Source organism: Dyella sp., assembly GCF_035277725.1.
GTDB lineage: Bacteria > Pseudomonadota > Gammaproteobacteria > Xanthomonadales > Rhodanobacteraceae > Dyella_B.
Genome location: NZ_DATEJY010000030.1, coordinates 57672 through 113319 on the forward strand (window position 1 = coordinate 57672; position 55648 = coordinate 113319).

At 61.7% G+C, this 55648-nt stretch carries 57 protein-coding genes and 1 tRNA gene (1 of these 58 running past the window's edge); 21 read left to right on the forward strand and 37 right to left on the reverse strand.

Annotated features, from left to right (window positions below; translation table 11 throughout):
- Window positions 1–48: 48 nt before the first annotated feature.
- From VJR68_RS02225 to rplM, 4 genes are all read right to left on the reverse strand, one after another.
- Window positions 49–402, reverse strand: coding sequence for a TfoX/Sxy family protein (locus VJR68_RS02225; RefSeq protein ID WP_324145914.1), 354 nt, complete (start codon window positions 400–402; stop codon window positions 49–51).
- A 319-nt stretch (window positions 403–721) separates the two neighbouring features.
- Window positions 722–795: transfer RNA gene (locus VJR68_RS02230), tRNA-Gln, on the reverse strand.
- A gap of 68 nt (window positions 796–863) precedes the next feature.
- The gene (rpsI, locus tag VJR68_RS02235) at window positions 864–1256 is read right to left on the reverse strand and encodes a 30S ribosomal protein S9 (protein WP_324145915.1); all 393 of its coding nucleotides are present in this window, start codon (window positions 1254–1256) and stop codon (window positions 864–866) included.
- A gap of 9 nt (window positions 1257–1265) precedes the next feature.
- Entirely contained in the window at window positions 1266–1694 is a 429-nt protein-coding gene (gene rplM / locus VJR68_RS02240) for a 50S ribosomal protein L13 (protein WP_324145916.1), read from the reverse strand.
- A 154-nt stretch (window positions 1695–1848) separates the two neighbouring features.
- On the opposite strand from rplM, the gene VJR68_RS02245 reads away from it, so the two are divergent.
- The gene (locus VJR68_RS02245; protein WP_324145917.1) at window positions 1849–3042 is read left to right on the forward strand and encodes a (Fe-S)-binding protein; all 1194 of its coding nucleotides are present in this window, start codon (window positions 1849–1851) and stop codon (window positions 3040–3042) included.
- Complete coding sequence (gene coq7, locus VJR68_RS02250; RefSeq protein ID WP_414647720.1) at window positions 3027–3680, forward strand: 2-polyprenyl-3-methyl-6-methoxy-1,4-benzoquinone monooxygenase; 654 nt, start codon at window positions 3027–3029, stop codon at window positions 3678–3680. Before VJR68_RS02245 ends, coq7 begins: the two co-directional genes overlap by 16 nt.
- A gap of 88 nt (window positions 3681–3768) precedes the next feature.
- Here the strand turns inward: coq7 and speD are convergent, their stop codons facing one another.
- On the reverse strand, window positions 3769–4554 hold the full coding sequence (gene speD / locus VJR68_RS02255; RefSeq protein WP_126685269.1) for an adenosylmethionine decarboxylase: 786 nt from the start codon (window positions 4552–4554) through the stop codon (window positions 3769–3771).
- Between the two features lie 409 nt (window positions 4555–4963).
- Here speD and crp point away from each other — a divergent pair, with 409 nt between their 5' ends.
- Complete coding sequence (gene crp, locus VJR68_RS02260; RefSeq protein WP_324145919.1) at window positions 4964–5659, forward strand: cAMP-activated global transcriptional regulator CRP; 696 nt, start codon at window positions 4964–4966, stop codon at window positions 5657–5659.
- A gap of 92 nt (window positions 5660–5751) precedes the next feature.
- Here the strand turns inward: crp and VJR68_RS02265 are convergent, their stop codons facing one another.
- From VJR68_RS02265 to VJR68_RS02325, 13 genes are all read right to left on the reverse strand, one after another.
- Window positions 5752–6720: a helix-turn-helix domain-containing GNAT family N-acetyltransferase gene (locus VJR68_RS02265; protein WP_324145920.1), complete on the reverse strand. Its 969-nt coding sequence runs from the start codon at window positions 6718–6720 to the stop codon at window positions 5752–5754.
- Window positions 6721–6804: 84 nt separating this feature from the next.
- Entirely contained in the window at window positions 6805–7506 is a 702-nt protein-coding gene (locus VJR68_RS02270; protein WP_324145921.1) for a haloacid dehalogenase-like hydrolase, read from the reverse strand.
- A 2-nt stretch (window positions 7507–7508) separates the two neighbouring features.
- Window positions 7509–8303, reverse strand: coding sequence for an indole-3-glycerol phosphate synthase TrpC (trpC, locus tag VJR68_RS02275; protein ID WP_324145922.1), 795 nt, complete (start codon window positions 8301–8303; stop codon window positions 7509–7511).
- Between the two features lie 220 nt (window positions 8304–8523).
- Window positions 8524–9576: an anthranilate phosphoribosyltransferase gene (gene trpD, locus VJR68_RS02280; RefSeq protein ID WP_324145923.1), complete on the reverse strand. Its 1053-nt coding sequence runs from the start codon at window positions 9574–9576 to the stop codon at window positions 8524–8526.
- The gene (locus tag VJR68_RS02285) at window positions 9573–10172 is read right to left on the reverse strand and encodes an aminodeoxychorismate/anthranilate synthase component II (protein WP_324145924.1); all 600 of its coding nucleotides are present in this window, start codon (window positions 10170–10172) and stop codon (window positions 9573–9575) included. Before VJR68_RS02285 ends, trpD begins: the two co-directional genes overlap by 4 nt.
- 167 nt (window positions 10173–10339) lie before the next feature.
- Window positions 10340–11011 carry a hypothetical protein gene (locus VJR68_RS02290; RefSeq protein WP_324145925.1) on the reverse strand — a complete coding sequence of 224 codons (672 nt, stop codon included), beginning with the start codon at window positions 11009–11011 and terminating at the stop codon, window positions 10340–10342.
- Between the two features lie 3 nt (window positions 11012–11014).
- The gene (gene trpE, locus VJR68_RS02295) at window positions 11015–12490 is read right to left on the reverse strand and encodes an anthranilate synthase component I (protein WP_324145926.1); all 1476 of its coding nucleotides are present in this window, start codon (window positions 12488–12490) and stop codon (window positions 11015–11017) included.
- A gap of 211 nt (window positions 12491–12701) precedes the next feature.
- Window positions 12702–14708 (reverse strand): ATP-binding protein, encoded by a 2007-nt coding sequence (locus VJR68_RS02300; RefSeq protein WP_324145927.1) that lies wholly within the window; start codon window positions 14706–14708, stop codon window positions 12702–12704.
- A 12-nt stretch (window positions 14709–14720) separates the two neighbouring features.
- Window positions 14721–15320, reverse strand: coding sequence for a hypothetical protein (locus tag VJR68_RS02305; RefSeq protein ID WP_324145970.1), 600 nt, complete (start codon window positions 15318–15320; stop codon window positions 14721–14723).
- Entirely contained in the window at window positions 15320–16009 is a 690-nt protein-coding gene (pdsR, locus tag VJR68_RS02310) for a proteobacterial dedicated sortase system response regulator (protein ID WP_324145928.1), read from the reverse strand. Before pdsR ends, VJR68_RS02305 begins: the two co-directional genes overlap by 1 nt.
- A gap of 712 nt (window positions 16010–16721) precedes the next feature.
- Window positions 16722–17387, reverse strand: a complete 666-nt coding sequence (gene rpe / locus VJR68_RS02315; RefSeq protein WP_414647721.1) for a ribulose-phosphate 3-epimerase — start codon at window positions 17385–17387, stop codon at window positions 16722–16724.
- Window positions 17388–17453: 66 nt separating this feature from the next.
- Window positions 17454–18260, reverse strand: a complete 807-nt coding sequence (djlA, locus tag VJR68_RS02320) for a co-chaperone DjlA (RefSeq protein WP_324145930.1) — start codon at window positions 18258–18260, stop codon at window positions 17454–17456.
- Window positions 18257–18580: a c-type cytochrome gene (locus tag VJR68_RS02325; RefSeq protein ID WP_324145931.1), complete on the reverse strand. Its 324-nt coding sequence runs from the start codon at window positions 18578–18580 to the stop codon at window positions 18257–18259. Before VJR68_RS02325 ends, djlA begins: the two co-directional genes overlap by 4 nt.
- 100 nt (window positions 18581–18680) lie before the next feature.
- Here VJR68_RS02325 and VJR68_RS02330 point away from each other — a divergent pair, with 100 nt between their 5' ends.
- From VJR68_RS02330 to VJR68_RS02345, 4 genes are read left to right on the forward strand one after another with little or no spacing between them, the layout of a single operon-like run.
- Complete coding sequence (locus VJR68_RS02330) at window positions 18681–19577, forward strand: phosphoribosylaminoimidazolesuccinocarboxamide synthase (RefSeq protein ID WP_324145932.1); 897 nt, start codon at window positions 18681–18683, stop codon at window positions 19575–19577.
- Window positions 19574–19906: a multidrug efflux SMR transporter gene (locus VJR68_RS02335; RefSeq protein ID WP_324145933.1), complete on the forward strand. Its 333-nt coding sequence runs from the start codon at window positions 19574–19576 to the stop codon at window positions 19904–19906. The genes VJR68_RS02330 and VJR68_RS02335 overlap by 4 nt, the downstream gene beginning before the upstream one ends.
- Window positions 19906–20394 (forward strand): DUF962 domain-containing protein, encoded by a 489-nt coding sequence (locus VJR68_RS02340; RefSeq protein ID WP_324145934.1) that lies wholly within the window; start codon window positions 19906–19908, stop codon window positions 20392–20394. Before VJR68_RS02335 ends, VJR68_RS02340 begins: the two co-directional genes overlap by 1 nt.
- Window positions 20391–20804 carry a hypothetical protein gene (locus VJR68_RS02345; RefSeq protein WP_324145935.1) on the forward strand — a complete coding sequence of 138 codons (414 nt, stop codon included), beginning with the start codon at window positions 20391–20393 and terminating at the stop codon, window positions 20802–20804. The genes VJR68_RS02340 and VJR68_RS02345 overlap by 4 nt, the downstream gene beginning before the upstream one ends.
- Before the next feature lie 85 nt (window positions 20805–20889).
- Here the strand turns inward: VJR68_RS02345 and tkt are convergent, their stop codons facing one another.
- The gene (gene tkt, locus VJR68_RS02350) at window positions 20890–22884 is read right to left on the reverse strand and encodes a transketolase (RefSeq protein WP_324145936.1); all 1995 of its coding nucleotides are present in this window, start codon (window positions 22882–22884) and stop codon (window positions 20890–20892) included.
- Between the two features lie 247 nt (window positions 22885–23131).
- Here tkt and VJR68_RS02355 point away from each other — a divergent pair, with 247 nt between their 5' ends.
- Entirely contained in the window at window positions 23132–23839 is a 708-nt protein-coding gene (locus tag VJR68_RS02355; RefSeq protein ID WP_324145937.1) for an outer membrane protein, read from the forward strand.
- A gap of 207 nt (window positions 23840–24046) precedes the next feature.
- Window positions 24047–24640, forward strand: a complete 594-nt coding sequence (locus tag VJR68_RS02360) for a porin family protein (RefSeq protein WP_324145938.1) — start codon at window positions 24047–24049, stop codon at window positions 24638–24640.
- A 131-nt stretch (window positions 24641–24771) separates the two neighbouring features.
- On the opposite strand, the gene VJR68_RS02365 is transcribed toward VJR68_RS02360, so the two are convergent.
- From VJR68_RS02365 to VJR68_RS02385, 5 genes are all read right to left on the reverse strand, one after another.
- On the reverse strand, window positions 24772–25776 hold the full coding sequence (locus tag VJR68_RS02365; RefSeq protein ID WP_324145939.1) for a class I fructose-bisphosphate aldolase: 1005 nt from the start codon (window positions 25774–25776) through the stop codon (window positions 24772–24774).
- A gap of 295 nt (window positions 25777–26071) precedes the next feature.
- Window positions 26072–26515: an energy transducer TonB gene (locus tag VJR68_RS02370; protein WP_324145940.1), complete on the reverse strand. Its 444-nt coding sequence runs from the start codon at window positions 26513–26515 to the stop codon at window positions 26072–26074.
- 177 nt (window positions 26516–26692) lie between these two features.
- Window positions 26693–28165: a pyruvate kinase gene (gene pyk, locus VJR68_RS02375; protein ID WP_324145941.1), complete on the reverse strand. Its 1473-nt coding sequence runs from the start codon at window positions 28163–28165 to the stop codon at window positions 26693–26695.
- A gap of 297 nt (window positions 28166–28462) precedes the next feature.
- Window positions 28463–29275 (reverse strand): S1/P1 nuclease, encoded by an 813-nt coding sequence (locus tag VJR68_RS02380; RefSeq protein WP_324145942.1) that lies wholly within the window; start codon window positions 29273–29275, stop codon window positions 28463–28465.
- 51 nt (window positions 29276–29326) lie between these two features.
- Window positions 29327–29791 carry an OsmC family protein gene (locus VJR68_RS02385; RefSeq protein ID WP_324145943.1) on the reverse strand — a complete coding sequence of 155 codons (465 nt, stop codon included), beginning with the start codon at window positions 29789–29791 and terminating at the stop codon, window positions 29327–29329.
- 161 nt (window positions 29792–29952) lie between these two features.
- Here VJR68_RS02385 and gap point away from each other — a divergent pair, with 161 nt between their 5' ends.
- Together gap and VJR68_RS02395 are read left to right on the forward strand one after the other, a co-directional pair.
- On the forward strand, window positions 29953–30966 hold the full coding sequence (gene gap, locus VJR68_RS02390; protein ID WP_324145944.1) for a type I glyceraldehyde-3-phosphate dehydrogenase: 1014 nt from the start codon (window positions 29953–29955) through the stop codon (window positions 30964–30966).
- Window positions 30967–31072: 106 nt separating this feature from the next.
- Window positions 31073–31486: a group III truncated hemoglobin gene (locus VJR68_RS02395; RefSeq protein WP_324145945.1), complete on the forward strand. Its 414-nt coding sequence runs from the start codon at window positions 31073–31075 to the stop codon at window positions 31484–31486.
- A 55-nt stretch (window positions 31487–31541) separates the two neighbouring features.
- Here VJR68_RS02395 and tpx read toward each other — a convergent pair whose 3' ends face one another.
- The 4 genes from tpx to hppD all read right to left on the reverse strand — a co-directional run bounded on the left by tpx (window position 31542) and on the right by hppD (window position 35872).
- Window positions 31542–32042: a thiol peroxidase gene (gene tpx / locus VJR68_RS02400; protein WP_324145946.1), complete on the reverse strand. Its 501-nt coding sequence runs from the start codon at window positions 32040–32042 to the stop codon at window positions 31542–31544.
- A 158-nt stretch (window positions 32043–32200) separates the two neighbouring features.
- On the reverse strand, window positions 32201–33181 hold the full coding sequence (locus tag VJR68_RS02405) for a fumarylacetoacetate hydrolase family protein (protein ID WP_324145947.1): 981 nt from the start codon (window positions 33179–33181) through the stop codon (window positions 32201–32203).
- Window positions 33182–33282: 101 nt separating this feature from the next.
- Window positions 33283–34584, reverse strand: coding sequence for a homogentisate 1,2-dioxygenase (gene hmgA, locus VJR68_RS02410; RefSeq protein ID WP_414647723.1), 1302 nt, complete (start codon window positions 34582–34584; stop codon window positions 33283–33285).
- A 193-nt stretch (window positions 34585–34777) separates the two neighbouring features.
- Window positions 34778–35872 (reverse strand): 4-hydroxyphenylpyruvate dioxygenase, encoded by a 1095-nt coding sequence (gene hppD, locus VJR68_RS02415; RefSeq protein ID WP_324145948.1) that lies wholly within the window; start codon window positions 35870–35872, stop codon window positions 34778–34780.
- A gap of 134 nt (window positions 35873–36006) precedes the next feature.
- Here hppD and VJR68_RS02420 point away from each other — a divergent pair, with 134 nt between their 5' ends.
- Window positions 36007–36498 (forward strand): MarR family winged helix-turn-helix transcriptional regulator, encoded by a 492-nt coding sequence (locus VJR68_RS02420; RefSeq protein WP_324145949.1) that lies wholly within the window; start codon window positions 36007–36009, stop codon window positions 36496–36498.
- A gap of 29 nt (window positions 36499–36527) precedes the next feature.
- Here the strand turns inward: VJR68_RS02420 and VJR68_RS02425 are convergent, their stop codons facing one another.
- Together VJR68_RS02425 and VJR68_RS02430 are read right to left on the reverse strand one after the other, a co-directional pair.
- Window positions 36528–38036, reverse strand: coding sequence for an oligopeptide:H+ symporter (locus VJR68_RS02425; protein WP_324145950.1), 1509 nt, complete (start codon window positions 38034–38036; stop codon window positions 36528–36530).
- Window positions 38037–38233: 197 nt separating this feature from the next.
- Entirely contained in the window at window positions 38234–39082 is an 849-nt protein-coding gene (locus VJR68_RS02430) for a tryptophan 2,3-dioxygenase (protein ID WP_324145951.1), read from the reverse strand.
- A 269-nt stretch (window positions 39083–39351) separates the two neighbouring features.
- On the opposite strand from VJR68_RS02430, the gene pdhA reads away from it, so the two are divergent.
- The 3 genes from pdhA to VJR68_RS02445 all read left to right on the forward strand — a co-directional run bounded on the left by pdhA (window position 39352) and on the right by VJR68_RS02445 (window position 43180).
- Window positions 39352–40434 (forward strand): pyruvate dehydrogenase (acetyl-transferring) E1 component subunit alpha, encoded by a 1083-nt coding sequence (gene pdhA / locus VJR68_RS02435; protein WP_324145952.1) that lies wholly within the window; start codon window positions 39352–39354, stop codon window positions 40432–40434.
- 273 nt (window positions 40435–40707) lie between these two features.
- Window positions 40708–41688 (forward strand): alpha-ketoacid dehydrogenase subunit beta, encoded by a 981-nt coding sequence (locus tag VJR68_RS02440; RefSeq protein WP_324145953.1) that lies wholly within the window; start codon window positions 40708–40710, stop codon window positions 41686–41688.
- A gap of 115 nt (window positions 41689–41803) precedes the next feature.
- On the forward strand, window positions 41804–43180 hold the full coding sequence (locus VJR68_RS02445; RefSeq protein ID WP_324145954.1) for a dihydrolipoamide acetyltransferase family protein: 1377 nt from the start codon (window positions 41804–41806) through the stop codon (window positions 43178–43180).
- 60 nt (window positions 43181–43240) lie between these two features.
- Here VJR68_RS02445 and VJR68_RS02450 read toward each other — a convergent pair whose 3' ends face one another.
- Entirely contained in the window at window positions 43241–44161 is a 921-nt protein-coding gene (locus tag VJR68_RS02450; protein ID WP_324145955.1) for an alpha/beta fold hydrolase, read from the reverse strand.
- Window positions 44162–44251: 90 nt separating this feature from the next.
- Here VJR68_RS02450 and VJR68_RS02455 point away from each other — a divergent pair, with 90 nt between their 5' ends.
- Complete coding sequence (locus tag VJR68_RS02455) at window positions 44252–44722, forward strand: helix-turn-helix domain-containing protein (protein ID WP_324145972.1); 471 nt, start codon at window positions 44252–44254, stop codon at window positions 44720–44722.
- Window positions 44723–44853: 131 nt separating this feature from the next.
- On the opposite strand, the gene VJR68_RS02460 is transcribed toward VJR68_RS02455, so the two are convergent.
- The 4 genes from VJR68_RS02460 to fae all read right to left on the reverse strand — a co-directional run bounded on the left by VJR68_RS02460 (window position 44854) and on the right by fae (window position 49368).
- Complete coding sequence (locus tag VJR68_RS02460; RefSeq protein WP_324145956.1) at window positions 44854–46257, reverse strand: MFS transporter; 1404 nt, start codon at window positions 46255–46257, stop codon at window positions 44854–44856.
- 72 nt (window positions 46258–46329) lie between these two features.
- The gene (locus VJR68_RS02465; protein ID WP_324145957.1) at window positions 46330–47793 is read right to left on the reverse strand and encodes an NAD-dependent succinate-semialdehyde dehydrogenase; all 1464 of its coding nucleotides are present in this window, start codon (window positions 47791–47793) and stop codon (window positions 46330–46332) included.
- Complete coding sequence (locus VJR68_RS02470) at window positions 47790–48827, reverse strand: aldo/keto reductase (RefSeq protein ID WP_324145958.1); 1038 nt, start codon at window positions 48825–48827, stop codon at window positions 47790–47792. Before VJR68_RS02470 ends, VJR68_RS02465 begins: the two co-directional genes overlap by 4 nt.
- 19 nt (window positions 48828–48846) lie before the next feature.
- Window positions 48847–49368: a formaldehyde-activating enzyme gene (fae, locus tag VJR68_RS02475; protein WP_324145959.1), complete on the reverse strand. Its 522-nt coding sequence runs from the start codon at window positions 49366–49368 to the stop codon at window positions 48847–48849.
- A gap of 217 nt (window positions 49369–49585) precedes the next feature.
- Between fae and VJR68_RS02480 the strand changes: the two genes are divergently transcribed.
- Both VJR68_RS02480 and VJR68_RS02485 read left to right on the forward strand, forming a co-directional pair.
- Window positions 49586–49969, forward strand: a complete 384-nt coding sequence (locus tag VJR68_RS02480; protein WP_324145960.1) for a VOC family protein — start codon at window positions 49586–49588, stop codon at window positions 49967–49969.
- A gap of 98 nt (window positions 49970–50067) precedes the next feature.
- On the forward strand, window positions 50068–50391 hold the full coding sequence (locus VJR68_RS02485) for a lipocalin-like domain-containing protein (RefSeq protein WP_324145961.1): 324 nt from the start codon (window positions 50068–50070) through the stop codon (window positions 50389–50391).
- Window positions 50392–50485: 94 nt separating this feature from the next.
- On the opposite strand, the gene VJR68_RS02490 is transcribed toward VJR68_RS02485, so the two are convergent.
- Window positions 50486–51874, reverse strand: coding sequence for a sensor histidine kinase (locus VJR68_RS02490; RefSeq protein ID WP_324145962.1), 1389 nt, complete (start codon window positions 51872–51874; stop codon window positions 50486–50488).
- The gene (locus tag VJR68_RS02495) at window positions 51871–52566 is read right to left on the reverse strand and encodes a response regulator (RefSeq protein WP_324145963.1); all 696 of its coding nucleotides are present in this window, start codon (window positions 52564–52566) and stop codon (window positions 51871–51873) included. The genes VJR68_RS02490 and VJR68_RS02495 overlap by 4 nt, the downstream gene beginning before the upstream one ends.
- A gap of 173 nt (window positions 52567–52739) precedes the next feature.
- Here VJR68_RS02495 and VJR68_RS02500 point away from each other — a divergent pair, with 173 nt between their 5' ends.
- The 3 genes from VJR68_RS02500 to VJR68_RS02510 form a co-directional block, all read left to right on the forward strand.
- Window positions 52740–53237: a Spy/CpxP family protein refolding chaperone gene (locus VJR68_RS02500; protein ID WP_324145964.1), complete on the forward strand. Its 498-nt coding sequence runs from the start codon at window positions 52740–52742 to the stop codon at window positions 53235–53237.
- A 206-nt stretch (window positions 53238–53443) separates the two neighbouring features.
- Entirely contained in the window at window positions 53444–55027 is a 1584-nt protein-coding gene (locus VJR68_RS02505; protein ID WP_324145965.1) for an inorganic phosphate transporter, read from the forward strand.
- A gap of 204 nt (window positions 55028–55231) precedes the next feature.
- A protein-coding gene (locus VJR68_RS02510) for a BON domain-containing protein (protein ID WP_324145966.1) crosses the window boundary here: on the forward strand, window positions 55232–55648 show its 5' portion. It continues 66 nt past the right edge of the window; only the first 417 of its 483 coding nucleotides appear in the window; the start codon lies at window positions 55232–55234; its stop codon lies beyond the right edge, outside the window.

Sequence of the window (55648 nt, forward strand, 5' to 3'; positions counted from 1 at the left end):
TATTGGGCGCACGGTCATTCGGTGAAGGCGCCCACACACGCCTGCCAATTACTTGGTGTGTCTACCGGGCTTACGAGGTGGCGCTGATTTTTTGGGCTTGGGTGCCGGCATGAGCGCAGCAGTCTCAAGAATTAATTGACGAATGACATCAGAGTCATCCAGAAGCTCGTCGGCAACTGGATAGTCTTTGGCGCCAGGGTAAGGAGGTCGCTGAGGAAGTTCTGGCGCCAGCTTCGTCGCAGCCGCAGATGGTTTGATAAAGAGACTGTTATCGCAGGCGAAGGCGACTACCTTCCCATCTACGTATAAGGCGTACTCACCGAACATCTTCTTTTGAGTAAGCCGATCGCCAAGCGCCACTTGCTCTGTCACGTAATCGACGAAATCTTGGTTGGTAGCCATATCCGTGCAATCCAGTACTTGAGTCAGGCCGCTGCCCGCGGGCGAATCCCAATCAAGGGTAGCCAGACTCAGAAGTGTCGCGCATGTCTGAGCCTTTTAGCCAAGACAAAATGCGTGCCATAAGAGCGGATGCTTCTTCTGGCTGGAAGACGAGGATTGTTCGCCCCTTCCATGGGGCTCACCCCTCTGCGCTGCGCGTCCTGGCCAGCGCTTATGTGCTGTCCAAATTTGTTCCAGACAACAAGTCGAACACAATTTGCCTCCTTGATCCTCCCAGCCAAAAACAAAAAGCCCGCCATAAAGGCGGGCTTTTTGTTTTTGGCTGGGAGACTAGGATTCGAACCTAGATAAACGGAGTCAGAGTCCGTTGTCCTACCGTTAGACGATCTCCCAATACTCGTACCGCGCCGTGCGCTCTGACCTGATGCACCGGACGGTTGAAGTGCGACCTCTTGCGAGGATTAGCGCTTCGAGAACTGGGTAGCGCGACGTGCCTTGTGCAGACCGACCTTCTTACGCTCGACTTCACGGGCGTCGCGGGTCACGAAGCCAGCCTTGCGCAGCTGGGACTTCAGGCTTTCATCGTACTCGATCAGGGCGCGGGCGATACCGAGACGGATCGCACCAGCCTGACCGGTGATACCACCACCGGCAACGGTAACCTTGATGTCGAACTTGTCGGCGCTCTGCGTGAGTTCGAGCGGCTGGCGCACGATCATGCGGGAGGTTTCGCGGCCGAAGAAATCGTCCAGGCTCTTGCCGTTCACTTGGATCTGACCACTGCCCTTGCGCAGGAACACGCGTGCTGCGGAGGTCTTGCGGCGGCCGGTGCCGTAATTCTGCTGAATCGCCATGATGCTTCCTTAGATTTCCAGCGCCTTCGGCTGCTGGGCGGTATGCGGATGTTCGGCACCGCCGTACACCTTGAGCTTGCGGTACATTGCGCGGCCCAGCGGGTTCTTCGGCAGCATGCCCTTGACGGCGATCTCGATGACGCGCTCGGGATAGGTAGCCAGCAGGTCCTTCAGACTGGTGGTCTTGAGGTTACCGACGTAGCCGGTGAAGCGGTGATACATCTTGTCGTCCAGCTTCGCACCGGTGACAGCCACCTTCTCGGCGTTGATCACGACGATGTAGTCGCCGGTATCGACGTGCGGGGTGAACTCGGGCTTGTGCTTGCCGCGCAGGCGGCGCGCGATCTCGGTCGAGAGACGACCGAGCGTCTTGTCCGTGGCATCAACCACGTACCAGTCGCGCTTGACGCTTTCCGGCTTGGCGCTGAACGTTTTCATTTCGGAATACCTGTCTGCCGCCAATGGGGCGGTAAGCGGAATCGGTGAATAAAGGCGCGAGATGATAGCGAAGCTTTCATCTATCGCGCAAGCCCACGGAGGGTTGCGAGTCGTGAATGATAGCATGAACGACATGCCCCTTGAGAACCCCCGCTTGCCGCTCGCCGTGCTGGCCGACCAGTGCGTGCAATGCGGACTTTGCCTGCCCGTGTGCCCTACCTATGCCCTGGACGGCAATGAAGCCGAATCGCCGCGCGGGCGGATCGCGATTGCCGCGGCGCTGGCTCGAGGGCAGGTTTCACCTAACGCCGAACTGCGCGAGCCGCTGGATCATTGCCTGGGCTGCCTGAGTTGCGAGCGGGTTTGCCCGGCAGGGGTCAAGTATGAGGCATTGCTGGTGGAGACCCGATCGTTGCTGGGACCGGCGCCAGAGCGACCCACAGCGTTATTGGAAGTCGTAAAGCGACCGAGGTTGAACCTCTGGGCACAACGGCTGGTTCGCTGGACCGGGGTGTGGCGATGGCTCGGGCACGCGCTGCCTGGTGCTTGGCGAGAGGCCTTGGCTCTGGCACCAGGGAAGCCCCACGAGCTTCATCACGTCCACGGCAAGCCCAAGCAACCCCGCCCCGGCCCTCCCCCACCAAGCAGGAAAGGTAAAAAAGTCGGCACTGTGGCGCTGTTTCCGGGGTGCGTAGCGAGCATCTATGACGCGGAGGCCGAGCGCGCTACGGAGATGCTGTTGGTGGCTGCAGGCTATCAAGTGACTCACCTGCCGGCATTCTGCTGCGGGGCGCTGGATTCGCACGACGGCGCCAGTCGCGAAGCCGATGCGGCGGCCGCGCATGTTCGGCAAGCCTGGGCAAATGCGAAAGCGGATCATCTGGTTACCGTAACGCCGGGCTGCCTGAGCACATTGCGCAAGGCGCTGCCCGAGGTGCGTGTGGACGATCCCTACCGCCTGCTCGCCGAGCGCATCGACACACTCGCCTTCCACCCTTACCCGCGCCAGCTTGCCCTGCACGTGCCATGCACCCAAGCCAACGTGGCACGCAGCGACGCAGCGCTGCTGAAGCTATTACGCCGCATCCCCCAGTTGGAATTGAAGCGCCTGCCTGCCCCGCCTTATTGCTGCGGCGCGGCCGGCAGCCATCTGCTGCAGTTTCCGGAACGCGCCGCACAATTGCGCGAAAGCGTGTTGGCTCACATCACGACGCTGGATGTGCAAGGACTTCTGTCGTCCAATATCGGCTGCCGATTGCATCTAGCGGCCGGGTTGAAAGAACACGCCTCAGCCTTGCCGACTTTGCACCCGCTGACTCTGCTCGCGCAGCAATGGATACCGTCATGAACGTACGTACGCTTAGCCCACTCGACCGCCTGTTCGCCGGCATTGAACGCGCCCTGGAAACCGTAGCCGGCACACCAGAGGCGCATCGTCCCTCCCCGGCTCATCACGTTGCCGATGCCGAGCTTGACGACAAGGAACGCCGCCACGTCGCCGGCCTGATGCGCGTGAACCACACCGGCGAAGTCTGCGCTCAGGCGTTGTACGACGGACAGGCCGCATTGGCGCGCAACGAGGAAAACCGCACGCATCTATACGATGCGGCGACTGAAGAAACCGATCATCTCGCCTGGTGCTCCGAACGCCTGCATGAACTGAACAGCCAGCCCAGCCTGCTCAATCCACTGTGGTACGCGGGCAGCTACGCGATCGGCGCACTGGCGGCACTGGCCGGCGACAAAATCAGCCTGGGCTTTGTAGTGGAAACTGAAAAACAGGTGGAAACGCATCTGGCCGAGCACATGGACAAGCTGCCAGCCCAGGACGAGCGTTCGCGCGCGGTGCTGAAGCAGATGCAGGAGGATGAGGTACGGCATGCGCAGCATGCGCGGGAACGCGGCGGTATCACGCTGCCGTTTCCGATCCCGCAGATGATGCACGCGACGTCGTTGGTGATGAAGACGGTGGCGTATCGGCTCTAATGCCGCCCTGCGGCGAGACCACATAAACCCACCTTTCGGCGGGTAGGTTTCGCCTGATTAAAAAACCCGCCTTTCGGCGGGTTTTTCGTCACATCAGATTGCGTCCGTGAAACAGCTCCTCGATCTCCCGGCGCAACAGCTGCTCGATCTTCTGCCGCTCCTTGAACGACAAATCATCCGCATGCGCCTCGAACAAATAGGTATCGAGGTCGAAGTCCTTGATGTGCATCTTCGTGTGAAAAATATTTTCCTGATACACGTTCACGTCGAACATTTCGTACTTCTGGCGGATGTGGCGTGCCAGGTAGTCCTGCACCGAGTTGATCTTGTGATCGATGAAGTGCTTCTTGCCCTTCACGTCGCGCGTGAATCCACGCACGCGGTAGTCGCACACTACGATGTCCGACTCAAAACTGTCGATCAGATAGTTCAGAGCCTTCAGCGGTGAAATCACGCCGCAGGTCGCCACGTCGATATCCGCGCGGAACGTAGCAATGCCGTTGTGCGGATGCGTTTCCGGATAGGTGTGGACGGTGATATGGCTCTTGTCCATATGGGCCACCACGGCATCCGAAATGGTGTCGCGGCCGAGCTTCTCCACCACCGGCTCCTCGGAGATGAGGATGGTGACGGAGGCACCCTGCGGGTCGTAGTCCTGACGGGCCACGTTGAGGATGTTCGCGCCGATGATCTCGGCCACGTCGGTCAGGATCTGCGTGAGTCGATCGGCGTCGTACTGCTCGTCGATGTACTCGATATAGCGCTGGCGCTGGTCTTCCGATACCGCATAGCAGATATCGTAGATGTTGAAGCTCAGGGCCTTGGTAAGGTTGTTGAAGCCCTGCAGGCGCAGGCGCGGGAGGGGTTTCACCACGGCGACACTCCATGGCCGGGTCACGGCCGACAGGTGAGGCGGGTTAGCTACAAGGGTCCCCGCTGATTAGAAAAGCATGCTGGACCCTTATCCTGCACGCCCCTTGTGTACGGACGATGGCAATGAGGCTGCTGTCGTCCGGAAGACTGCGAAGTATGCGGCAAGTTGGGGAAAAACAGAACCGTTTTTCTGCAGTGCAGCGTGACTGGCCTGGCGGCAGGGCGCATGGAAGATCAAGCTTGCTGATGTACTTGCGGGTGATCACGCCGCCTTGGCGATGTGCCTCAGATCATCCCTCTGCTTCACATGTCTTTGCCATAATGCGAAAGTCGCAGGGGATGCGCATGGATTCAAGACCAGGTCGCGGGATGGGCGTCCATTGAGATCAACTCAGCTGGGGAAAACTTCTGTGGTGCAACTGAAATACCAGTTACAACAGGCCTTCGAACGTTCACAGGCGCCACTCGGCTTCGCGCCCGACCCGGCCTCCATGGAGCGTTTCCTTGGGCTCTGCCACCGTCGCCGCTACCCGGGCAAAACCGCCATCATCCGCCCCGGCGACCCCGCCAACACGCTTTACTACGTCATCGAAGGCTCGCTGGCCGTGTGCACGGAAGACGAGCAAGGGCGTGAGCTGATCCTCGCCTATATCAGCCGTGGCCAGTTCATCGGCGAGATGGGCTTGTTCGTGGAGCAGGCGCAGCGCGAATCGATGGTGCGCACGCGCACTGCCTGCGAGATGGCCGAAATCAGCTACGAGCGCCTGTTCCAGCTGATGGAAGGCCCGCTGCGCGAGGAGTGCCCGAAGATCCTGTTCGCGATCGGCGCCCAGCTCACCCATCGTCTGCTGCGCACCTCGCGCCAGGTGAGCCGCATGGCCTTCATGGATGTCACCAACCGCATCTCCCGCACCCTGCTGGACCTGTGCCAGGAGCCGGATGCGATGAGCCATCCCGAGGGCACCCAGATCCGCATTTCGCGTCAGGAGGTCAGCCGTATCGTGGGCTGCTCGCGCGAGATGGTGGGCCGCGTGCTCAAGCAGCTCGAAGAGCAAGGGATGATCGACGTGTCAGGCAAGACCATCGTGGTGCGCGGTACGCGTTGAGCTCCATGCCGCCGCCCCGGCGAACGCTGGGGCTAGGCACTTTGTGCTGCCTGTTCAAAGCCATTCGATCCCCGCGTTCGCGGGGCGGCGTATCAAGCTGATTTCGCTTCCTTGGGCGCTTGATAAATCATGTACACGTCCGCCCGCTCGTAATGCGAGCCGGAGCGTGTCGCCGGCTGCAACACGAAACCGGCCTTCTCATACATGCGCAGCGCCGGTTTGAGGCTGCTGTTCGATTCCAGAAACAGCATGTGGCCACCGCGCCGATGGAATTCGGCAATGCATGCATCCAGCAGACGCTTCCCCGCACCCAGGCCGCGGAACGTTTCGTCCACGCCCATCTTGGTCAGTTCGAACACGCCCGGTGATTCCTGCAGCAGGGCGCAAGTGCCGATGATCTCGCCGCCCAGCCGGGCGAAGAAAATCGTGCCGCCCGCCTGCAAGATGTATCGCTCGGGGTCGCTCAGCACGGCACGATCGATGTCTTCGATGCGGAAATAGCGCTCCAGCCATTGCGCGTTCAAGCGATAGAAATGCTCACGCAACGCCGGCGCGTAGGGCAGGATTTCCAGCGGCGCCGCCTTGATCGCGGCATGCTCGGCCAGAATCGCTTGGGTGACAGGCCGCTCCTGCAAGGCGCGTTCGCACGCAGCAATGGCTTCCAGCAGCTGCACGGCGTGATCCTCCAGCGAACGAGTAACGCCACGACGCACCGCACACCAGATCGGACCAAGCTCGGCCAGCGACGCATGTGCCTTGTCGGTAAGCACCAGTACGGTACGGCGACCATCGGCAGGATCTTTCCGGCGCCGCACCATGCCTGCGCGCAGCAGCTTGTCGGAAAGCTGACTGACGGCCGAGTGGGTCTGGCCGATGGCATCGGCCACTTCCGTTACGGAGCTGGGTCCGACATCCCACAAATAGCGCAAGACCGGCAGCCAGCGGGATTCGATGCTGGCGCCGAGGGTCTGGTAGACCTCGTCAGCCGCGCCGTAGAAGTGGTCGCTAAGGGCTTTCAGGCGACTGCCGAGTGCCAGCTTGCCGAGGGACGCCAAGTACATGGAGCATGCCTATAGGACAGATACGTAAGCACTAACGTATCTCTATAAGACCTCGCCTACAAGCCCCTTCGGAGACCCAGGCACTCAGTACCAAGCCACCCGCGTCACCGCCCTGCCCAGTGCCTTCTCCACCCGCTTGCACAGCTTGGGCGTGCCATTGACCAGCACCGCTTCGCCGGCCGGCTTGAGCATCGGCATGTCCTGAAAAGAATCGGTGTAGGCCATCCGCCAGTTCGTGACGCCCTTGGCGGCAAGGTTCTGTACCTTGCGGCGACCAACGTTGTGCGAGTGCAGGCGCATGCCAAACACGCCAGGCTTGAGCTGCGTGGCGACAATGGTCAGCTCCGGCAAACCCAGTTGGGTCAGCAGACGCGTGACCAAAATCCGCTCGCAACCGGTGACGACAATCACCTCGTCGCCTTCTGCCACATGCCGGCGCAGCGCGCTCAAGCCATCGCGATAAAACTGGCGTGGACGGCGCACGATTTGATCGGCAAAGTCCTCGGCGATCGCTTGATAGCGCTGCACGCCAAGGCCACACAAAGCCACGTGGGAGAGCGCCCACGCCGCGCGCCTGCGGGAAAACACGCCGCACAGCAGCCACCATGGCATCGTCAGCAGCGCCAGCGCCTTGTAAACCGGCGAACTGGCGTAGCGGTGCCGGATGAACTGCTCAAAGGCATCACCCTGGAACAGCACGCCATCGAAATCGAACAGCACCGTGCGAGACGCATCGGCGTCGCTACCGGCTTGTGCCGGCGCGTCAATCATTGCCCCTGTAAACATGATCAGTGCGTATTGAACAGCCGCTTCAATTCCTGCCCCGGATCGGCGGCGCGCATGAACGCCTCGCCGACCAGGAATGCGTTGATACCCGCGTCGCGCAAAAGCGCCACGTCCTTGGGTGTGTGAATGCCTGATTCGGCGACCAGAATACGGTCGTACTCCATCAGTTGCTGCAGCTCGAGCGTGGTTTCGAGCGTGGTTTCGAAGGTGCGCAGATTGCGGTTGTTGACGCCGATCAGCGGCACCGGCACAGCCTGTGCGCGTTCCAGTTCTTCGGCGTCGTGCACTTCGCACAACACGTCCAGATCCAATTCGGCCGCCAGCAGTGACAGTTCCAGCAGATCTGCATCACCCAATGCAGCCACGATCAGCAGAATGCAATCGGCACCGATCGCGCGTGCTTCGTACACCTGGTACGGATCGATCACGAAATCCTTGCGCAATACCGGCAACGAACAGGCCGCGCGCGCCTGCTGCAGGAAATCCTCGCTGCCCTGGAAGAAGTCTTTATCCGTCAGCACGGACAAGCACGCCGCGCCACCCAGCTCGTAACTGCGTGCAATCGCCACCGGATCGAAATCGGGGCGGATTACGCCTTTGCTGGGGCTGGCCTTTTTCACCTCGGCGATAACCGCCGAATCGCCCGCGGCGATCTTCGCTTCGATGGCCGCCGCAAAGCCACGTGTATCGGGCATGTCGGCCACGCGTGCGGACAGCTCTTTCAGCGGCAACTTGGCGCTGCGCTCGGCGAGTTCTTCCGCCTTACGGGCGAGGATGCGTTGAAGAATGTCGGTCATGGGATTCTGATCGGCACGTGTGGGGGGCTAAGGAGCCTGTCGGACTTGAGTTGGCCGGGCTGCAAATCCGCCTGCGCGGTCCATATTTCCGGCAATTCTTGACGCATAGAACCGCTATGGGCCGGCGAATCGCCGAAAATCTGTCCTCGCGCAGGCGAATTTTCGCCTCGACCACTCAAGTCCGACAGGCTCCTAAGAAAACGGCAAAGCCGCGTCCGGGTCAACTCTCCGCCAATCGCCGGGTGGTTGCCACGAACGCTTCCATTTTGGCACGTGCCGCACCGCTGGCGATGGTGGCCCGGGCCAATTCGATGCCGCTGGCGATGCTTTTGACCACTCCGGCGGTATACAGCGCGGCGCCCGCATTCAGGCAGACGATGTCGTGCGGCACGCCATGGTGGTTTCCCAGGGCATCCAGCAGCATGGCCTTGGACTCCTGGGCGTTTTCCACCCGCAGGTTGCGGCTGGAGGCCATGGCCAGGCCGAAGTCCTCCGGCTCCACCTCGTACTCGTGCACTTCACCGTCGCGCAACTCACCCACCAGGGTGGATGCACCGAGGGAAATCTCATCCATGCCGTCGCGCCCCCACACCACCATGGCGTGTTCTGCGCCCAAAGCCTGCAAGGCACGTACCTGGATACCGACAAGATCCGGGTGAAAAACACCCATCAGGATGTTCGGCGCGCCGGCAGGATTGGTAAGCGGCCCCAGGATGTTGAACAAGGTGCGCACGCCCATTTCCTTGCGCACGGGAGCCACCACTTTCATCGCCGGATGATGGTTGGGCGCGAACATGAAACCGATGTCCGTTTCGACCATGCACTGCGCCACCTGCGCCGGCTGCAGATCGATGCGCGCACCGAGTGCCTCGAGCACATCCGCACTACCCGATTTCGACGACACGCTGCGCCCACCGTGCTTGGCAATCCGCGCGCCGGCGGCGGCGGCGACAAACATCGCCGCCGTGGAGATATTGAAGCTCGACGCCCCGTCGCCACCGGTGCCGACGATGTCCAGAAAATGAGGATGCGACGGAACATCCACCTTTGCCGACAGCTCACGCATCACGCTCGCCGCACCGGTGATCTCGCCGACCGTTTCCTTCTTGACGCGCAAGCCGGTGATGATCGCGGCAGTCATCAGCGGACTCACTTCGCCGCTCATGATCTGGCGCATCAGCGCGATCATTTCATCGTGGAAAATCTCGCGATGCTCGATCGTCCGCTGCAGCGCTTCCTGCGGCGTGATGGTGATGGCCCGGCCCGCCGTCATGCGGCGAGCTTTTGCAGCGGCAAGCCCAGGAAATTCCGCAGCAGGTCATGGCCGTACTGGGTAAGGATCGACTCGGGATGGAACTGCACGCCCTCGACCCGCAAGGTCTTATGACGCAGCCCCATGATTTCGTCGATGGAACCGTCCGGGTTTTCCGTCCAGGCGGTGACTTCCAGGCAATCCGGCAACGATGCCTGCTCCACCACCAACGAGTGATAGCGCGTGGCCTCGAACGGATCGGGCAAGCCGGCAAACACGCCCCTGCCCAGATGGCGCACCGGCGAGGTCTTGCCATGCATGATCTGCTTGGCACGAATCACCTTGCCGCCAAACGCCTGGCCGATCGCCTGATGCCCCAGGCATACGCCGAACACCGGAATCTCGCCACTCAGTTCGCGCAGCACGGCCAGCGAAACGCCCGCATCGTCCGGTGTGCCCGGACCCGGGGAAATCATGATGTGCGAAGGCTTCAACGCGCGGATGCCAGCCACGTCCAGCGCATCATTGCGCACCACCCTCACCTCCTGTCCCAGCTCGCCTAGGTACTGCACGAGGTTGAAGGTGAAGCTGTCGTAGTTGTCGATCATCAGCAACATGGCTGGAAATTCCTGGATGCCCGCGATGCCGCACTGCGGCAAGGATGCTCATTGTGCGCGATGGGATTTGCCGCCGTCATCTGCCACGCCGGCATTCGCACATGGCTAACCCTCATGTATGCCCGAACAGTCATGGCGGCCATCTAAAAAGCCAAGGAAATCAAAAATTAAGGACTCACCAGCACGTGCCTGGTGTAGCTTTCCACCACCAGGCTGAAAGGCTGGTTGTCGCCGGTGTACAGCACCGCGCGGTGCTGGAGCACGTGATCCGGGATGGCCAGCGGCTGGTTGCTTGAGGGCGGCAACGCCTTGCCGCTATCCCAGCCTTCCGGCAGCGGGGACCAGAGCAGGTCGGCGGAAAGTGTTTCGCGGCGGAAGTGCAGCGACTTCACCACTTTGCCGAACGGCACGTCCGAGGTATCCAGCTGATGGTTCATATCCGCGGTAAGGCGCGCCGGCACATACCAGTTGTCGGCATCCGACAACACCACGTTGCCACAGCTCAACGCCACTCGGCGGTAGCGCACAGGTTCGTCGGGACCGATACCAAGCAAGCTGCGGGCACCATCAGGCAGCGGCTTGTCATCGCCATGCACACGATGCGCGACGACCTTCGCCTCCGGCGACAAGTGATGCGCAGAGCACCACTGCTCCAGCGTCAGCGTCGCGCTTGGATGGCTGAGCAGCTGAGCATTCAAGGTTTGCAATTCAGCCAAGGCCTGTGTGCGGCTCAACACGGTATCTGGCCAGTTGGATGTTGATTCACGCGCCAACAAAGACGATGCGCACGTCAGCATGATGGTCATAGCAAAACCAACGTCACGGATAATGCTTCGCATGTCTCACAATCCTTTCGCCGCTTGCGCCACGGCGCGGAACAACGCACGCCCTTTGTTCATCGTCTCCTCCCACTCCGATGCCGGATCGGAGTCGTACACGATGCCGGCGCCAGCCTGCACGTGCAGGCGGCCACCCTGGATCACCGCAGTGCGAATGGCGATGGCAGTGTCCGCATCGCCCCACCAGCCGATCCAGCCGATGGCGCCAGCGTAGATGTTGCGCTTGTAGGGCTCGAGTTCCTGGATGATTTCGATGGCGCGAATCTTGGGTGCGCCACTGAGCGTGCCGGCTGGAAAGGTGGCCTTGAGCACGTCCATGTAGCTGACGTCGGGCTTCAAGGTGCCCTGCACTTGCGACACGATATGCATCACGTGCGAGTAACGCTCGACCACGAAGGATTCGCTGACTTCGACTGTGCCCGTATCGCTGATGCGGCCGATGTCGTTGCGTCCCAGGTCGATCAGCATCACGTGCTCGGCGCGCTCCTTGGGATCGGCCAGCAGTTCTTCTTCGAGCGCACGATCTTCTTCGTCCGTAGCGCCGCGCTTGCGAGTGCCGGCGAGCGGGCGCACAACCACTTTGCCATCCTTCATGCGCGCCAGAATTTCCGGCGACGAACCGACGATCTGCGTATCGCCCAGATCGACGAAATACATGTACGGCGATGGATTCATCGCACGCAACGCGCGATATACATCCACCGGTCGCGCATTGAATCCGACGCTCAAGCGCTGCGAAGGCACGACCTGAAAAATGTCGCCGGCGCGGATGTATTCCTTCGCTCGCTCCACCATCGCCTCGAATTCTTCGCGGGTGAAGGAGGATTTGAAATCGCTCTCGTTGAGTGCCGTCGATTGCGTAAGTTGCGGATAGGCCGCGCCACCCTGGCGCAAGCGATGCGTCAGCGCGTCGAGCCGGCGCTGCGCTTGTGCATAGGCCTGCGGCTGCGCGGGATCGGCGTGCACGATCAGGTACAGACGACCCTTGAGGTTGTCGAAGACGGCCACTTCTTCGGCCAGCATCAACAACACATCCGGCGTACCAAGTTCGTCGGGACGATCCCATTGCGCCAGCTTCGGCTCGATGTAGCCGATGGTCTCGAAGCCGAAGTAGCCGACCAATCCGCCACTGAATGCCGGCAGCTGCGGCAGACGCGGTACGTCGTATTGCTGACGCAGCTTTTCGATTTCGCCGAGCGGGTCGTCCAGGTGGCGGCGTTCGATGATTTCCCCTGCATCTTCCACTTCAAGCTCGTGCCCGCGCAGGCGATACACACGCTTGGCCGGCAGGCCGATGATTGAGTAACGCCCCCACGTGGCACCACCTTCCACCGATTCGAACAAAAAGGTATAGGGGCCATCGGCCAGCTTGAGGTAGACCGACAACGGGGTGTCCAGATCGGAAAACACCTCGCGCACCAACGGGATGCGGGTATGGCCTTGCGCGGCGAGCGCGTTGAATTCGTCGCGAGAAATCACGTGCGGGAAGTCCGTGAAACGCAGAAAGGGGAGATTGTATAGGGTGGCCGTTGCTTTTCTCTCCTTTTCTTGAGGGAGCCGATGGCGCTGAGGGGCATTCATGCGATGGGCTCCGCGTCGCCCGATAAATGGACGGCCATTTCAGCAAGGTCATCGTGAAGTTTTAGCCGAGGTTGCCCGCTTGACTGACCAGGTCGGCAGCCCGGCGTGTTCAACCGGCGAGGCGCTGCCTGGGCATGCCGTACAAGCGGAGGCTGAAAGCCACGCCACTGCCGTCTTCCAGATTGCGCGCCGAGGCCACGCCGCCATGGCGCTCCGCCACCAGCCGCACCACGTACAGACCAAGGCCGAGATGCGGGGCATCACCCGGCGTGGCCTTGTCGCGCAGACTGACCAGCGAATCGAACAGCCGTCCCTGCATGGCGGCGGGCAACGGCGGCCCCTGGTTGGCCAGCTCGATCTCCGCGCCACCATCGACCGGACGAAGGCTGAGCCGTAGCCAGCCATCGGCGGGGGTGAACGAGAGTGCGTTGTCGAACAGCTTGTCCAGCGCCTGCGCGATCAACTCGGGAGCGCCGTGCAAGTGAACCGGCTGATCCGGTAGCACGCATTCCAAGGGGCGCACGCCCGCCAGCGGTCGATAGGCGTCGGCGCAACCGGCCACCACGTCCACCAGATCCACGTCTTCCGGCTCGGCAGCGGCAATGGCGCGCTCCATCCGGCTGGCTTCGCTCATGGCGCGCACCAGCGTGCCGAGGCGCGCCACGCCGTCACGCGCACGGGCCAGGTAGGGCTGTGCTTCGTTGGATAGTTCGGCGTGTTCGAGGTTGTCCAGCGAGGACTTTACGATCGCCAGCGGCGTATTGAGTTCATGCGACAACTTCGAGGCCAGCGTGCGCAGGTAATCGGTATAGCCGCCGACAGCCTCGAACAATTTTTGGAAGCTGCGTGCCAGATCGCCGATCTCGTCTTCCGACTCGGCCATCGGAAAGTGACTTTGGATCATTTGGCCATCCAGACGGCCGTCATTGACTTGCGCGCGCTCCACCGCATCACGCAAACGCCCCAGGCGCAGGCTGAGCCGCGTGGCGAAGAACAGCAGAACGGCGCCGGCGATAAGCATCACGCTGAAACTGGTCAAGAGCAGGCTCAGGAAGGCACGATTGGCCAGCAAGGGCACGGCACGGCTGGCCTGTTCGAGCAATAGCACGCCCACCACGGTCTGGCCACGCTCCACCGGCACGGCCGTCGCCAACACCACGCTGTCGCGCTCCTCGCCCTGGCGCCATACGGTGGTTGCCCGGCCATCGCGCGCGTATTTCACTTCGGGCAGATCGAGACGCGGTGCATCGCTGGTCCAGGCTTGGGCTTGTTCCAGCGGGTTGGCAAGCAACCAGTGGTAGATCACCGACGACCACCAACTCGGCTGCGGGCCGGACGTTTTCAGGCGGCCACTTTGTGCAAGCAGCCAACCCTGCGGCGTGACGAGTCGCGTGCGCGTATCGTCGGGCGACAGTTGCGCCAGCTCTTGCGACAGATCCTGCGAATAACGCCACAACGGCCGCACATCTGCCGCGAGCGGATTGCCACCATCGGCGGCGGTGTAAATCCCTACTCCCAGCGTACTCAAGCCGAGACCGCGCGGCAGACGCAGTTCGACGTGGTAGCCACTGCCATCTTCTTGCCATTGCCCGATGATCCGGTCCGGCAAATCGCCGGCGGGCGGATCGAGTGTCAACGCCGTAAAAGCACCGGGTGCGGCGCTCGCAATGAGATAACGCCGATGCTGATCGCCTTGCACCAGATCGAGCAGGACATGATCGGCCGAGAGCGCATTGATATCACCGGCATCCGCACGAGTGCGGGTTCCCGTCCGCACGTCGATATGGAGATAGAAGCCGTTGTCGTCCTCCGCCAGCAGCAATTTGTTCTGCTTGCCGAGCGATTGGCTCCACGGTGTCATCGGCGCCCAATCATCGCCATAGCCGTCGACGACGATGGGGTTCACCGCCTGCTGCGCATACCAGCCCTTGCCCGGTTGCGGCAGCGGCATGTCGGTGACGGCAAGACTGCGCGCGATGGCGGTGGCTGTCGCGGTCAGCGCCTGCTCCTGTCCCTGGCGTAACAGAGTTTCCATCTGACGCACATATAGCCAGCCCGCGATCGGCAGCGCGAGCGTGCAAAGGGCGACAAGCAGAAGTTGTTGGCGCAGGCTCATGCTTGAACGACGTTACGGTTTCGCTGCAGCCGCAGGCGACGGCTTGGACTCCGGCACGTAAGTCATATAGACGGAATCCTGCACCACCTGCTTGAAGGTATCGATCAACGCCTGTCGATTCGGATCCGCCGCGCTGACCGTCATCGACCAGCTGTAGCGAACGCCACTTTTCTTGCCGGGATCGCAGAACACCACTACGTCGTCGATATGGTCGGAGCCTTGATAGAGCACGCCCTGGCAAGCGCTTGCGCGTGGATTCCTCAGCGGGAATGCGTTGGCTTTGCCGTGGGCATCGGACTGCAGGTAATGCTGGCGATCGTCCTGCAGCTCCGCATCAAGCGTGGGCAATTTGGCCGGCCAAACGTTGAGCACCATGACGCGCTCCGGCTTGCCTGTCCACGCGCCTTGATACAGCACCAGACTGGCGCCAATCGTGGCGGCGTAGGTGCAGCAATCCTGCGTCCAACCCTTCGGCAGATCGGTGCTGATGGACCAAGCAGGCGCGTTGCCGTCCGTTTTGCCGTGCGCCAGCACGTCTTGCGGATGAGACCCCCTGGCGCATGCCAGTGGCGTCAGTGCACTCAGCAGCAAAACCGGCCACAAACGTCGCATCACGGACGCCACCGGTAGCCAACGCCATGCACGGTTTCGATGGCATCGAACTCCGGCGCGACCGCAATGAATTTCTTGCGGATGCGCTTGATGTGCGAGGTGATGGTGGCGTCATCCACCACCAATTCCGCTTCACGCATCAATTGGTCGCGGTTTTTCACGTGACCGGGAAAACGCACCAAGGTATGCACCATCCAGAACTCGGTCACGGTGAGCGGCACTTCCACGTCGGCCCAAGTGACGCGCATGCGCTCGGATTCCAACTTGAGCGGACCATGTCCGATCACCGTTTCGCTGGAGGCCGGCGCCTTCAACGATTCGATGCGACGGAACAAGGCCGCGATGCGCGCCGCCAGCTGATGCAGGCTGGTGTCCTTGCTGAGGTAATCGTCGGCCCCCAGGCGCAGGCCGGAAATCACATCGAAATCCGAATCGCGTGCGGTGAGAAAGATGATCGGCAGCGTCGACGATTTCGCGCGCAGCTCGCGGCAAAGATCGAAGCCACCTTCTGGCTCGTCGCCCAGACCGATGTCGATGATCACCAGCTCCGGCAGGCGGATGGCGAAGGCATTGGAGGCCTCCTGCCGCGAGCCGTAGCCGCGGGTGTCATAGCCGAAGCGGTTCAGCGCCTCGACGTAATTGGCGCGGATAAGGGGTTCGTCTTCGACGATGGCGATGTTGCGTCCCATGTGGATTCCTCGTGAGGATGGCGCGCAGGGTGCTATGCGGCACGGCGCTTGCGCAAGCCGGGCGTGCAGCTTGCCCGCGTTCTGCCATATTCCATCGCCCCCGCGCCCTTGAGGTGCCGGCCGCGGCGCCCCGCTGAGGTGTTTGATATCTCCAACGCTACCGAGCAACGAGTCTTACCCATGCGCGCCGACCCCTCCGTCGATCCGAATGCCGAACTGCGTACGTTCGAACCGCTGCGCGTGGTGCTGGCGCTGGGCTCGCTGCTACTGGCCGCCCTGATCAGCCTGTACTGATTTCATGACGTGAAGCTGCCGTGGAAGGCATGGGCGCGGCCGGTGCGCCAAGGATGGGTACCGGTCGCGCCACCCGGCGGGGTGAATGCCTTGCAGCTTCCAAACCCATCCACCGTTTTCCGGTCAATGCTGGTCCTCTGGCGTTCCTTCCCCTCCCACGGAGGGGATTTTTTTGGGCGGAGAAATTTTTCACACCTGGCGGGAACCATTCAAAGGGAGCCATGTCCGATTACATGGCAGGCGCATAGTCCATTGCCGTGGAACTCGCCGAGGTCTGATTGACGGCCGAGCCTCCCGTCCTTCTGACCGCGTGCAGGCTGCAACTGCCGATGGTGTCTCCTCTAGCGTCATGATGACGCCCCTCCAACCCGGCGCAGACTTCCCCCTGTGCCGGGTTTCTCTTTTTCTAAAATTCGAATCAGCCGATCGCGGCGCGCATCTTGGCGATCACCGCGGCGTAATCGTGCGCGCCGAAGATGGCCGAGCCGGCCACGAAAGTATCGGCACCGGCTGCCGCAATCTCGCCGATGTTGTCCGCCGTGACGCCGCCATCGATTTCCAGGCGAATCGAGCGCCCGCTTTCATCGATCAGGCGACGCACGCGACGCAGTTTCTCAAGCGCCTCAGGAATGAATTTCTGGCCACCAAAGCCAGGATTCACCGACATGATCAGCACCAGGTCGAGCTTATCGAGCACATGATCGAGCCAGTTCAGCGGCGTGGCAGGATTGAACACCAACCCCGCCTGGCAACCCGAATCCTTGATCATGCCGATGGTGCGATCCACATGCTCGGAGGCCTCAGGATGGAAGCTGATCAAGCTGGCGCCCGCCTTGGCGAAATCCGGCGCGATGCGATCGACCGGCTTCACCATCAGGTGCACGTCGATCGGCTTGGCGATGCCATAATCGCGCAATGCCTTGAGCACCATCGGCCCCATGGTGAGGTTGGGCACGTAGTGGTTGTCCATCACGTCGAAATGCACCCAGTCGCCGCCGGCAGCCAACACCTTGGCGGTGTCTTCGCCCAATCGCGCGAAGTCGGCGGAGAGGATGGAAGGAGCAATGACGGGGGACTGTTTCATAGCGGCAATAGGCATTGAGGGAATAAGGAATAGTAACGCGTGGCGCTGTCACCATTCCCTATTCCCTCACTTGAAGCCTCGCTCCGCCTTGATGCGCTCGTACGCCGCGTTGATCTCGCTGGCGCGGCCCTCGGCACGCTTGCGCATTTCGTCGGGCAGATCGCCCAGGCGGTCGGGATGATGTTCGGAAATCAGCTTGCGATAGGCGCGCTTGATGGCGCGCTCATCGGCATCGCGGGTAATGCCGAGCACGGCGTAAGGATCAGGCCCTTGCGTGTTCCGCTGCGGCGGCACGTAACCACCGCCAGTGCCGTAGGCACGCCCACGCGCGCCAGCCGCGCCTTGCCAGACGTAGCCTTTCATCGCCATCAGGGCCATCAGCTCCATGTCGCTGATGCGCAGGGCGAATGCGAGCTGGCGCAGGATTGCCATTTTTTCCGGTGACGGATTGCCTTCAGCCAGCACCGTTTCGATCACCACGTCCAGCAGCGGGAACGCGTGGTCACGGCGCAGCCCCACCCATTGGCGCAGCGCATTGATCGGCGCGGTGACGTCGAACTCGGGTTGTTTGCCTTGGTTGAAGGCATGGATGGCCTGCTGACGTGCCGTGCCCTCCAACCCCATGCGCGCCATGATGCGCTCGGCAATGGCGATTTCGGCTTCCGATACGCGGCCGTCGGCTTTGGCGATGGCGCCCAGCAGTGCGAACAGCGGCGTAACGTAGCCGCCGGCCTCGGGAGTCGCGGCGCGGCGTTGGCTGTAGCGCAAGTTGTCGAGCACGAAACCGACGATCGCGCCCACGCCCATCCCGACGAAGCCATGGCCAAGCAGCAGGCCCGCCATGGCGAACCAGAAGGTATAGGTGTAGCTCATGGATGCGCGGCAGCCGGTAGTTGCGGCGTCTGTGCGCTGTACCAGCGCGCCAGCTGATCCAGTTCCGCGTCATTGAGCGGACCGGTGGCGGTGCGCATCAGCGGCACGTTGCGCGTACCGTCGCGGTAGTCCTGCAACGCCTTGCGCAAATAGTCCAGCCGCTGGCCCGCGAGATTGGGCGCGCCTGGCATCTGCGCCATGCCCATTTCACCATGGCACGCCGCGCACAGGCCCAGCCGCACCGGCTTGGTTGGCAGATCGGCAGCAAACGCTGGCAGGGCACCGGTCAAACCAAGTGCCGCGAACAATACGAATCGCATCGGGGAGCACGCAGGCGTTAAAGCCATGCATTCTATAGCAGCCTTGCTGACGGCAGCGGCCGGTACAATAGCGGGCTTGTCACACTGATCGGAGCGCGCCGTGCCCACCACCCTGCTGCAATCGAACCTGCCTGGACTGGAGCTGATCCACCGCGGCAAGGTGCGCGACGTCTATGCGCTGTCCGGCCATCGCCTGCTGATCGTGGCCACGGACCGCCTCTCCGCGTTCGACGTGGTGCTGCCCGATCCAATCCCCGGCAAGGGCGAGATGCTCACGCAGATTTCCAACTTCTGGTTCGGCAAGACGGCGCACATCGTGCCTAACCATCTCTTGCACACCCCGCTGGAGGAAGTGCTGCCTGCAGGCACGGATATCTCCCTGTATCGCAAGCGCGCCGTGGTTACCAAGCGCCTGAAGCCGGTGCCGGTGGAAGCGATCGCCCGCGGTTATCTGATCGGCTCGGGCTGGAAGGATTACCAGGCCACCGGTTCGCTGTGCGGTATCAGGCTGCCCGCCGGGCTGCGCCAGGCCCAGCAGTTGCCGGAGCCGATCTTTACGCCATCGACCAAGGCCGCCGTTGGCGATCACGACGAGAACGTGAGCTTCGATGCGGTGATCGCAGCCGTCGGCAAGGACTTGGCCGAACAAGTGCGCGACGCAACGCTGGCAATCTACAAATGGGCCGCCGCGTACGCGGCCGAGCGCGGCATCATCATCGCCGACACCAAGTTCGAATTCGGCACCGATGAAGACGGCAAGCTTTACGTGATGGATGAAATGCTGACGCCCGATTCCTCGCGCTTCTGGCCGGCTGACGAGTATCAGGTCGGCATCAGCCCGCCGAGCTATGACAAGCAGTTCGTGCGCGATTATCTGGAGACGCTGGACTGGAACAAGAAAGCGCCCGGTCCGCGTGTTCCGGCGGAAGTCATCGCCGGCACGTCGGCCAAATACGCCGAGGCACTGCAACGCCTGGCTGGCATCACTCTGGAATGAATGCCTGGGCTTATCTCGCGCTGGCGATCGTCGCCGAGGTGATCGGTACCAGTGCACTGAAAGCCGCCAATGGCTTCAGCCAACTGGTGCCGAGCCTGGTGGTGATCGCTGGTTACGGCACAGCGTTTTATTGCCTGGGCCTTGCACTGCGCAGCGTGCCGCTTGGCATCGCCTATGCGATCTGGTCGGGCGCAGGCACCGCACTCATCGCGCTGATCGGGATCGTGCTGTACAAGCAGAAGCTCGATCCTGCCGCCATGCTCGGCATCGGGTTGATTGTGGCGGGCGTGCTGGTGCTTAACCTCTTTTCCAAGAGCGCCGCGCACTGATGGCGCTCGCCGCGGATCAACGCAGCATGCGCGAATGGCTGGACAGCTACAGCCAGGATCATCAACATCCCATCAATCGCTTGCTGCACTGGATCTGCGTTCCGCTGATCGTGTGGAGCGCGCTGGCTCTGCTATGGACGGTGCCGGTGCCGACGTCACTGTTGCGTCCCGGCGCCTACGCAGTGTTTGCGATCGTGTTGGCATTCGCGTGGTACTGGAAGCGTTCGCATCGTCTTGGCGCTGCTTTGCTCATCGCATTGGTGATACTAGCGCTGATCTGCGCTTGGGTATTTGCGCCACTGGGAACGGCTCGCATGCGCTGGCTGGCGCTCGGCGTGTTTGTTGTGGCGTGGATCGGGCAATTCATCGGCCATCTGTTCGAAGGACGACGGCCGAGCTTCTTTACCGACCTTGCCTATTTACTCGTCGGCCCGGCGTGGCTGATGGACAAGCTGTTGAACCGCATCGGCCTCAAGGAAAAACCATGACCGGTTTTCTTGCATTGCTCAGCAGCTTGATCTGGTGGGTATTGTTCGGAAGCATCGGCGCGGTGTTGCCAAGCCTGATTGCCTGGATCGTGCTGCGCTGGAGCGAAGGTGCGCCGGTGGTGTTCAACCGCACCTATCTTGCGTGCCTGATCTGGAGCCTGCTCACGTTGTTGATCGGTGCGATGGCCGCAGCGCATGCCGGCATTACGCGTCCACCGTTGGGTCCGTTGCTTGCAAGCGGTGCGTTTCGGGTAGCGCTGGTGCTGTCGATGTTGATTGGCGTGGCCGCCCTGTGGCGTTTGATTCCACGCGTGGATGCGCGTCGGATTCGCATCGGCAGCGCGTGTGTGGCGGTCGGCGTGGTGATGGCGGTAGTGTTTGGTATCGCCACTACGCTGATCAGCACCTGAGACGCGCAGGTTGGGGTGCGACCCCCAACATCGCCATGCGTGGATGCATCACGATGTTGGGGGTCGCACCCCAACCTACCGCATCTCAGCCAATCACTTTCTTTACCGCATCCACCACGTGCGACACGGTGAAACCGAAGTGCTCGAACAATGCCGGCGCCGGTGCGGAAGCACCGAAGGTGGTCATGCCGATGACCTCGCCATCCAGGCCGACGTACTTGCGCCAGAAGTCGGCAGTGGCCGCCTCCACCGCCACGCGCGCGCGGCACCAGCCGGGCAGCACGCCTTCGCGGTATTCGAGCGGCTGGGCATCAAATACCTCGTTGCAGGGCATCGACACCACGCGTACCGGCACGTTCTGCTGCGCCAGCGTGCGGGCGGCTTCCATCGCCAGCTCCACTTCAGAGCCGGTGGCGATCAGGATCGCCTTGAACTTCGTATCGACCGGATCGAGCAGCACGTAGCCGCCGCGCTTGATATCGGCCAATTGCTGCGCCGTGCGCTGCTGATGCTTGAGCGTCTGGCGCGAGAAGATCAGGCACGACGGGCCATGCTTATGCTCGATCGCCTCCTTCCATGACACCGCCGACTCCACCGCATCGCACGGACGCCATACGCGATTGTTTGGAATCAAACGCAGCGAAGCGAGATGTTCCACCGGCTGATGCGTGGGGCCGTCTTCGCCCAGGCCGATCGAATCGTGCGTATACACGTGGATGGAGTGCGCAGGAATCAGCGCGCTCATGCGCACCGCGTTGCGCGCGTAATCGGAGAACACCAGGAAGGTGCCGTCATACGGAATGAAACCACCATGCAGCGCAAGGCCGTTGGCGATCGCCGTCATGCCGAATTCGCGCACGCCGTAATGCACGTAGTTGCCATCCGGACCGGTGACGCTCTTGCTGCCCTTCCACATGGTGAGGTTGGAGCCGGCAAGATCTGCCGAACCGCCGATCATTTCCGGCAGCAGCGGACCAAATGCATCCAGCGCCATCTGCGAGGCCTTGCGTGAAGCGACATCCGGACCATCGGCGTTGACCTTGTCGACATAGGCTTGCGACAGCTTGGCCCAATCCGCCGGCAGTTCGCCGGCCGTGCGGCGGCGGAATTCCGCGGCGAGCTCGGGAAAGGCAGCTTCATACTTGGCGAAAAGTTCGTTCCATTGCTGCTCGCGCTCGGCACCGATCTTTTTCTTGTCCCACGCCGCATAAATGTCTTGCGGGATTTCGAAGGGCGGATAACGCCAATCGAGTTCATCGCGTGCGGCGGCGACTTCATCCTTGCCCAGCGCCGCACCGTGCGATTCTTCCTTGCCCTGCTTGTGCGGAGCGCCGAAGCCGATGATGGTCTTGCAGCAGATCAAGGTGGGCTTGTCGCTCTGCGTGGTCGCCGCGGCAAACGCCTTTTGCACGGCGTCGGCATTGTGGCCGTCGACGCCGCGGATCACGTTCCAGCCATAAGCCTCGAAGCGCTTCGGGGTGTCGTCGGTGAACCAGCCTTCCACTTCGCCGTCGATGGAGATGTTGTTGTCGTCGTAGACCGCGATGAGCTTACCCAGCTTCCACGTACCCGCCAGCGAAGCGGCTTCATGCGATACGCCTTCCATCATGCAGCCGTCGCCCATGAACACGAAGGTGTGGTGGTCGACGATGGTATGGCCGGGGCGGTTGAAGTGTTGAGCGAGCAGCTTTTCTGCCAGCGCCAGACCGACCGAGTTGGCGAAGCCCTGGCCAAGCGGGCCGGTGGTGGTTTCCACGCCTGGGGTTTCGCTGGCTTCCGGATGCCCAGCGGTCTTGGAATGCAGTTGGCGGAAGCGCTTGAGTTCCGCCATTGGCAGGTCGAAGCCGGTCAAATGCAGCAATGCGTACTGCAGCATCGAGCCGTGGCCGTTGGAGAGCACGAAGCGGTCGCGGTTGGGCCACTTCGGGTTGACCGGGTTGAACTTCAGGTAATCGTTCCACAGCACTTCAGCGATATCGGCCATGCCCATCGGCATGCCGGGGTGGCCGGACTTGGCTGCCTCCACGGCATCCATGGCTAGGGCGCGGACGGCGTTGGCGAGTTCGCGGCGAGATGTCATCAGGGGTTTCTCCGGAGGCGGGCGCAAAGACAATTATTGTCGCTGATCGTCCGCTGTCTGTCGTCCAATGCCGACAGCCCTTTGATTTCATGGCTTAAACACGGCCTTAATTCGTTCTCCGGCCAGGGGAGATTCCCGGCAGCGCTCCCTTTTAATAGCCCCGCTGCACGTCGCAGCCGTTCCATTCGATCGCCCTCCCCTCGCGACTCGGATCTGGAAACACAAAAAGACAAAACGGAGGTTCCCCATGCGCAAGATCCTTCTCTCCGCGGCAGTCGCCGCTGCGGGCCTCATCGCCCTTCCCGCGTTTGCCCAGGACTCGTCGGGCTACCTGCCGACGCAGACGATCGGTTCCGGCAACTGGTTCATCGATGCCGGCATTGGCCGCACCGGCAGTTCCACCAGCGGCGGCTTTGGTTCCAACATCGGCAGTGACTTCAACTTCGGCAAGAGCCAGCGCGGCCGCAAGACCGGCTACAACCTGTTTGGCGGCTATCGCTGGAAACTCGGTCCGAACCTGGCGCTAGGTGCCGAAGCCGGCTATGCAGACCTTGGCAATTTCAAGCTGCAGAACACGTTCAATGGCGACAAGATCGACCAGACCTCCACCACGCAAGCCCTGCGCGGCTGGCTGGTCGGCGCCAATGGCCGCATCAACCTGGCTACGCAGTGGTATCTGTCGGCACGCGGTGGTTTTTTCCACGCCAACGGCTCGGACCATATCTACGACAACGTTGACCAGAACCTCGGTGAATTCACCACGGCCAAGTCCGGCCGCAACGGTTGGTACGCTGGCGTGGGCACCGGCTGGGATATCGACCAGCACTGGGGTGTCGGCCTGAGCTACGACTACTACCACGCCAACGCCGGTCGCGTGCGGCTGGCCGATCAGGAGATCGCCACGCTCAAGCGTTCCACCAGCATCCTTTCGCTTACCGGCGAATATCGATTCTGAGTGTCAGGGATGGGCGGGACATCGCGTCCGCCCATCCCTTCGTGCACGTAATCTTAATCAACTCTTAATATTGAACTCGTCGGTATTGAATCTATCGGACACGTCCTTACTTCATGAAAGCGCACGCACAAGCATGCGCACGGGGTCGCCGGCTTCCCCCCTAGTGCCGGACACACCTCGATCAAAAAGCATGACAAGGAGTACTCCATGAAGAAGACGTTGTTTGCTGTTGCTCTCGCCGCTATGGGCCTGGCCGCCGTCCCCGCCGCTTTCGCCCAGAGCGCTCCCACCCAGACGGCCCAGCAGGGCTGGTACATCGACGGCGACGTCGGGTACGGTCAGATCAACAAGGGTCCGTACGACTCCCAAGGCGATGCCATCGGCGGCATCAAGGGCGGCTACCGTTTCGCCATCAATCCGGAAATGTCGGTCGGCGTGGAAGCCGGTTACCAGTACCTGGGCCGCATCGATGCGCGCTATTCGAATGACTCCTCGCTGCGCTCCAAGCTGTATGGCCCGACGCTCGGCGCCAACCTGCGCTACAACTTCACGCCCAAGTGGTATGGCGAAGTGCGTGCCGGTGCCTTCTACGCGCAGGGCCAGGGTTTGACCGATAGCTACAACTCAAGCTACCAGCGCTTCGATCGCACCCGCTATTACGCCGGCGTGGGCGTGGGCTACAACCTGACGGACAACTGGAGCGTAGGCGTGAACTACAACTACTACGACGGCTCCAACCGCAACCATGGCGTGCAACTGCAGACCAATGCATACACGGCGTCCGTGGAATATCGCTTCTAACAGGGTGAACACGAGCGGGGCTTTCGCAAGATTGTCCCCTCGCCCCAACCCGCTCCCCGAAGGGGAGAGGGCGCGAACGAAAAAGAGCGCCTTGCGGCGCTCTTTTTTTATTGACCCGCATTGAAGCGGGATCAGCCCTTCCACTGCCCCAGCGCTGCCAGGCCATTGTCCTTGGCGCGCGCATGCACAACCTTCTGTGCGTCAGCGTAGTTGGCCTTCATGTCCTTCGACCACAGCTTCAGCGCGGCCTGCTGCATGGCGCGGCCATAGGAGAACGACAGCGGCCACGGGTGCGGGCCCATGCGGTTCATCGCATTGAGGTGCGCGGTGGACTGTTCGTCGGTCTGGCCGCCGGAGAGGAACACGATGCCCGGCAGCGTCGCCGGCACGGTGGTCTTGAGCACGCGCACGGTGGCTTCGGCCACTTCCTCGACGTCGACCTGCTCATCCGCATCCTTGCCCGGAATGACCATGCTGACCTTCAGGATGGTGCCTTCCAGCAGCACGTTCTGCTCGTAAAGCGCATTGAACAGGCTGCGCAGCACGGCCTCGTGCACTTCGTAGCTGACTTCGATCGAGTGATCGCCGTCCATGATCACTTCCGGCTCGACCATCGGCACCAGGCCAGCTTCCTGGCACAGCGCGGCATAGCGGGCCAGTGCCTGGGTATTGGCTTCGATCGCGGTAGAGCTGGGGTTGTCTTCGCTGATGTTGATCACCGCGCGCCACTTGGCGAACTGCGCGCCGAGTTTTACGTACTCGGCCAGGCGCTCGCGCAAGCCATCGAGGCCTTCGGTGATCACGTCGCCCGGGAAGCCGGCCAGCGCCACGGTGCCCTTGTCCACCTTGATGCCCGGAATGATGCCGTTCTTCTTCATGATCTGGGTAAACGGCACGCCATCCTTGGTGGATTGGCGGATCGTTTCGTCGTACAGGATCGCGCCGGAGATATGCTCGGAGAGGTTCGGCGTGGTGAGCAGCAACTCGCGATAGGCGCGGCGGTTCTCCTCCGTGTTCTCGATGCCGACCGATTCGAAGCGCTTCTTGATCGTGTTGGTCGATTCGTCGATGGCGATGATGCCCTTGCCGGGGGCCACCATGGCCAGGGCTACGCTCTCGAGATCTTCAATGCTCATGGGACGACTCCGTAAAACTTTGGCGGCGCGAGGCCGCAAGGCAGGGAGGCCACCCTAGCGGGCGGACAAGGTGGAAAGCGCGCGATTATAGCCCCACAGGGGTGCCCTGACCCATTTGCACAGGTGCCATCGGCTTTGTCCGCTCTCAGACCACAGGACTGACGGCGAAGGCAGACTGGCTGTCTGTCGAGCCGACAGGCCGAAGGGATGGGTGCGAACAAAGCCGATGGCGCCTGTGCAAATGGGTCAGGGCGCTCCCTTTCGTTGGGGCGTTCACAGCCGGCCCCGGGGGCCGTCAGCCCTGGCCGTAGCCAGGCAGCTTGCAAGGCGCCATCAGCTGTGCGCGCTGGGCGGGGTCGTCGGGAGAATTGAAAGGAACGATGTAGTAAGTGCTGACCGGCATGTGGTTTTTATTGGTCAGCGAGGGTCCATACCGGAAGTTGGACACCGCGCTCACTGCCGCTTTGCCGAGATCGCTCTTCGGCACCATCTTGGCCACCTGCACGTTCATTGGCACGCCGTCGCTGCCGATCGTGTAGGTCACGGCAATGCAGCTGGGCTTGTAGATGTTGACGCCGCTGTTGGGCACGTCCACCGAAACATCGCGATTGAGCAGAATCCACTGATTGGACAACTGCTCCGGTGCCACCCTCTGCGCCTCCTGGGCCATGGCCGGCATGCCGGCTACCAGCAGTGCGGCCACGAGCAGGGATGGAGCAAAACGAGTTGTCGTGCGCATGGCGAAACCTCCGATGGAGCAGTGGGGACGTGGCATCAGTCTAGCCAATTGGAAAAATCGTCGGCACTGCCCAATCCCACCTCCGCACTCGTCGGCGACCGTAGGTTGGGGTGCGAACCCCAACATCGCCATGCATGTCGCGCCCGATGCTGGGGTTCGCACCCAACCTACGCGGCATTACAGGTCGCGCAGGCTTTCCACCATGCCGTCCGCACCCACCGACAGCAGCTTGAGCGTATTGGTACCGCCGCCCTTGCCGATGTGGTCGCCATGCGTCAACACCACACGATCGCCCTCGGAAAGCTTGCCGGCGCCGAACAACTGACGCACGGCTTCGCGCGCCGAAACGGCCGGATTCAAGGTGTCGTGCGTGAACTTCACCGGCTGCACGTCGCGCAGTACCAGCATGCGGCGGCGTGCATCGTCGAACGGCGACAGCGCATAGATCGGCACGGCGCTGCGGTAGCGCGACAGCCACTGCGCGGTCGCGCCGGATTCGGTCAGCGCCACGATCGCGCGCACACCGATCTCGCTGGCCAAGATCATGGCTGCCAGGGCGATGGCCTGGTCGGTACGATCCAGATGATGGCCATCCTTGGTGAGCGTTTCCTTCGGCTCGAACTGACGCTCCGCACCCAGGCAGATACGGCGCAATGCCGCCACCGCCTTGTCCGGATGCGCGCCGGCGGCCGATTCTTCCGACAGCATCACTGCGTCCGTGCCGTCGATCACCGCATTGGCCACGTCCAGCACTTCGGCGCGCGTGGGGATCGGCGAGCGCACCATCGACTGCAGCATCTGCGTGGCCGTGATCACGGCGCGATTGCGCTGCACGGTTTCGCGGATGATCTTCTTCTGCAGGCCTGGCAGTTCGGCATCACCGATTTCCACGCCGAGGTCGCCGCGCGCCACCATCACTACGTCGGAAGCGTCGATGATCTCGCCGAGCACCGGAATCGCATCGGCGCGCTCGATCTTCGCCACCAGCGACGCATTGCCGCCGGCTTCCTTCAGCAGGCGACGCGCGAGGTCCATGTCGGCGGCGGAGCGCACGAACGACACCGCAAGAAAATCCGCGCCGATCTCGGCGGCAAGCTTGATGTCCGCCTTGTCCTTATCGGACAACGCATCGACGGAGAGGCCGCCGCCCTGGCGATTCAACCCCTTGCGATCGGAAAGACGTCCACCGATCAGCACCTGGCAACGGATCTCGGTGCCGGCCACTTCAAGCACGGTCAGCGCGACCAGGCCGTCGTCGAGCAACAGGATGTCGCCCGCGTTCACATCTTTGGGCAAGCCAAGATAGCTCACACCCACGCGCGTGGTGTCGCCGGGCGGTGCGTCGGCGCGGCAATCGAGCACGAACGGATCGCCGTCGCGCAATTCGATCGGACCGTTGGCGAAACGCTCCACGCGAATCTTCGGCCCCTGCAAATCCGCCAGGATGCCCACCTCGCGGCCAACCTTTTCGGCTGCCTTGCGCACCGCCGCCGCGCGTGCGCGGTGATCGTCGGATTGCCCATGGGACAGGTTGAGGCGTACCACGTTGACGCCTTCGGCGATGATTTTTTCGAGCATGCCGGGCGCGTCGGTGGCCGGGCCCAGGGTGGCAACGATTTTGGTGCGGCGGGAGTGTGTGTCGGTGGCCATTGCGGGGAGTTTTGAAATTTGTCGGACGAGACTAACAGAACACCATGGCTGCACTGCAATATCTTTTTGCGTGCAATCGTATGCAAGATTGCGTGTGGCAGCGCCGCAAAGCGGGCGGACGGCAATTTGGACGGCTAGACGTAAATGGGTTTATCTCAAGCATGCATCGCTGACCGGCGCTCATTGGCGCCGGCTTTGGGCTACAGCACGTGGATACGTTCGCGCATGGTCGTCGGCGATCGGTGTCACAGAACTGCACTTCGCTCGCATGACGCATCGTCCATGCGGCCGTCCTGATCAGCCGTTCTGCAACGCCAGGTTCAAAACTTCAGCCAGCCGCCTGCCCGCTTCACGCAGCCGGCTGTCGGCCACCGGCAATTCCGCATCCACATAAGCCTGATCGATCTTGTGACTGGCCGGGTAAATGTCGCGCGTCATTTGGCACGACTCTTCCGCCCACTGCGCCGCAGGCTTATCGAGCGGCGCCATCGGCGCGGGCAACGGAGCGATGCCTTCGGCGTCGAGCCGCTTGGCATACGCCTTCCAATCCAGGCCGCGGGTGCCGAGCAGGCCCGAATCCCACACCCGATGCAGATTCATGCCCTGCCCCTGGAATTGCACTTGATAGGTGTTGCCGCCGGCATCGTCGCGGTAGCCACCATGCAGGGGCTGATGAATATCACCCACGAAATGCACCACGAATTTCAGCGCCTGCAACCTTGCCGCATCCGGCTGGCTACGGTCGCTCAGGATGGCAACGTAGCGCGGGATCGCTTCCACCACGCACTGGCCGTTCTTGCAATCGCGCGGCGGCACGTACTTGCAGGAAGGATCGCGGAAGTCGATGTAGTGCTGCGCACGCGTTGCCTTCCACAGATCCTGCTGCCTGGGATCGTTGCGGATCTCGTCCGGCCAGCTGGCGATATCGGCCAGCGACGTGGTGTGATCGAGCGCCAGCAAGTGCGCCACTTCCGCCGCGGCCGTCGGACTCAGATGCCGCTGCGCCAACTCAGCCACCACGCTGTGCCCGAGTGGCCCCCACGCATACGCGCCGGGCGTGATGGCCACGCTGGCGAACAACGCGGCGGCAAGGCGACGGGCGGAAAGCATGCGGAGACTCCTAATAAGCAGCCGAGGATGATGCCACACGCCTGATGACAATCAGGCGTGACTGCTGTGCACCACAGCACCCGCGGCATCGCGCACGCTGACGTCTACCGTGACGCCCTGCCGCACGCTTTCGGTGACGATGCAGAAATCCTCGAATTGCGCCAACGCGCGCTCGATGTGCTCAAGTGCCGCAGTGGGTTCGGCCAATTGCAGCTCCACCTGGATGCGCGTGACGCGCAAGCGGCCGTGTTCGTTGCGTTCGAGCATTGCGCGGGCCTTGGTCACCAGTTTGTCCGGCGCGTTCTTGAACTTGCGCAAGGCAAACAACAGGCTGGCAGACAGGCAGTTCGCCACCGCGGCAACGAGCAAGCGGCCGGGATTAGGCCCGGCCTCGCCACCCAGCGGTGCGGTTTCATCCGTAGTGATGTCCGGTATGGCGGTGCCGTCGAAGCGCACCCGGAACTCATACTCACCGGTCTGTTCCAGGGTCAGTTCAATCAGCTGCTCACCGCTCATGACATTTCCTCACTTATGGATGGTCACGCATCATGCACGATTCCCGGCGCATGGCCGTTGCCCGGATGAGGGATGCGGCCGGTTCGGGCTAGAATGCGGGTTTCGGCGGCCCCTCTGGCCGCCGCTTCGCTGCCCCATCATCCTTTGGAGGACGCTGTCTCATGGCCATCAAGGTCGCCATCAATGGTTACGGTCGTATCGGCCGCAATACGCTGCGCGCGCTGTACGAAGCCAAGCGCACGAATGAAATCCAGATCGTCGCGGTGAACGACCTCGGCAACGCCGAGACCAACGCGCACCTCACCCAGTACGACACCGCCCACGGCCGGTTTCCGGGCGAAGTGACGGTGGAAGGCGGCGAGCTGGTCGTCAATGGCGATCGCATCAAGGTCTGCGCAGAGCGCGATCCGGCCAAGCTGCCGTGGGCCGAGCTCGGCATCGACGTGGTGCTGGAATGCACCGGCCTGTTCACCTCCAAGGCCAAGGCCGGCGCGCATCTCGCTGCAGGTGCCAAGAAGGTGATCATCTCCGCTCCTGGCGACAAGGACGTGGACGGCACCTTCGTGTATGGCGTGAACCACGACAAGATCACCGCTTCGCACCAGGTGATCTCCAACGCTTCCTGCACCACCAACTGCCTGGCGCCGCTGGCCAAGGTGCTGCACGAAAAGATCGGCATCGTGCACGGCCTGATGACCACCATCCACGCCTACACCAACGACCAGGTGCTGACGGACGTCTACCACTCCGACCTGCGCCGCGCCCGCTCCGCCACGCACTCGCAGATCCCGACCAAGACCGGTGCCGCCGCCGCGGTGGGCCTGGTGCTTCCGGAACTCGCCGGCAAGCTCGACGGTTTCGCCATCCGCGTACCGACCATCAACGTCTCGGTGGTGGACCTCTCCTTCGTAGCCGCACGCAACACCACCAAGGAAGAAATCGACGCCGCCATCAATGAAGCCGCCAACGGCCCGCTGAAGAGCATCCTGGCCGTGAACACCAAGCCGCTGGTGTCGATCGACTTCAACCACAACGCGCACTCCTCCATCTACGATTCGACGCAGACGCGCGTGATGGGTGGAACGCTGGTGAAAGTGCTCAGCTGGTACGACAACGAGTGGGGTTTCTCCAACCGTATGCTGGACATGACCAAGGCGTTGGTGGCGGCGAAGTAAGCTCAGCCATACGTCACAAAAAAAGCCGGGTTTTCCCGGCTTTTTTCTTGCCCGGAGCGTCCTCTTGCCGCACGAGTGCGATAGCCGCCGGTGGTAACATGACGTCATGCAAGAACCATCCAGACTCGACGCTTCGCAGATCGCCCACCTGGTCGATCGCTTCTATGAAAAGGTGCGCGTCGACTCCCTGCTCGGCCCCGTTTTCAACGCCGCCGTTCACGATTGGGACGACCACAAGCGCACGCTGACTTCCTTCTGGTGTTCGGTTGCACTGCGCGCCAACAGCTATCGCGGCAACCCGATGGCGGTGCATCGCATGCAGCCCAGCATTCGCACCGAACACTTCGAGCGCTGGCTGTCGTTATGGAAGGCGACCACGCGCGAAGTGCTGGACGAAGCCGACGCGCAGCTCATGCTTGAACATGCCGACCGTATCGGGCGCAGCTTGCGGTTGGGGATGGGCCTGCCGGAACGCCTCGGCGAGACTTCGTTCGCCATTCCCGTGATCGGCCGTAGCTGATGCGCATATCCATCGCCTCGCGGCAAAGAGGCGATGGACAGGGCAGTCATCTCAATCAGCCAAGCGCTTTCAGTGCGGCATCGTAGTTCGGCTCGTTGGCAATCTCGCCGACCAGTTCGGTGTGCAACACCTTGTCCTGTTCGTCCAGTACCACGACCGCGCGCGCAGCCAGGCCAGCCAGCGGACCGGAAGCGATCGCAACGCCGTAGTTCTTGAGGAAATCATGGCCGCGCAGCGTAGAGAGCGTCACGACGTTGTTGAGGCCCTCGGCACCGCAGAAACGTGCCTGTGCAAACGGCAGGTCCGCCGAAATGCAAAGCACGACGGTGTTATCGAGCTGGCTGGCTTTTTCGTTGAACCTGCGCACCGAAGTGGCACACGTCGGCGTATCGATGCTGGGAAAAATGTTTAGCACCTTGCGCTTGCCGTCGAAGCCAGCGAGTGCGGTGTCGGAAAGATCCTTGGCAACAAGGCTGAAGGCAGGCGCCTTGTCGCCCACGGCCGGAAGCTGGCCATCGACTTGAACCGGATTGCCTTTGAGGGTGACTTGCGACATGTGTAGCTCCTGGCGTCTGCGAGTGAAGGATCGCCGGAAGATAGCGCCGATGATTCGGCGCGTCACCTGTTCGTATTCACGCGGGCAGCGCAGGTTGGGGTGCGAACCCCAACATCACGATGCCGGCACGAACAAAATGTCGGGGTTCGCACCCCAAGCTACAGAGGCGCGATGCGTTGCTCGATCGCACCGAAGATCGAAGCGCCCTGCTTGTCGGTCACTTCAATGCGCAAGGTATCGCCGAACTTGAGGAACGGCGTACTCGCCTTGCCATCGCGCAGCGTTTCCACCGTGCGCTGTTCCGCCAGGCAAGAAGCACCCTTGCTGGTATCTTGATTGGCAATGGTGCCGGAGCCCACGATGGTGCCCGCCGTAAGCGGCCGTGTCTTGGCCGCATGTGCCACCAGCTGGGCGAAGTTGAACTGCATGTCGACACCGCATTCGGCTTCGCCGAACCACTTGCCGTTGAGCCAGGTGCGCATGGGCAGATGGAGCTTCTCGTCTTGCCATGCATCGCTGAGTTCATCGGGTGTGACGAACACCGGCGACAACGCCGAGCGCGGCTTGGACTGCAGAAACCCAAAACCCTTGGCGAGTTCGCCCGGGATCAGATTGCGCAAGCTGACGTCATTGACCAGGCCGACGAGTTGAATATGGCCGGCAGCCTGCTCGGTGGTGACGGCCATCGGCACGTCATCGGTAATCACCACCACTTCGGCTTCCAGGTCGATGCCGTAATCCTCGCTCGGCACGACGACAGGATCGCGCGGCCCCAGAAACCCCGCACTCGTCGCCTGATACATCAACGGATCAACGTAGAACGACTCGGGCACTTCCGCACCACGTGCACGACGTACGCGTTCGACGTGCGGCAGGTAAGCACTGCCATCGACGAATTCATAAGCGCGCGGCAACGGCGCCGCCAGGGAAGCCATGTCCAACGCAAATGCGCCGACTGCCTTGCCGGCGTTGAGTTCATCCGACAGGGCATTCAGGCGCGGCGCGACGTTCGACCAGTCATCGAGCGCAGCTTGCAGCGTTGCGGCAATACCCGTGGCTTTCACGGCGTGCATGAGATCACGTCCGACCACGACCAGGGTGCCGTCGCGACCGCCTTCCTTCAGACTGCCCAGTTTCATGCATTGACTCCATCGGCTGCAGGGATGGGCAGCCCATTACATCGTTGATTGAGGTTACGGTCTCGATAGCTCTTCGCCATCACCGAAACAAGCCGGCTAGTTTAGGCGCGGCCTGGATCGAAGTGCTTGGCGATGCCCTGCCAGCATTGGTAGTAGTCGCGTTGAAGCTGCGGTGCATCCAGCGCCTGTTTGGTGGGACGGATCACCTTGCGCGTTTCGAACATGAAAGCCATGGTGCCGGTGATGTGATCCGGCTTGCTGACGTCAGCATGGCTTGCCTTTTCGAATGTTGCCGCATCCGGGCCATGGCCGCTCATGCAATTGTGCAGACTCGCGCCGCCCGGCGCGAAACCGCCGGCCTTGGCGTCGTACACACCCTCAATCAGTCCCATGAATTCACTGGCGACATTGCGATGGAAGTACGGCGGACGGAAGGTACGCTCAGCCACCAGCCAGCGCGGCGGAAAGATCACAAAATCCACGTTCGCGGTACCGGGGGTGTCGCTGGGCGAGGTCAGCACGGTGAAGATGGACGGATCGGGATGATCGACGCTGATCGAGCCGACCGTGTTGAAGCGCGTGAGGTCGTATTTATAGGGAGCGTAGTTGCCGTGCCATGCGACCACATCCAACGGCGAGTGGTCGATTTCCGCCTTCCATAGCACGCCCTGGAATTTCGCGATTAACTGGAAATCGCCTTCGACGTCTTCATAGGCGGCATGCGGTGCGAGGAAATCGCGTGGCAACGCCATGGAGTTGGCACCGATCGGGCCGAGATCCGGCAGGCGCAACAGCGCGCCGAAGTTTTCCGCGACGTAACCGCGTGCTTCGGCATCCAGCAGGTCCACACGGAAACGCACGCCGCGCGGAATCACCGCAACTTCCAGCGGCTTGATGTCCAGCACGCCCAGCTCGGTAGCGATGTGCAGGCGGCCCAGCTGCGGCACGATCAATAACTCACCATCCGCGTTGTAGAAGAAGCGCCCTTGCATTGAGCGATTGGCCACATACAAGTGAATACCGCAGCCAGCTTGTTCGGCAGCACCGCCGTTGCCGGCGATGGTGACCAGGCCGTCGATAAAATCCGTCGGTTGCGATGGCAGTGGCAGCGGATCCCAGCGCAGTTGGTTCGGCGTGGGCGGCGCTTCGTCGAAGCGATTGTGGAAACTCGCATGCGCAAGCGGCTCGAATGGCTTATGCATTGCCGCAGGTCGAATACGGTACAACCAGCTGCGATGATTGGTGTGGCGCGGCGCAGTGAACGCGGTGCCGGATAGCTGTTCCGCATACAAACCATGCGCGACACGCTGCGGCGAATTCTGGCCCACTGGCAGCACGCCAGGTATCGCCTCGCTGGCGAATTCATTGCCGAAGCCGGATTGGTAGCCGTTCGATTGCATCATCAAGCTCGCTCTTGCCTCGTCCAGACTCCCCTCTCCGGGAGAGAGGCTCGTAGGCTGGGATGACAATCCCAGCTTTCTCATCACTTCACGCCCCGTAGGCTGGGTTGGCGCAGCGTAACCCAACGATGCCGCTCGAACATGTTGGGTTACGCTGCGCCAACCCAACCTACGCCTGCCATCTTAGATTTAGAGATCACAGCACGCCGCGGCGCATCTGGTCGCGCTCGATCGACTCAAACAACGCCTGGAAATTGCCTTCGCCGAAACCTTCGTTGCCCTTACGCTGGATGATCTCGAAGAAGATCGGGCCGATGTTGTTCTGCGTAAAGATCTGCAGCAACTTGCGCTGCTTGGTTTCCGGATCGGCATCGATCAGGATCTTGTTCTTCGCCAAGCGCGGCACGTCTTCGCCGTGATTGGGAATACGCAGATCGATCACGTCGAAATAGGTGTCGGGCGTATCCAGGAATTCCACGCCTTTCGCACGCATCGCTTCCACCGTCTCATAAATATTGTCGGTGAAGCAGGCGATGTGCTGGATGCCTTCGCCATGATACGCATCGAGATATTCGTTGATCTGGCTCTTGGGGTCGCTCGATTCATTGAGCGGAATGCGCACGATGCCGTCCGGTGCGGTCATCGCTTTGGACACCAGGCCGGTCTTGGCGCCCTTGATGTCGAAGTAGCGGATCTCGCGGAAATTGAACAGGCGCTCGTAGTAATCGGACCACTGCTGCATGTTGCCGAAGTACAGGTTGTGCGTGAGGTGGTCGATGAAGGTGAGGCCAAAACCGGCCGGATGCAGCTCGGCGCCCGGTACCGGCTCGTAATCGCCGTCGTAGACATCGCCGGCATGGCCGTAGCGATCCACCAGATACAGCATGCAATCGCCGATGCCCTTCACTACCGGCGCGTTCACCGCCTTGGTATCGACCTTGCCCGCTGGCGCCTCGCCGCCATTGGCCAGTACCGCCTTCAACACCTCGTTGGCAGCCTTCTTGAAGCGGATCGCAAAGCCGCAGGCACAGGGGCCGTGCTTGGCAGCGAAGTCGGCAGCGAAGGAGTCGGGATCTTCGTTGACCAGGAAGTTCACGCCGCCCTGCCGGTAGACGGTGATCGGCCGGTGCTTGTGCTTGAGCACCGCCGTAAAGCCCATGTTCTGGAATAACCTATGCAAATCGCCGCCGCGGCCTGCCGGGGCGGCGAATTCAACGAACTCAAATCCGTTGATGCCCATGGGGTTCTCGAAGGTGGTGACTTGCATGCCGAGATTGGGTTGGGCGTTCATGGCGCTCTCCTGGTAGGTCGATGCGCGACGACAGCGATATCAGCGTTCCACTTCATGCCGTTATCGGGCCATCATCGGATTCAGACGACCCTTATAGTTACAACTGAAACTAATTGCAAGGAACACCGCCGCAAATGTCCCATCCGCGCAAGCCCGCCCCCGCTGGAGCCGAACACGCTCCCCTAGAACTGGAGCGCTTCCTGCCCTACCAGCTGTCGATCCTGTCGAACACGGTGAGCCAGGGGATCGCGAACGACTACCAGCGCCGCTACGACCTGAGCATGACCGAGTGGCGCGTGATGGCAGTGCTGGCCCGGTTCCATGGACTCTCTGCGCGCGAAGTAGCCGAACGCACGGCGATGGACAAGGTGGCGGTCAGCCGCGCGCTGGCAGGCCTGGTCGAAGCCGGCCGTGTGCACCGGGAAACCCACGGCAACGATAAGCGCCGGTCGGTGCTGAGCCTGACCGAGGCCGGTTGGCACATTCACGACGACGTGGCGCCGATGGCCCGCGCGCATGAGCGCGAGCTGCTGGCCCGCCTGGATGAGAACGAACGCCAGTGGCTGGCGCGCATTCTGGACAAGTTGCTGGAAGATGCGCCGGGCATGAAACCCGGCGAGCGCTGAAACGCTTCAGCGCTCGCCATGCATGCCGGTTACTTCACGCCATGCATCAAGCGATTCACCAGCGGCGAAATCAACAGCAACAGCACGCCTGACCCGGCCAGCACGTAGAAGCAGAAGGTGAATCCGCTCAGCGCGGAGGCTGCCGTCATGCCGGTGGCGCCGCTGATATGCGAGGCGAGCATGCCGGAAAGGTTGCCGCCCAGCGCGGTCGACAGGAACCAGCCGCCCAGGCCAAGCCCCACCAGCCGCGGCGGCGCCAGCTTGGTCACCATCGACAGGCCGATCGGGGACAGGCACAGCTCGCCCACCGACTGGAACAGGTAACACATTGCCAACGGCCAGAACGGAATCAGGCCGCGGCTGTCGAGCAGGTGCGACAAGGCATAGATCAGGCTGATGAAGCCCACGCCTTCGAAGACCAGTCCCAGACCGAACTTGCGGGGAATGGAAGGCTCCTTGTGGCGCTTGGCCAACCAGCCCCAGGCCAGCGCAGTGACCGGTGCCAGAGCCACCACCCACAGCGGCGTCATCGCCTGGAACCAGCCCACCGGGAACATCCAGCCGCCGAACATCTGCCGATCCACCAGGTTCTCGGCAAGGAAATTGAAGGTGGTGCCGAACAGGTAATAAAACACCCAGAACAGCACGTTGAAGGCAAAGATGATCAGCATGGCGATCACGCGATGAAGCTGCACGCGATCGTGGCGCAAGGCTTCGGCGATCAGCACGATCACCATGCCGACGAACAGCACGCCCATCACCCATTGCAGGCCCACGGCGCCGAGCTTGGCCAGCAACAGATACGTCACCGGCACAGCGATCGCCACGCCCACTACCACTTGCAGCACGCGCATGCGACTCTCGCTGCCTGGTGCCGGACGCCCCACGCCACGCAAACCCCGCCGCCCGAACCAGAACCACAGCAGGCTCAAAAGCATGCCCACGCCGGCCGCCGCAAACACGATGCGGAAGTTCTGCTGCAGCGGGGTCTTGGTGAAATAACTGGCCATCCAGCCGGTGATGATGGGCGCCAGGAAGGCACCGCAATTGATACCCATGTAGAACAACGTAAAGCCGCGATCGCGCCGCTCATCGCCTTGCGCGTAAAGCTGCCCCACCATTGAGGAGATGTTCGGTTTGAACAAGGCATCGCCCACGATCACCATCGCCAGGCCGAACAGCAAGGCATCGCGGCTGGGAATCATCAGCACGAACAAGCCCGCTGACATCACCACCGCGCCGAGCAGGATCGAGCGCTGATAACCGATGATCTTGTCCGCGACATAGCCGCCGAACACACCAAAGGCAAACGCCAGCGCCACATAAGCGCCAAAGATGCTGCTGGCCCAACCCTGCCCGGTCGGATCGCCGTTGTAGAACTGCGCCACCGCATACAGCGCCAGCACCCAGCTGAGGCTGTAGTACGCGAAACGCTCCCAGAATTCCGTCATGAACAGCATCCACAACGGGCGCGGGTGGCCGAACAGTTGTGGAAAGTCGGGCGTGGCCTGGACGCCGGCTTCAGAGTGCTGGTTCACGCAGGTTCCCCCATGGGCTTGGATTTTTGAAGATGTAACGGGCCGGGCGCGCTCAAGTCAAACGCAACGCAGCAAGTTCGGCGGATATCGCTGCGGCGAAGGTCGAATTGCGCACAACGCATGGCACCGTAGGTTGGGGTGCGAACCCCAACATGGGATATCTGTGCAGATGGTGATGTTGGGGTTGGCACCCCAACCTACGTGCCAAGCACCGTGCGTACGTCCAGCAACTCGGGAAAGAACTCCAGATCCAGCGCTTTCTTCAAGAAGGCAACACCCGAGGAACCTCCTGTTCCGCGCCGGTGTCCGATGATCCGCTCCACCGTTTTCATATGACGGAAACGCCACAACTGGAAACTTTCTTCGATATCCACCAACTGCTCGCACATGTGGTACTCCGTCCAGAACGCCGCACGCTCTTCGTAAATGCGCTTGAACACCGGCAATAAACCTTCATGGCGCTGATACGGCTCCGTCCAATCGCGCTCAACGCGCGCCGCCGGCACGGCATGGCCGCGGCGTGCGAGATAGCGCAGGAATTCATCGTACAAACCTGGCATTTCCAACGCCTCACGCAAGCGCGCCTGCGCGGCGGGATCATATTCAAATACCTTGAGCATCTGTGCATTCTTGTTGCCCAAGGTGAATTCGATGATGCGGTACTGCAACGACTGAAAGCCGGACGACGAACCCAGCGCATCGCGAAATTCCAGGTATTCCGCCGGCGTCAGGGTCTCCAGCACCGCCCACTGCTCAAACAGCTGCCGCTGCACGTGCTTGACGCGCGCAAGAATCTTCAGGCACTCATTCACGTCATCGATACGCAGGTGCGCGATCGCCGAGGTCAGTTCATGGATGATCAGCTTCATCCACAGCTCGGCCACCTGGTGCATCACGATGAACAGCATTTCGTCGTGATGCGGTGGCTGGGTGAGCGGCTGTTGCGCGCTAAGCAGTTGATCCAGCCGCAGATAGCCGCCATACGAGGTCCGGCCACTCAAGTCGAGTTCGATCCCTGCCTCGAGGTCCCGCTGGTTTTCCGTCATGGCGCGCGCAAACCTGCAAAAAGATGGAATGTTAACCACTCTGGCGAACCCCTACGTACGGACTCGCATGCTGCAGTGTACCTTGCGACGCAAGAAGGCAGCCTGCTATCAATTGGCGTTTGTCTGGGTTCGAAAGGTTGCTCTGACTACACACACAACGTGGTGATGCCCACGTAAAATAAGCCAGAGCATCCCGCAGCGCGTTCGGCCCCACTGGATGGGCCGCGCCTCCCCCGCACTGTTTCCCCTACCCCTTCCGGGAGCGAGTCGTGTCCATCGCCGCCAAGTTTGAAATCGAATACCTGCAATATCTCGACGCCGAAGGCAAGCAGGTTAGGGATGACCTGCCCGAATTCACCAAAGACCTCGACCACATGGTCGAACTGTACAAACTGATGATGTCCACCCGCGTGTTCGACGCCAAGTCGGTGGCCTTGCAACGTACCGGCAAGCTGGGCACGTATGCAAGCTGCCTGGGGCACGAAGCCTCGCACGTCGGCATCGGCAGCGCCATGAAGCCGGAAGACGTGCTCGCCGTGAGCTATCGCGAATACGGTGCACAGCTCTATCGCGGCGTGCAGCCGCGCGAGGTGTACATGTACTGGGGCGGTGACGAGCGCGGCAACGATTACCAGAACGAGCCCGCACGCCACGACTTCGCCTGGTCGGTGCCGATCGGCACGCAGTGCCTGCATGCAGCCGGGACCGCGCTAGCCTTCAAGATTCGCAATGAGAAACGCGTGGCCGTGTGCACGATCGGCGACGGCGGTTCGTCGAAGGGCGACTTCTACGGCGCCATCAACATTGCCGGCGCGCAGAACCTGCCGCTGGTGGCGGTGATCGTCAACAACCAGTGGGCCATCTCCGTACCGCGCAAGATCCAGTCCGGTGCGCCGACCTTGGCGCAAAAAGGCATCGCCGCCGGTCTCTACTGCATCCAGGTGGACGGTAACGACATCATCGCCGTGCGCAAGGCGATGGAAGATGCCTTGGGGCGCGCCCGCAACGGTGAAGGCGGCAGCGTACTGGAACTGGTCACCTATCGCCTGAGCGATCACACCACCGCCGACGACGCGCGCCGCTATCGCGGCGAGCAGGAAGTAAAAGACGCCTGGGCGAAGGAGCCGATGAAGCGCCTGCGCAACTGGCTGGTCGCCAGGAAAGTGTGGGATGACCAGAAGGAAGAAGCCTGGAAGGCCGAGTGCGACGAATGGATGGACAACGAGGTCAACGCCTATCTTCAGACCAAGACCCAACCCGTCACGGCGATGTTCGATTACACCTTCGCCGAAGTTCCCGCAGACCTCGCCAAGCAGCGCGATCTCGCGCTCTCGCTCGACAAGAAGGCGTAAGAGCCTGTCTAGGGTCTCGGCGTGGCCCGCGCCGGGATCTGTTTGCCTGACGGGCAAGGAGGAACGAAGGCGTGTATGTCGATACACAACTGAGAGAGGACGCCGCCCGGCGGGCAAACAGACCCGGCCCTTCGGGTTGTTACGGAGCGTCCACCATGCGGCAGCGCGCAGCTTGGCTTGCCAGCCAGGCAAGTGCTGCGCCGCGCACTACCACCTGGCGGACGCTCCGTAACAACGCGGGCTACGTCGAAACCCTAGACAGGCTCTAGAACCATGGCACAGATCACTCTTATCGAAGCCGTTACCCAGGCACTTGCATACGAAATGGCCCACGATGACAGCGTCGTGGTGCTGGGCGAAGACGTGGGCGTCAACGGCGGTGTGTTCCGCGCCACGCAGGGCCTGCAGGAAAAATTCGGCGCGCTGCGCGTGCTGGATACGCCGCTGGATGAAACCACTATCGCCGGCGTGACCGTAGGCTTGGCTGCGGCAGGCATGAAGCCGGTGGCCGAAGCGCAGTTCGAAGGTTTCATCTATCCGATGATGGAACAGATCGCCTGCCACGCCGCGCGTATGCGCAACCGCACGCGCGGGCGCATCACCGTGCCGGCCGTGTGGCGTGCACCGTGGGGCGGCGGTATTCGTGCGCCGGAACATCATTCCGAAGCGAACGAGCACCTGTTCACCAATATTCCCGGCCTGCGCGTGGTGATGCCTTCGTCGCCCGCGCGTGCCTACGGCTTGCTGCTCGCCGCGATTCGCGATCCCGACCCGGTGATGTTCTTCGAGCCCAAGCGCATCTATCGCCAATACAAAGAGGAAGTACCGGACGACGGCGAAGCGCTGCCGCTCGACGTGTGCTTCGTGCTGCGTGATGGCACCGACGTCACCATCGTGACCTGGGGCGCGCAGGTGAAAGAGGCACTCGAAGCGGCCGACGCGCTGGCCGAGGAAGGCATCAGCGCCGAAGTGATCGACGTGGCCACGCTGACGCCGCTGGACTTCGACACCATCGCCGAATCGGTGCAGAAAACCGGCCGCTGCGTGATCCTGCACGAAGCGCCCAAGACGGCCGGCTTCGGCGCGGAAATCGCTGCGCGCATCGCCGAGGAATGCATCTACGACCTGCTGGCGCCGGTGGAGCGCGTAACCGGCTGGGATACGCACATTCCGCTGTTCCGCCTGGAGATGAAATACCTGCCCAGCGCGGAGCGCGTGGTGGACGCCGCCAAGCGCACACTCGCCGCAAGCTGATTTACCCTGCGCTCGTCGTCCCGGCGAAGGCCGTGACCCAGCGCCTTTAGTCACGACACTGGATCCCGGCGTTCGCCGGGATGACGACAAAACGAATTTGACGGAAACCAAAGCAATGGCCGACATCAAGACGTTCTACCTGCCGGACCTCGGCGAAGGCCTGCCCGACGCAACCATCGTCGAATGGCACGTGAAGGAAGGCGACACCATCAAGCTCGATGCCCCGCTGGTGTCGATGGAAACCGCCAAGGCCGTCGTCGACGTGCCCTCCCCCTACACCGGCAAGGTCACCAAGCTGCACGGCGCTGCCGGCGACGTGATCGATACCGGCGCTGCACTGGCCGACTTCGAACCCGATCCGAACGCCAAGCAACGCGCGGAAGCCGAATCCACCGGCCACCATCACGGCCCCAAGAAAGCCGCCGCTGCCGAAGCAAAGAAAGTCACCGCCTCCGATGAAGGCGGCGAAATCGAAGCCAACAACAGCAAGGCCGATCGCGAAGACGAAGGCACGGTGGTCGGTGCGATGGTCAGCGGCAGCCACGTGCACGTCGAGCAGGCGTCCAGCGTTGGCGGTGTCAAAGCCGTGCCGGCGGTGCGCGCCTTGGCGAAGAAGCTGAAGGTGGATATCACGCGCGTGCGCGGCACCGGTGCCGATGGCGTCGTGACCATGCAGGACGTGAAGAACGCTGCGTCCAACGGCTCCACTGCACTTGGCGCGGCACCGGCGCGCGCTGTGCCGGCCTCTGCAGGTCGCCATCTCGCTCCCGAACTGCCGCAGCCGGAACCGACACGCACGGCCGTGTCGCTGGCCGGCAAGCCGGTGCGCACTGCCCCCCCAAGCGTGCAGGCCAGTGGCCAGCCGGAACAGCTCAAGGGCGTCCGCCGCAACATGGCGCGCGTGATGGCCGAAGCACACGCCAACGTGGTGCCCACCACGCTGGTCGATGATGCCGACCTGCACGCCTGGATCGGCAAGCAGGACATCACTGCTCGCCTGATCCGCGCCATCGTTGCAGCCTGCAAGGCCGTGCCCGCACTCAACGCCTGGTTCGACGGCAAGAACCTCACCCGCACCCTGCATCCGCATGTGGATATCGGCATCGCCGTGGATACGGAAGACGGCCTGTTCGTGCCGGCACTGCGCAACGCCGACGTGCTCGACGGCGCAGGCATCCGCGCAGGCATCAAGCGTCTGCGCACGCAGGTGGAAGACCGCACGATTCCCTCATCGGAGCTCAGCGGCTACACCATCAGCCTGTCCAACTTCGGCATGTTCGCCGGTCGCTATGCCACGCCGGTAGTCGTGCCGCCGTGTGTAGCGATCATCGGTGCCGGCAAGCTCAGCCACGACGTGGTTGCGGTGATGGGCGGCATCGAAGTGCATCGCCGTATGCCGATCAGCCTCACGTTCGATCATCGCGCAGCAACCGGCGGTGAAGCGGCACGCTTCCTGAAGGCGTTGCTGGACGATCTGTCGCTGCCGAACTGACGGTTGTGTTGTTCAAGAAAAGCGCCCTTCATGGGCGCTTTTTTTATGCCTTCCCGACGCTCAATGCTGCTTCAGAAATGCGGCAACGCGGGCAGCGATCGCTTCCGGCGCATCTTCAAGGCAGTAGTGCCCCACGCCTTCCAGCTTGTGCACGGGTGCCTGCGGAAACACTTCGGCGAAGAGCGGCAGAAAGTGTTCCGCCTGCAGCGTTCGATCGGCCATGCCCCAGATCGCAAGCGCAGGTTTGGTTTGCATCGCGCGCCTGGCTGCCGCATCGGGTTCTTCAAAACGATGCGCGCCTATGGCGAAGCCTTTGGCCCAACCTATCGCACCGGCGCATTGGTCGCGCTGATCGAAACGCGCGCCATAGGCCTGCACCCAGGTATCGCTGATCAACGCGTGGTTCTCGAATCCATTGAGCTTCAACGTGCTCAGCATGTTGAAGCCGAGTTCGCCCAGCACGGACTCGAGGCGCCCCTCTGATTCGGCCTTCACTATCCACTGGAACCATGGCGAAACCTGCGCGTTCGCAGTCAGGCGCTCGACAAGACTCGCTTGTCCCCATGGCGTCGGCCCGTTGGTGGAAATGATGCGGCGTATGCGCTCGGGGTGACGCGCAGCCAGGCCCATGCCGGCCGGTCCGCCGAAGTCGTGCATGACCAAGGTGATGTCCCGCAAATCCAGCGCCAGTACAAAGCGTTCGAGATTATCGATGTGGTCTTGCAGCCAATACGTGCGTTCCGGTGGCGTCCCGCTTTTACCAAAGCCCATGTGATCGGGAACGACGACACGGTAAGTGCCGCGCAACGCGGAAATCAGGTGCCGAAACAGATAGCCCCAGGTGGGCTCGCCATGCAAGCACAGGATGACCTCGCCATCCCGTTGACCCTCATCGACGTAGTGCATGCGGAAACCCGCTGCATCGGTGAAATGGGGCACATACGGGAACGTGCCGTGGAAGCTTTCTTGGGGCTGGATCATCGCTGTCTCCAAAGGTTTCAAATTAAAACCATTTGCCTTGTAGCAATTCTAGTTTTATCTTGCAACCACTATCGACGCACGCGGACATCCATGGTCAAACGCATTTCCCACCAAGACTCGCTCTGCGGCGTGGCGCGCCCCATGGATGCCATCGGCGACGGCTGGTCGCTGCTGATCGTGCGCGATGCCTTTGGCGGCTCGCGCAGATTTGGCGAGTTTCAAAAAAGCCTGGGGCTGGCGAAGAACATCCTGGCCGCGCGTCTTCGCCATCTCGTCGCACACGGCATCTTGGAAACCATCGAAGCTTCCGATGGCAGCGCTTACCAGGAATACGTGCTGACGGAAAAAGGCCGTGGCCTGTTCCCGCTGCTCGTCGCACTCAGGCAATGGGGCGAGGCGTTTTTTTTCGAACCGGGCGAGACTCACGCACGACTGGTCGATCGGAAAACCGGCCGTGCCGTGCCAAAGCTCGAACCTCGCGCCCGGGATGGGCGAGTGTTGAAACCCGAAGACACCGCCGTGCAGGTCCCGCCACGATCGCAGAACCGCAAGTTGCGCTGACGACTATCGTCGCCCGTGCAGCGATGCGAGTTGGCATCGCCGAATCCGCCGGGAGGCTGGGATGAAATCTCAGCATTGTTCTGCATGGCGATGCTGGGGTTTTCATCCCAGCCTACATAGCCGGTATGAGCCTACGCGTTGGCGCAATCATTCAAACGCAGATGCCGCGTCTCCGGCGCCCACACGATCGACACGGCCATGCCGACGACCAGCACGGCTGCCAGCGCCATCATCGTCAATGGCAAGCCGAAGACTTGCACACCAAGCGGTAGCAAGAACACGCCAACGGCCGAGCCAAGGCGGCTGCACGCCACGGCAAACCCGACGCCACAGGCGCGCACTTCCGTAGGGAAGCATTCGGGCGGATACACCCCAACCAGGTTGGACACGGCCGACAAGGTAACGGTGAACAAGGCAAACGACACGACCAGTGCCACGGACGCCGATTCGGGCATCAGGCTGAGCGAGGCCAAGGCCACTGCGGTGACGGCGAATGAGCTGATCAGGAAGCTGCGGCGCGGCAGCTTGATCGTCAGCCAGATGCCTGTCACGGCTCCCGCGACCAGCAAGCCATTCAACAGCAGGTCCGCTCCGCTGCCATCCGCAAGATGGATGATCTGCAGGATGCTCGGCAGAAAGGTGTAGATCGCAAAGTACGGAATCACCAGGCATACGAAGAAGATGCTGTTGAATGCCGTCCGACGGATCATGTCGCGATGGAACAGGCGCGCATAGCCACCCGGAACATGATCGCCATCGTGCAGGCTGGTATCCAGTACCACCTTCTTCCCGAAGTATTTCTTCACTACGGCATCCGCTTCGGCGCGGCGCCCCTTGTTGTACAACCACCGTGGCGACTCCGGGGTACCCATGCGGAGGATCAGCACGATCAACGCAGGGATGCCGCTGGAGGCCAACAGCCAGCGCCATGCATCGGGGTCCGCGGAATGTTGCACGACGTGCATGCCCAGCACATTGGCCGCGACGTAGCCGATGGTCCAGATCACGCTGAAAGAACCCAGCAGCATGCCGCGATGTTTGCGCGGCGAGAACTCGGCGAGAATCGCGTGACCCACCGCGAAATCTCCGCCCATGCCCAGGCCAAGCAACACACGCAGCAGGCACAGCATCAAGGGCGTGTTGACGTAGAACTGCGCGAAGGCCGCGAAGGTGATGATGACGAAACTGAGCAGGAAGATCTTCTGCCTGCCCACACGGTCCGATAGCCAGCCGAACAGCAGGCTGCCGAAAAAGATGCCTAGCAGGGTGGAGCTGCCGATCAACCCTTCCCACAGAGCGCGGTGTTCCGCATGCACGACGGACATCTGGCTCAGGAAGGGCGTCAAGGCGTAGGCGATGGTGCCGATCGCGTAACCTTCCGTGAGATGAGCGCCAAAGGTGAGCGCCGCGATCTTGCAGTGGAAGAAGTTGAGCGGCACATCGTCCAGCAGAATCTTTCCATCGCTCCGCCGGTCGCCATCTCCGTAGCCGGCTGGCGTATCCGCAACCAGCACCTGTCCATCTCCGCCACTCATGGTTTCTCCTTCCATTGTATGGGGGCGCGGGTTGCGCCCCTTCTATCCCCCGCTTGTGTGCCTCGTTGATCTTTAAGCGTGCAAACCACCCAGCATCAGGTACTTCAACTCCATGTATTCATCAATGCCGTATTTGGAACCCTCGCGGCCAAGGCCGGATTCCTTGACGCCACCGAACGGGGCCACTTCGGTGGAAATGATGCCTTCGTTGATGCCCACCATGCCGCTTTCCAGTGCGCCGGCCACTCGCCAGCTGCGGGCCATGTCGCGCGTGTAGAAGTAGGCAGCTAGGCCATAGGGCGTGCTGTTGGCGGCAGTCAGGGCTTCTTCTTCGGAATCGAAACGGAAACATGCGGCAACGGGACCGAAGGTTTCCTCCTGAGCAATCAGCATGTCGTGGGTTGCACCCACCAGCACGGTCGGTTCGTAGAACGTGCCGCCGAGCGCATGCGGTTTGCCGCCCGTCAGAACACGCGCACCTTTGCTGACGGCATCCTCGACGTGCTGCTGCACTTTGTTTAACGCTGCCTGATTGATCAGCGGACCTTGCTCGAAGTCGCCAGCGAATGCATCGCCGGCGCGCAGCTTGCTTACGGCTTTCGCCAAGGTTCGAGTGAAATCGCCGTAGATGCCGCTCTGCACGTAGAAGCGGTTCACGCATACACAGGTCTGGCCAGTGTTGCGGAATTTCGAGGCGATTGCACCGCGCACCGCCTCTTCGATATCCGCATCGTCGAACACGATAAATGGCGCATTGCCGCCCAGTTCGAGCGAAAGCTTCTTGAGCGTATCGGAGCATTGGCGCGCCAACAGCTTGCCGGTGCGCGTGGAACCGGTGAACGACAGCTTGCGAACCACACCTGAGCCCGTCAGCACCGCACCGATGGCCATGGCATCGCCAGAAACAATATTGAACACGCCAGCCGGAATGCCGGCCTGTTCCGCCAGCACCGCCAGTGCAAATGCCGACAGCGGCGTTTCCTCCGACGGCTTGAGCACCATGGTGCAACCCGCCGCCAATGCGGGCGCTGCCTTGCGGGTGATCATGGCAAGCGGGAAATTCCACGGCGTGATGGCGGCGACAACACCAATCGGCTCGCGGAGAACCAAAATTTTGGAAGCGGCAGACGGACTGGGGATCACATCGCCATAGGCGCGCTTGGCCTCCTCCGCAAACCACTCGAGAAAGCTCGCCGCATACGCAACTTCGCCACGCGCTTCGGCCAGAGGCTTGCCTTGCTCGCGCGATAGCAACTCGGCCAGGGCTTCGCGATGCATCAGCATCAGCTCACCCCAGCGGCGCACCTTGCTGCTTCGTTCTTTTGCCGTCAGCGCACGCCAGGCCGGAAAAGCGTTGGCAGCAGCGTCCACTGCTTGTCGGGCCTCGAGACCGCCGCCTTTGGCGACTTCAACAAGCACGGCACCGGTAGCAGGGTTGTAGACGGAATAGGTTTCCGAACTGCCGCGCCAGTTGCCATCGATGTAGTGGCCGTTGCGCAGCAGGTTGATCTCGATCTGGTGATCGCCGTCGTTCATGCCGTTTTCTCCTTGTCGTGTGCAAACCATCCCTGCGCCGGGCGCGGCTCGCGCGCGATGCGGCAGCCGGCGGTGTAGTCGTTGATCAAATCACAGGGGGTGTAGTTGCGTTCCAGTTCGTGTAGCTCGTCTTGATCCAGCTTGGTGTCCAGGGCAGCCAGCGCGCTATCGAATTGGGCCGGCGAATCGGCCCCCACCAGCATGCTGGCCACCTGTGGCCGTGCGAGCACCCAAGCCTGCGCAATCTGCGCGGCGGGTACGCCGTGGCGTTCGGCGACGCGGGCCGCCGAGGCGGCGATGGCGAGCGACGCCTTGTCGCCATACATCTGCGCCGTAAAGAAGTCGGTTTGATTGCGCGTGGACTTCACGTCGCCGCTAAGCAGGCCACGCGCCAACGGACTGAATACGGACACGCCGATGCCCTGATCGGCGCAGTAGGGAATCATCTCGCGCTCTTCCTCGCGATAAGCAAGATTGAGCTGCAACTGCATGTTGACCGGCTTGTCCCAGCCATGCCGCTCGCACGCCTGGATGATCTTGGCGAGCTGCCAGGTGTACATGGTGGATACGCCGATATAGCGCGCCTTGCCGCTGCGGACGATGTCGTTCAACGCGCCCATGGTTTCTTCCACGGGCGTATTCACGTCGAAGAAGTGCAGCATATAGATATCGACGTAGTCCGTACCCAAGCGGGTGAGCGATGCATCGATGCCATCCATGATGTGCTTGCGCGAATGGCCACCCGCGTTGGGGTATTCACCCATGGCATAACCCACCTTGGTGGTGATGACGACTTCCTCGCGCCGTGCCAGGCGCTTCAGAATGCGCCCGACGACTTCTTCGCCAATGCCCGTGGAATAGAAATCCGCCAGATCGATGAAATTGACGCCTGCCTCAAGCGCATGGCGCACGATCGGTTCGCTCTGCGCTTCATCAAAAATCCACGGCTTCCACTGGGGCGTTCCCATGTTCATGGTGCCGAGGCAAAGCCGCGACACCTTGAGGCCGGACTGGCCAAGTCGTACGTATTGCATGCGGGACTCCGGATATCGCTCAGGCTTTGGGTGTGTAGAACGGATTGCTGACGTTCGCTGCGGCGGCAAAGACGTCCTTGTTGTCCGGCAAACCGAGCATGGCGGCGCGAATGGCGTTCTTGCAGGCGCGGTAGTTGTTCTCGTAGACCGCGTCAAGGTCGTCGCAAGCAGGGTTCACCCAATTGGCCGACACGATGACCCAATCGTTATCCGCCTCGGGCGGCAGCACGCCCTCTTCCAATGACTCGGCCACGGCCTTGGCGATGCCTGCCTGCGATGCGCCCCACGTGGCGTTACCGTGGAATTCGCCAGTGATTTGGGCCTTGTTGACGTAGAGCGTCAGCGGCTTGGCCGGTATGCCCGGGCGCGCAATGATCACGAACGGCGCATGCCCGGCGGAAGGTGTGGCGAGCGCCGTGGCGAATGCCTGGCCTGCGGGGCCGTTGCGGGGACCGACCAGCACGTTGATGTGCGCGAGATTGACGCCGGGGCCTTCGAATCCTTCACCAATATAAAGCTGCTTGCTATCCGTTGCGCTCATGTCTTCCATCGCTCAAAAAAATGCCGAAGGTCCGATTGTGCGGTGGTTGTCACGCATAAGTGAGTCAACGTGCTCCGATATGAACCTCAGCGATTGCCGCATGTCTCGTGCTGCCATCCCTACACAAACTCGTATCTTTTGCCGTTGCAACGCAACAGGCCGACTTCTTCACACCGGCATCCGCACACTAGCCGTCAACCACCGGGAGGAACGCGCCATGCACCACAGCAAGCTGAGCACGCTGGTACTGGATTGCCAGTGCGACGATCTCCGCGATGCCACCGCCTTCTGGAGCGCCGCACTCGGCAAGCCGATCGCCAAGGTCGACGCGGAAAGCGACGGCAAATACGCCGAACTGGAAACAGCCCACGACGAGCCGCTTATTCTGTTGCAGAAAGTCGCTCATCCCAGCCGCGTGCATATGGATATCGAAACGGATGACCAGGATGCGGAAGTGGCCCGGCTGGAAAAACTCGGCGCCAGGCGCATTGCCTATGTGCGCGGACGCTGGTGGGTGATGGAAGCGCCGAGCGGGCATCGCTTCTGCATCGTGCACAAGCAGCGCGAGGCATTCGGGCCGTACCTCAATCGCTGGGATTGATCACCATGTCGATCCGCAATCACTGAAATATCGGTTTGCCCCGTGTTGGCCGGATTCCCGACGCATCGAACTGTATGGACCGCATCCGCAAGGCATGAATGATCGACAGCCATGGCCGCTATAGGATGCTGATCGCGCGCGCCCAGCGCACGCCGTTCGCGGCTGGCGACAAATCAAAAGGCACGCCGGAGGAATATCGTGCTGCGTCGCTGGACGTCAACGCACACTACGGCAGCGTAAGCGTCAAAGGCGACAAGATGAGCACGCATATCGAGCAGGCGTCTTTTCCCAATTGGGTCGGTCGTGGTGGTACCACCACCTATACGCTCAATGGCAACCAGCTCACCTATGTCGTTGCCAAGCCCAGCAGTGGTGCCGGAGATGGTGCGCATGGCGAAGTGGTCTGGCAGCGTGTGGATTGAAGACGCGCTTCAGGTTGAGGGTGAGGCCAAACCGAACCCCACCATGACATGCAGGTATCAAGAACGTTGGGGTTCGCGCTCCGCTCATCCCAACCTACGCGTTGGCTGCTTCTGCGGTGACTTGCAACGGCAGGCGCATAGCCACTTCCAAGCCGCCCCCTTCCAGGTTCCGCGCGGTGACTTCGCCGCCATGAGCCTGCATCACCCGCTGCACAATCGCCAAGCCCAGGCCGTGACCACCGGCCTGCGCCGCATTGGTGCCACGAAAGAACGGCCGGAACAAAAGAGTCAGCTCTTCTTCCGGCACACCTGGCCCGTGATCTCGAACGTACAGCTCGGCGAATGATCCGCGGCGATTCAAGGCTATTTGCACGACACCTTCCGACGGGCTGAACTTGATCGCATTGGCAATCACGTTATCCAGTGCGCGTTCCAGCAGAATGCTGCTGCCCTGCACGCTGAGGGGACCATCATCCGCCATCTGCAAGACCACGCCGCGGGCCTCCGCATCGATGTGTGCAGCGGCAACGCGATCCTTGGCCAGCGCCGCCAGATCGACCGATTCACGCACCATGCCCGGCAAGCCACCTTCCAGCCGCGATAGCGCCAGCATCTCCGCCGTCATGCGGTCCATGCGGGAAATTTCGTGCTCAGCACGTTCAAAATGCGCCGAGGCTTCCTCGGGATTTGCGCTGTGCTGGGCCAGATCCAGAATCAGATGCAGCCGTGCCAGCGGTGAACGCAATTCGTGCGAGAGATCCTGCAGCACGCCGCGATCGTGCGCGACCAGATGTTCGATGCGCTCGGCCATGCCGTTGAAATCGCGTGCAAGCTGACCAAGCTCGTCATGCTTGTTGCTCCAGCGTTGATCCACGCGCGTCGTGAATTCACCCGTGGCCATTTTACGGGTCGCTGCGCGCATTGCTTCCACCGGGCGGGACACGCTGCGCGCCACCCACCAGCCGATGGCGGCAATCATCAACAGCGAAAGACCCAACTGCACGCCAAGCAGAATCTTTCCTCGCGTACGTGGCGGAATGCGCGTACGCGAACTGCTTACCGCCACCAGCTGCCGCACGTGCCCGTCCGTACCCGTCACGTTCTGTACGGCAACGTAGAAGCCAGGCCAAGGATTCAATGCAATGTCGTGGCCGGAAGCCAGCCAGTCCGGCAGCATGTCGCGGATCGATGACGGCAGGCGTATATCGCGCAATGGTTCGCCGTTTTGATACAGCGTGGCATCCACGCCCTGTTCGCGTTGCTGCCTTACCCATTCATCCAGTCCACTGGCACCGTCCTTCTCATAGGCCTGCTCGGCAGATTGCGCCAGGGCAGGCCAATCGAACGCCTGCTGCATCGAAAAATTGATGAAGCTGCGCGTGAGCAAACCACCAAGCATGAGCACCAGCACGTTGGCGATGCACACGGAAACCAGCAGGCGCCAGAACAGTGGACTGCGAAAAGGGCTGTTGAATGACGTCATGCCGGCGTCGCGCTATGGGGTAGCAATACGTAGCCGGCGCCACGTACGGAATCGATGCGCGGCGATTGCGCCGAGGCTTCCGTCAGCTTGTGTCGCAGCCGGCTGACGTGTACGTCGATGCTGCGGTCGAAACGTTCCAGCTCGCGCCCCAAGGCCACTCGCGTAAGCGACGTCTTGTCGATCACTTCACCGGCGCGCTGCACCAGCAACAGCAGCAAGGCGAATTCGGCGCCCGTAAGATTGAGCTCCTGATCGCCCGCATACGCACGCCGTTCGCCAGGTAATAAACGCAATACACCGGCGCTGAGTTCACCCACGCTTTCCACCGTATGGCGACGCAATTGCGCACGCACACGCGCCAACAGTTCGCGCGGAAGACATGGTTTGGAAAGGTAATCGTCCGCGCCCAGTTCCAACCCCACCACGCGATCCACCGGCTCGCCGCGCCCGGAAAGCATGATCACCGGCAACCGGTATTGCGCGCGCAAATCGCGCAAGGTATCCAAACCGCTGCGACCCGGCATCATCACGTCGAGAATCAACAAATCCGGACGCAAGGCCGGATCGCGCAGCCGCGCCAGCACGCCTTCGCCATCGTGCACCACCTCCACCTGCAGGCCTTCGCGCCGCAGGTATTCGGCGAGCAGCGAACACAGCTCGCGATCATCATCACCAATCAGTATTCGAGACATCGGTTAAACCTGAAACCAAGGCGTAGTTACTATGGCATGACAACTGCGAACGGCCGCCTATCGCTTGCGCCGGGCTGACTTTACCCTTCTTTACGCCACGGCAAAGATCTTAAACCTGCCCCTGCTTTCCAATAGTCACAACAAAATCCTCCACCCAAGCAGGAGCATGCACCATGCGTAAGTCGATCACCCTCTCGCTCATTCTCTCGGCCGTAATCGGCGTGTCTTCGCTGGCCTTCGCCCAGGGCGGCCCTGGCTTCGGCCCCGGCCCGCACGGTCATCACGGCGGCGCTGAAATGGCCTTCCGCGGCCTGAACCTCACGGATGCCCAGAAGGCGCAGATCAAGACCCTCATGCAGCAGAGTTTTGCCTCGCTGAAATCGCAGGGCCAGGCTGTGCGCCAGCAGCGTGAAGCGTTCGAACAACTGTCGCCGAATGCGTCCAACTACCAGTCCGCCGCGGCCAGCCTGGCCCAGGCTGAAGCCAACTTCACCAGCGCTCGCATCACTGCCCGTGCCGCCGTCACCGCACAGATCTACAACACCGTGTTGACCAGTGCGCAGCAGAGCCAATACGCCAGCAACAAGGCGGCGTTCCAGGCGCGCAAGGCACAGTGGCAGCAGTTCAAAGCCCAGCATCCGCTGCCGTCGAGCGCCAGCTCGGCCCAGTAAGACGCGACAAAGCATAAAAAGAACTTCGGTTAGCGATTCTTAGCGGACGTTCTAACCGACCACCTGAGCGATCGCCGCTGCACCGGCGATCGTTTTTTTTATGGCCGCGGCATCACCCTCGTATGTCGCGGCGACGGGTTGCGCTGTCACGCAGTTGTCTTGCACAGCCCGTAGCTTTCCCGGTGCTGACCACCGAGGGCAAGCTCATGCAGACGGAAGCAACCGCAGTCAGTTCTGCCACCGCCGCCCAGGGTTCCGGACGGATATTCGGCATCCTGTTTGGCCTGATCCTGCTGGCGGGCGCCGCGTACGCCGGCTTGCACCTCGTCGACGATCTTTCCATCGTGCGCTCGCATTCGCTCACGCCCTTCATTTTGTTGGGCGTGGCCCTTCTGATCGCGCTGGGCTTTGAATTCGTGAACGGTTTTCACGATACGGCCAATGCGGTGGCGACGGTGATCTATACGCATTCGATGCCGGCCAACCTGGCGGTGATCTGGTCGGGCATCTTCAACTTTCTCGGCGTGCTGACGTCCTCGGGCGCGGTGGCTTTTACGGTGGTGTCGCTGCTGCCGGTGGAACTGATTCTGCAGGTCGGCAGCGGAGCCGGTTTCGCGATGGTGTTCGCTCTGCTGTTCGCGGCGATTCTGTGGAATCTCGGCACCTGGTATTTCGGCTTGCCGAATTCGTCCTCGCACACCCTGATCGGCTCGATCATCGGCGTGGGTCTTGCCAACCAGCTTACAGCGGTAAAAAGCGGTACCAGCGGCGTGGATTGGAATTCCGCCGTGGGCGTGCTGCGCGGCCTGGTCTTCTCGCCGATCGCCGGCTTTATTCTCGCCGGCCTGCTGATGCTGCTGTTGAAGGCGTTGATCAAGATTCCCGCGCTGTATCGCGCGCCGGAAGGCAACAAGCCGCCGCCGTGGCCGATCCGTTTGCTACTGGTGCTCACTTGCACCGGCGTGAGTTTCAGCCATGGTTCCAACGATGGCCAGAAAGGCATGGGGCTGATCATGCTGATCCTGATCGGCACAGTGCCTACCGCGTATGCCTTGAACGGCGCGGTATCCGGCGGTCAGGTGCAGACCTTTCATCAAGTAACGGTACAAACCCAGCAGGTGCTGGACACCATCGACCATGGCGTTCATGCGACCGGCAATCCGCGCGATCTCGTCACCGCCTCCCTGCAACAACACACGCTTTTGCCCGGCATGATTCCCGCGCTCTCGGCACTGCTGGGCAACATCGACCAGCAAGTAGGCAACCGCCCGTCGCTGCGCTCGGTACCGCAGGAGCAGATGGGCAACGTGCGCAATGACATCTACCTGGCCAATGCGGCGATTCCGCTGGTGCTGGCACAACCGGACCTGAGCGGCGACCAGAGCAAGACACTCACCACCTGGCGTGGCCTTGCCGCCAAGGCCACGCAATTCATTCCGGCCTGGGTGAAGGTCGCGGTTGCGCTGGCGCTGGGCCTCGGCACGATGGTCGGGTGGAAGCGCATCGTGGTGACGGTCGGCGAGCGCATCGGCAAGGAACATCTCACCTATGCGCAAGGCGCGTCCGCCGAACTGATCGCGATGGGTTTGATCCAAGCCGCCGACATGTACCACTTGCCGGTCAGCACCACCCACGTATTGACCTCAGGCGTAGCCGGCACGATGGCTGCGAACGGCTCCGGCCTGCAATGGGCCACGGTGCGCAATCTGCTGATGGCGTGGGTGCTGACGCTGCCTGCATCGATCCTGTTAGCGGGCGTGCTCTTCATTGCGTTCAAGCATTTGTTCTGAGCGCAACGCACCGCGCACAACGCGCCGCAAACACGGCTTTGGCGATGCACGCACATCGCTGAACCAACGCAACATTTCGTTGCGTTTTGCCACGCCGTGTTCACGCACCGCCTGCTGCCATGTGCAGGCGGATCGATAGCGATGCGCCTGCTTGCTCCCTTCAATCCTATCTGCAGGCAGTCCATAGCTCTAAGGAGATTGCCAATGCGTAACCAGTCCCATCTGTGCACATCCCTACTCGCCACTGCAGTGATGATGGCTTTTGCCGCCGTGCCATGCTCTGTGATGGCACAACAGAGCACGTCGCCGTCATCCACGCAGCAAGAGCAATCGTCTTCCTCGATGCAGCAACCCTCGAGCATGCAACAGTCGACCCCCAGCAACGATGAGTCGACGTCGGGTCGCAGCAATGAAACGGTGCCCGGCAAGGTCGACGACGGTTGGATTACCACCAAGGTGAAATCCAAGTTCGCGACCGCCAAAGGCGTAAGGGCCAAAGATATTTCGGTAAGCACGACCGACGGCAAAGTCACCCTTACCGGTACGGCCACGACCAAGGCGGAAAAGACGCGCGCCATCCACATCGCCAAGGAAGTGAAGGGCGTGAAGAGTGTCGATGCC

Coding starts and splice junctions, on each gene's coding strand:
- VJR68_RS02440 (WP_324145953.1), top strand. CDS start 40,708: ATGGCACAGATCACTCTTATCGAAGCCGTTACCCAGGCACTTGCATAC.
- tkt (WP_324145936.1), bottom strand. CDS start 22,884: ATGACATCTCGCCGCGAACTCGCCAACGCCGTCCGCGCCCTAGCCATG.
- VJR68_RS02445 (WP_324145954.1), top strand. CDS start 41,804: ATGGCCGACATCAAGACGTTCTACCTGCCGGACCTCGGCGAAGGCCTG.
- VJR68_RS02370 (WP_324145940.1), bottom strand. CDS start 26,515: ATGCGCACGACAACTCGTTTTGCTCCATCCCTGCTCGTGGCCGCACTG.
- VJR68_RS02420 (WP_324145949.1), top strand. CDS start 36,007: ATGTCCCATCCGCGCAAGCCCGCCCCCGCTGGAGCCGAACACGCTCCC.
- VJR68_RS02385 (WP_324145943.1), bottom strand. CDS start 29,791: ATGAGCGGTGAGCAGCTGATTGAACTGACCCTGGAACAGACCGGTGAG.
- VJR68_RS02365 (WP_324145939.1), bottom strand. CDS start 25,776: ATGAGCATTGAAGATCTCGAGAGCGTAGCCCTGGCCATGGTGGCCCCC.
- VJR68_RS02225 (WP_324145914.1), bottom strand. CDS start 402: ATGGCTACCAACCAAGATTTCGTCGATTACGTGACAGAGCAAGTGGCG.
- rplM (WP_324145916.1), bottom strand. CDS start 1,694: ATGAAAACGTTCAGCGCCAAGCCGGAAAGCGTCAAGCGCGACTGGTAC.
- VJR68_RS02480 (WP_324145960.1), top strand. CDS start 49,586: ATGCACCACAGCAAGCTGAGCACGCTGGTACTGGATTGCCAGTGCGAC.
- VJR68_RS02325 (WP_324145931.1), bottom strand. CDS start 18,580: ATGCGATTCGTATTGTTCGCGGCACTTGGTTTGACCGGTGCCCTGCCA.
- VJR68_RS02355 (WP_324145937.1), top strand. CDS start 23,132: ATGCGCAAGATCCTTCTCTCCGCGGCAGTCGCCGCTGCGGGCCTCATC.
- pdsR (WP_324145928.1), bottom strand. CDS start 16,009: ATGGGACGCAACATCGCCATCGTCGAAGACGAACCCCTTATCCGCGCC.
- VJR68_RS02300 (WP_324145927.1), bottom strand. CDS start 14,708: ATGAGCCTGCGCCAACAACTTCTGCTTGTCGCCCTTTGCACGCTCGCG.
- VJR68_RS02380 (WP_324145942.1), bottom strand. CDS start 29,275: ATGCTTTCCGCCCGTCGCCTTGCCGCCGCGTTGTTCGCCAGCGTGGCC.
- djlA (WP_324145930.1), bottom strand. CDS start 18,260: ATGAGCTACACCTATACCTTCTGGTTCGCCATGGCGGGCCTGCTGCTT.
- VJR68_RS02505 (WP_324145965.1), top strand. CDS start 53,444: ATGCAGACGGAAGCAACCGCAGTCAGTTCTGCCACCGCCGCCCAGGGT.
- VJR68_RS02270 (WP_324145921.1), bottom strand. CDS start 7,506: ATGTTTACAGGGGCAATGATTGACGCGCCGGCACAAGCCGGTAGCGAC.
- VJR68_RS02500 (WP_324145964.1), top strand. CDS start 52,740: ATGCGTAAGTCGATCACCCTCTCGCTCATTCTCTCGGCCGTAATCGGC.
- hmgA (WP_414647723.1), bottom strand. CDS start 34,584: ATGATGCAATCGAACGGCTACCAATCCGGCTTCGGCAATGAATTCGCC.
- VJR68_RS02345 (WP_324145935.1), top strand. CDS start 20,391: ATGACCGGTTTTCTTGCATTGCTCAGCAGCTTGATCTGGTGGGTATTG.
- VJR68_RS02405 (WP_324145947.1), bottom strand. CDS start 33,181: ATGAAACTGGGCAGTCTGAAGGAAGGCGGTCGCGACGGCACCCTGGTC.
- hppD (WP_324145948.1), bottom strand. CDS start 35,872: ATGAACGCCCAACCCAATCTCGGCATGCAAGTCACCACCTTCGAGAAC.
- VJR68_RS02460 (WP_324145956.1), bottom strand. CDS start 46,257: ATGAGTGGCGGAGATGGACAGGTGCTGGTTGCGGATACGCCAGCCGGC.
- trpC (WP_324145922.1), bottom strand. CDS start 8,303: ATGACCGACATTCTTCAACGCATCCTCGCCCGTAAGGCGGAAGAACTC.
- VJR68_RS02455 (WP_324145972.1), top strand. CDS start 44,252: ATGGTCAAACGCATTTCCCACCAAGACTCGCTCTGCGGCGTGGCGCGC.
- VJR68_RS02430 (WP_324145951.1), bottom strand. CDS start 39,082: ATGACGGAAAACCAGCGGGACCTCGAGGCAGGGATCGAACTCGACTTG.
- VJR68_RS02340 (WP_324145934.1), top strand. CDS start 19,906: ATGGCGCTCGCCGCGGATCAACGCAGCATGCGCGAATGGCTGGACAGC.
- VJR68_RS02395 (WP_324145945.1), top strand. CDS start 31,073: ATGCAAGAACCATCCAGACTCGACGCTTCGCAGATCGCCCACCTGGTC.
- VJR68_RS02335 (WP_324145933.1), top strand. CDS start 19,574: ATGAATGCCTGGGCTTATCTCGCGCTGGCGATCGTCGCCGAGGTGATC.
- VJR68_RS02495 (WP_324145963.1), bottom strand. CDS start 52,566: ATGTCTCGAATACTGATTGGTGATGATGATCGCGAGCTGTGTTCGCTG.
- VJR68_RS02265 (WP_324145920.1), bottom strand. CDS start 6,720: ATGTACTTGGCGTCCCTCGGCAAGCTGGCACTCGGCAGTCGCCTGAAA.
- VJR68_RS02470 (WP_324145958.1), bottom strand. CDS start 48,827: ATGCAATACGTACGACTTGGCCAGTCCGGCCTCAAGGTGTCGCGGCTT.
- VJR68_RS02465 (WP_324145957.1), bottom strand. CDS start 47,793: ATGAACGACGGCGATCACCAGATCGAGATCAACCTGCTGCGCAACGGC.
- rpsI (WP_324145915.1), bottom strand. CDS start 1,256: ATGGCGATTCAGCAGAATTACGGCACCGGCCGCCGCAAGACCTCCGCA.
- VJR68_RS02305 (WP_324145970.1), bottom strand. CDS start 15,320: ATGCGACGTTTGTGGCCGGTTTTGCTGCTGAGTGCACTGACGCCACTG.
- tpx (WP_324145946.1), bottom strand. CDS start 32,042: ATGTCGCAAGTCACCCTCAAAGGCAATCCGGTTCAAGTCGATGGCCAG.
- gap (WP_324145944.1), top strand. CDS start 29,953: ATGGCCATCAAGGTCGCCATCAATGGTTACGGTCGTATCGGCCGCAAT.
- fae (WP_324145959.1), bottom strand. CDS start 49,368: ATGAGCGCAACGGATAGCAAGCAGCTTTATATTGGTGAAGGATTCGAA.
- VJR68_RS02290 (WP_324145925.1), bottom strand. CDS start 11,011: ATGCGAAGCATTATCCGTGACGTTGGTTTTGCTATGACCATCATGCTG.
- VJR68_RS02450 (WP_324145955.1), bottom strand. CDS start 44,161: ATGATCCAGCCCCAAGAAAGCTTCCACGGCACGTTCCCGTATGTGCCC.
- trpD (WP_324145923.1), bottom strand. CDS start 9,576: ATGACGGCGGGCCGGGCCATCACCATCACGCCGCAGGAAGCGCTGCAG.
- pyk (WP_324145941.1), bottom strand. CDS start 28,165: ATGGCCACCGACACACACTCCCGCCGCACCAAAATCGTTGCCACCCTG.
- rpe (WP_414647721.1), bottom strand. CDS start 17,387: ATGAAACAGTCCCCCGTCATTGCTCCTTCCATCCTCTCCGCCGACTTC.
- VJR68_RS02360 (WP_324145938.1), top strand. CDS start 24,047: ATGAAGAAGACGTTGTTTGCTGTTGCTCTCGCCGCTATGGGCCTGGCC.
- VJR68_RS02285 (WP_324145924.1), bottom strand. CDS start 10,172: ATGTTGCTGATGATCGACAACTACGACAGCTTCACCTTCAACCTCGTG.
- coq7 (WP_414647720.1), top strand. CDS start 3,027: ATGGATACCGTCATGAACGTACGTACGCTTAGCCCACTCGACCGCCTG.
- VJR68_RS02485 (WP_324145961.1), top strand. CDS start 50,068: ATGATCGACAGCCATGGCCGCTATAGGATGCTGATCGCGCGCGCCCAG.
- VJR68_RS02490 (WP_324145962.1), bottom strand. CDS start 51,874: ATGACGTCATTCAACAGCCCTTTTCGCAGTCCACTGTTCTGGCGCCTG.